Source organism: Wolbachia endosymbiont of Onchocerca volvulus str. Cameroon (assembly GCF_000530755.1).
Taxonomy (GTDB): domain Bacteria; phylum Pseudomonadota; class Alphaproteobacteria; order Rickettsiales; family Anaplasmataceae; genus Wolbachia.
This window is the reverse complement of sequence record NZ_HG810405.1, coordinates 850,258-907,928: the sequence shown is the minus strand read 5'-3', so window position 1 is coordinate 907,928 and position 57,671 is coordinate 850,258. Positions and strand designations below refer to the sequence as shown.

Genomic DNA, 57,671 nt, shown 5'->3' with positions numbered 1-57,671 from the left:
ATGCTGTAAGCGCTAGAGATAATTACGCTAAAAAAATGTCACATTTAGAAGAGAGCTATAGAGATGCAGTGGAGGATATTTTTAATAAGATGAAAGAAGTTGCTAGAAAAACTGCAGAAAAAAACAGCATAGATTTGGTATTCTTTCTCCCAAAGAAAAACCAAATTTTATACTCTATGGATAAAGTTGATTTATCAGATGTATTATTAAAAAACATAAACAAGGAAATGCGTGAGTTTACTTTGAAAGGCGTTAATTAAGCTTGCTTTCAGGTACCATGCAGTTTAATATCAGTGATATTATAAAAATACTGCCACATTCTTATCCATTTCTCTTAGTAGATAGGGTGATAGAGTGTAATCCTGGTAAAAGTATAAAAGCGATCAAAAATGTAACTTTCAATGAGCCATTTTTTGTTGGTCACTTTCCTGGTTATCCAATAATGCCAGGAGTCTTGATAATTGAATCTCTAGCTCAGGCATCTGCAATATGTGTTCTGAGTAAAGAAAGTCAAAGCACAGTGAAAAATAAAGTTGTTTACTTTATGTCCATTGAAAATGCAAAATTTAGGAAGCCAGTTACTCCAGGAGATGTATTGATTCTTCAGGCTACTATTAAAAATGCACGTTTAAATGCGTGTAAATTTGAGTGTGTTGCATATGTTAGTGAAAAAAAGGTTGCAGAAGCAATAATTTTAGCTATGTTGCAGAGTATATAAAGTTTTCGTCTGTAAAAAACAGTGTATACACTGCATAATATATGCAATGCAGCTAAATTTTAACATTTCGTTTTCAAATTTATATACCCGCGATGGGTTAATAAAATTAGATAAAATATTTTTAGATTACATCAAATCATGCAATGAAAATTTATTTTTTTCATTGATTGAAGCGAGAAAAAAAATAGCTTCTTCTTTGATGTCACTCAGATTGATTTCAGCTAACTCTCCAGTGTCATCCCAGTGCTCCTTGACACTAGAAACTAAGAGACAACTAGTATCAACTATACAAATGACTGATAGTCAACTAATTATAGACCTTTCGTATTTACTTGATGAATTTATCACAAAGCTTTTTAACATCGAGAAAGAAATAGAAGAGCTGAGAAAAAAGCATGATGACTTTAATGTAATATATAAATGCAAAAGATCATTTGTTCAGCGTTATGCATTGAATAGATATGCTGATATAGCGAGTATTGACATTGATTATGTTACTAGTGAACTAAATCGCTTTTTCACTTTGCCGATAACAGAGAAAAGCTTTGCCGAACAGGTGATATTCTGGTTAGAAGATAGAGAAAATCATGAAAAAGAAATAGAACTTGCGGCACAATATGCAGCGTGGAGAGTGAAAAATAAACAGAGTATACTTTTTAGTATTCATAGAAAAACTGACTACGAAAATCTTGTATCATTTTCTAGAAAAAAAGTAGAAGAAGTTGAGGTTCTGTATTCAAAAAAAATAAAAAGACGGTATGGTTTTGACCTAACAAGTGAAAAGGTAAACTTGAGCAAAGGATTAGATAATGCTCACTATTGCATATTTTGTCATAAGCAGAATAAAGATAGCTGCTCTAAGGGGTTAATTAATGATGATAAAACATTCAAAACTTCTCCACTTAGAGTCGAACTGCACGGCTGTCCACTGGAGCAGAAAATATCAGAAATGAATCTGGTAAAAAGCAAGGGGTACAGCATAGCCAGCCTTGCAATTGTAATGATAGATAATCCACTATGTGCGGCTACTGGATATAGAATATGCAATGACTGTACAAATTCATGCATATATCAAGAAAAGCAAGAACCTGTGGATGTACCGGTGATCGAGACGAAAATTTTGGATGACGTGCTTAGTTTAACATTTGGTTTTGAAATATATTCTTTGCTTAGTCGTTGGAATCCTTTAAATTTTCAGCGGCCACTACCAAAAGAAAACACTAGCAAAAACATTCTGGTTGTAGGTCTTGGTCCTGCAGGATTTAGTTTAGCTCATCATTTGTTAAATGATGGGCATAACGTTATTGCTATTGATGGATTAAAGATTGAACCTTTGATGGATAGTTTTGAGCTGATTAAAGATTTTAAACATGAAAAATTAAGTAAGCGTTCTGCCGGTGGGTTTGGTGGAGTAGCAGAATATGGTATTACTTCTCGGTGGAATAAGAATTACTTAAAGGTTATCAGACTATTATTGGAAAGACATAAGAATTTTGCCATTTATGGAGGTATTCGCTTTGGTGGTACAGTAACTGTTGATGATGCATTCAGTTTAGGGTTTGATCACATTGCACTAGCGCTTGGCTCTGGTAAGCCAAGAATGATTAAAGTAAAAAATGTATTAACTCGTGGAGTACGCATGGCGTCAGATTTTCTAATGTCATTACAGCTTACTGGTGCCCTTAAATTTGATTCCATAGCGAACCTGCAAGTTCGTATGCCGATAGTTGTTATAGGTGCAGGACTCACTGCAATTGATACTGCCACTGAAGCTTTATCATATTATCCAGTTCAAATAGAAAAGTTTCTTCTTCGCTATGAAACATTGGTTGATAGATACGGAAAAAGCTACATTGAAAGGGACTGGACAGAAGAGGAATATGAAATCGCAGATGAGTTTATATCGCATGCACAATTGATTCGAAAAGAGCAAAAATTAGCAAAAAAAGAAAATAGGGAAGCAAAAATATTGGAGTTAATGCAGAACTTTGGGGGGATAAAAATTATATATAGAAAACATCTGAAAGATTCGCCAAGTTATCGACTAAATAGTAAGGAGGTGCAAAATGCATTATTAGAAGGGGTTTACTTTATTGAGAATTTAGAGCCGGTTGAAATTGTAACAGATAAATATAATCATGCAGAGTCGATAAGACTGAGAGATATAAAATCTGGAGAAATTAAGCATATAAAAGCGCGCTCTATCTTTATAGCAGCAGGTACTGAACCAAATATAGTTCTTGCAGAAGAAGATAAAAAAAACTTTAAATTGAGCAATGGATATTTTACTCATCTAAATTTATCAGGGAAAGAAGTAGATCAAATATTTTCTCCTAAGATGCAAGATAAAGATAGAATATTAGTATATAATCAAGGTGGTAAAACGATTAGTTTCTTTGGTGATCTTCACCCTTCGTATAGAGGTAGTGTTGTGAAAGCTATGGCAAGTGTTAAGAACGGCTATCCTATCATTTCTCAGCTTTTGAGTGGAGTTGATGCTCCTCTAGCTGAGGTTTCAGCTTCGTGGACACGATTGTATGAATGTTGTAATGTAAGAGTAACTCTTACAAAAAAAGGTATCATCCAAATGGCAGGTACTAAGATTCGGAAAAAATTTGGAGACCAGGCTCACGAAGAATTTTTCAACAAGATCAAAGAGCAATTTACTGCAAGGGTTATGAAAGTTCAATATTTAACTGATAAAGTGCTAGAAATAGTGATTAAAGCACCTCTTGCTGCAAAAAATTTTCAACCTGGACAGTTCTTTAGGCTGCAGAACTTTGAAACCAATAGTAGGAATAGTAGGAAAACTAACCTTGCTATGGAAGGTATAGCTGTAACTGGCACTGAAGTAGATAGGAAAAAGGGAATTATTTCTACGATTGTTCATGAAATCGGTGGTTCCACTAGTTTATGTAAATATCTCAAAGAAGGTGAACAAATAGTTCTTATGGGTCCAACTGGGTGTCCTACTGAAATTTATTAGATCTATCTAACATTAGTTGTACTGTGATGTGTGTTATTTATTAATAAATTTATGTTATGATAATCTTTTTATTAAGATAATATTATGATATATTACTTAGTACTTATCTTTCCAAAGTAACAATATTACTAAGCGAGGGTAATAGTGCATTTTCAGCAAGAGATAAAGAAGGTAAGAGAATAGATATTATAGCTGAGAGTAGTGCAAAAAAGGAAATTTTCTTTCTGGCGTTGATAAGTGTTAACTGCGTAAACGTTGTTATGTGGAAGACTTATAGTAAGGCTATTTTTTCATAGTAGGGTATTAAGTATGTTAGATGAGTGTAATATGGTTATCTGTTTGGGTTGACGGTAGAAATGTAAAGAAACGTCAGTATTCTGTATAGTCCCTTAGAACATGACATAGAGGAATATCAACATTGCTGTACAGTTTTCTTCATTCTAGTGCTAGTTGGAATGGCACAATTATCAGACTTGCTATTACTCAGTACTTCTTCACCTATTATTTTAGCACACGTGTATTATTGGTAACTTTATATTGCAATAACCATTTTAATATAGATAACGTAAAGTTAAGAAAATAGTTGACTTTACGCTAGTGATAAAAGGGCAATACTAAACTTTGTTTTAGAAAGTAAATAATTTACTAATTCTCGTGCATAAATTTAAAATGAATTACGCACGAGTATAGTACTATAGAGTGAACATGTTATAGTGAAGCTTACCTCACTATTAAAACTGCCGGTTAGATTAGATCTAATCTGACCGGTTTTCTATAACTCTAATATAATTATATGATAGTTAGTTTAATTAGTAGTTAAAAGGTGATTGCATAAAGATTGGTTTTTGTCTATTCATTTAGATATAATAAACCATGTTAGCTTAGATCATCGTGCAGTTTTATAAACTTTCACTGTTACTTCTTCTAGCTATATTAATAAGTATAGTACTAATGCTACCTGAAAGGTTGGGTGCAACATTAAACTTGTCTCATCCAGTTCTAAATTTTAATTTATCTTTTCGCGTCATATTAATATCTTTTTTGTTAACTGCATTTCTAGTTGTTCTACCAGCAAGTAACTTGAGCTTTTCAGAGATGCTATCTTCATTTGCTTACACTGTTAGTTCATTGTGTGTAATATTATCTAAGCAGGTAATATTGGTTATCATATTTTGTGAATTAATGGCCATTAGTGGATCTTTTATTATTGCTGGTAGTAAAGATAATGAGCCTGCGGTAAGATATGCTTGTATACACTTTTTTGCTGGAGTTATGTTAACAGCAGGATTGGCAATTCAAAGTTCTAATCTAGTAATAATAGGTTTACTAATAAATTGTGCTTGTTTTCCTTTCTCGTTTTGGGTTGTTGATGCATACCCTGCTACATCGTTACATGGTACTGCATATCTTTCTTTATTTACTACTAAAGTTTCTTTTTTAGCTATGCTTTTGCACGCTTGTATCATGCATACTGAAACTTTGGCGTTTTTGGGTTCTATAACTGTAATTTATAGCATTATATTTGCCTCTCTCGAACAAAATATTCGTAGATTTTTATGTTACGGTGTTATAGGGCAGATGGGTTTACTTATTATTGCAGGAAGCTTGCTTAGCTCTTCGGAAAAAGCAGTACCGATTTTAACGCTGCACATAATCTTCTCTCTTGGTTACCAGTCATTACTATTTGTAGTTGCTAATTCAGTTATTTCACAAACAAAAATGGTTAGTTTCAGTGGATTGAGCAAACTTATATCAGCCGAAAGTATGTGTGCTTTAATTGCAGTACTTACAATGGCTGGATTTCCTGGAACTGCTGGATTTATTAGTAAGTCATGTATTGTAGCTGAAATTGAAATGAATGGTACTAATTTAGAGTTGTACAAAAATTTGTACAAAGCTCTGAATTTATCACTTTATTTAAGTGTGGGGCTTAAGTTTCTCTATTATACATTTGTTGCTAAAAGCAAGTTGAAACTTTCGGGAAAAAGGGATAGTAAAATAGCAATGACTATTTTAGCGTTTATGTGTGTGATCACTGGTAATCCTTACTTACCTATTTACAATAAACCTTTGATCTTTAACTTTGTATATAACACAGAGAATATTTGGTCGCAATTTAATTTACTATTATATACCACCTTGTTGTTTATTCCTTTGCATAAGTTCTTTTTGCCAAGAATGAATTTTAAAATGGATGTCGATTGGACTTTCAGAGCTCTTATGCCCTATATTGTTCTATTGCTTAATAAATTAGTTTTTAAGGTAAAGAAAACATCTGCTAGCATGCTGCAAAACTTGACTGATTCACTTATTGGTTTATGCTTTAATAGTGCTACTAAACTCAAAGAAGTGCTAAATTGTAACTCAGTGAGTTTTGTTTCTGCTTTTTCTCTTTTTTTAATGAGTGTTCTACTAATGCTATTATGTTTAAATCATTAACTGAAAATTTAAATTCTGTATTTAATAAGCTTAAAGGGAAATCAATCATTTCTGAGGATGATTTTAATCTTGCTATGCGTGAGGTACGCATAGCCCTAATTGAAGCTGATGTTTCTCTTGAAGTTATTAAAAGATTTATTAGTGATATTAAAGATAAAGTAGTAGGGGAGCAAGTTATAAAAAGTGTTTCTCCAGTGCAAATGATAATTAAAATTGTGAAAGATAATTTGGTTGCAATTCTTGGATCAAAGAAAAGCGAATTAAATCTAGCAGTTAAGCCTCCCGCTGTAATCATGATAGTAGGTTTACAGGGTGCAGGTAAGACAACTACTTCAGGGAAGCTTGCTTTAAAGCTAAAAAGACAAAAGAAAAAAATAATGCTTGTTTCTTTAGATGTTTACAGGCCTGCTGCCCAGAAACAGCTTGAAGTGCTTGGAAAACAAATAGACGTACAAACTTTGCCTACAGTAGTGGGTGAGGGGCCTATTGCAATTACAAAAAGAGCACTGGCGGCGGCAAAAAACGGTAATTATGATGTGTTGATACTAGATACTGCAGGTAGGCTTCATATCGACAACAATATGATGAATGAGTTGAAAGCTATAAAGGAAATAACTTCACCTACAGAAGTTATTTTAGTGGCTGATGCAATGATTGGCCAAGATGCAGTGAATATTGTCAAATCATTCAATGAGAGAATAGGTGTAACTGGTATTGTTCTTACACGTGTTGACGGTGATGCCCGTGGTGGTGCCGCCCTTTCTATGAGAATGATAACTAATTGCCCAATTAAGTTTATTGCTTGTGGTGAAAAATTAAGCGACCTTGACGACTTTTATCCTGATAGAATAGCAAGAAGAATACTTGACATGGGTGACGTTGTTTCGTTGGTTGAAAGAGCTGCTGAGATAGTTGGTCAGGAAGAAATTAATAAACTGCAAGAGAAAATAAAAAAAGGTAGATTTGACTTAAATGACTTGATAAGGATGCTAAAAACCCTAAAAAAAATGGATGGTATCAGCAATATAATTAGATTCATCCCAAGCTCGTTCACAAAAAAATTAGGCAGTGGAATACCAGATGATGGCAGAGTGAAAAAATACATAGCTATTATAAATTCGATGACTAAAAAAGAAAAACGAGATCCAGATATTTTAAATGGTAAGAGAAGACTTAGAATTGCCAAAGGTTCTGGAACGAATGTAATGGACATCAATCTTTTGATTAAGCAATATGATCAAATAAACGCAATAGTTAATAAATTTGGTAAAGTTGATTACAGTAAACTCAAAGAATCTGATTTAATAGACATGCTAAGTAGGAAGTAGAGCAGCTTTTTTCAAAAAAATTGTATTATTAATAGCTTACGTAACAAGGTTATTTAAGGCTGATGCTTTTCGCTATATCTCTATACTTCCTCGGAACTTGGATACCTACCTAAGAAAATTTGGATGCACTTCATTTCACTTTTTCGTTAGCCTTTTCTTCTATTTTTTTGGTTTGTTTTTACCAATGGCCATAATTGCAGATTAAAATTTGTTCATAGACTTCTTAAGTATTTCTATATCTTTTCTGTGAGTACTAGTGTTCTTTTTCATGAGCCTTTTCATATCCTTTTCTGAAGAACTTTGAATAGTTTCATCCTTTGTTAGCCCATTTTATAATTAACTGTTGCTTTTTATTTGAAACATGTCTATTATTTTTACCATTCTGACTACACATCTTTATATAATTGATTAAAATAATTCTCTCTTTTTTAAGTTTCAGCTTTAGGAATTTTATCAAGTATATTTTCCTATAAAATGTTTAGTTTTTTTTCCTCTGTTAATTGCTTCTTCTTTTATTTCGTCTTTATGTTTATATGTAACTAACTTAATACAGTTCTATAGTGCTATTGTTAAAACAATCTTGCTAAATACTGTGTGCTTCACTATCTAAGTAATAACATCAGTTATTTTTTTCTTATTGCTAAATAAACTATTAATGTACTTATCAGTGTTATAAATGCTGCTTTATGTTGCTTTCTCCATAGTTTTTTGAATTAACAATCATCGGTTATACTTTAAAATTTTGAGTTTTTCTAATCATTGTCTGATCTTTATCAACTTATTTAGCTAGTTTTTTGAGTTTTTCTTTTTCTGATGGTTCTTCTAATATAGTTTTTAAGAACCCATCACTTTTATTATTGCTTAATAAATTAATTATATCTTTCGCTTTAGTTAAAGCTAAATCTTTTAGGTCTGTATTCTATTCAGAAGTTTTTTTGTTTCTTCTTTTAAACTGTTATTTCTTTAAATTAATTTAATTAAATCTTGGGTGAAGTACTCATTGTTGCCAGTATCTATTATGTCACCTTGTACCATATTTAGTTTCTGTTAGTTATAAATATAACTAATTATACATAATAATTATCAATTATATTTGAATTGATATAAAATAATTACCTCTTTCCAAATATAGAATTTGTATTACAATACCATAGATTATATGGAGATAAGGTATTCTATGAGTGAGAAAAAATTAAAAGCTGCTGTGGTTTTGTCAGGGTGTGGTCATCTTGACGGTACTGAAATAAGGGAAGGTGTCTTGAGTCTGCTGGTTCTTGATCAACAGGAAGTTGAGGTTAAATGTTTTGCGCCTGATATTGATGTTACACAGGTCATGGACCATAAAGCAAAAGAAGCAGTGAAAGAAAAAAGGAATGTACTTGTAGAAGCAGCAAGAATCACGAGAGGTGAAATATATGACCTAAAAGAAGCAAAAGCTGAAGATTTTGACATGTTAGTTGTACCTGGTGGATATGGGGTTGCGAGGAATTTGTCTAATTTGGGTGAAAACAGAGATGCGGTAACAGTACTACCTGAATTTGAAAGATTAGTTTCTGAGTTTTTTATTGCAAAAAAACCAATAGGAGCAATATGTATATCTCCAGCAATAATTGTTTTTATTTTAAGCAGTAGGATTGGTAAGGAAAAGAATAGAATTAAGGTAACAATAGGAGATGACAGGGAGAAATTGATAGAAAAGCTAGGTGGTGAGCATATAAAGTGTGATACAGAATTATCAATAGAAGATGAAGAGCATAATGTATTTTCCTGCTCTGCTTATATACGTAGTGACGAAGGTACGTATTCTGTATATCAAGGAATAAAGCACATGATTGATGGTATGGTAAAAAAGTTAACAAAAGGAATTAAGTAGCTGCTTAGATTTCTTACGCAACAACTAGTTGTTGAATTTTATGTTTTGGGGTGTATTATAGCTAAATGTACTTAAAAATATACATAGTTTTTTTAAATAGTAAGTGTAAAGGTGGTCTATATGTCAGGTGATTTGTGGGATTTTCTTGTGGATGTTCCTAGTGAAGGTTATGTAGTTGAAAGTTCATACTGTACGAGCGGTAAGTGTAATTATTATACGGGAAATATAGATCCGAATAATATTTGGGAGTTTGATTTGATTTCTCTAGATGGAAAGGCAACAAGGAAAGTTGGAATTGACGTAATTAACTTTTCTGAGCCAAGAGTTCGTTTTAGTATGGACGAAAGTGGTAAAAAAATCAATTTAGATATTGCTCCTGAAAACTGCAAAATAACAGAAGATGGATTTCTTTGTATCAATAAGGATAAACAAGATTATAGACTTAATTTTTTGATAAAGAAAATACAGTTTACATCTCGGGTGTGATATTTAAATATAGGTGCTATTTTATTTATAGCATTTTTAGCTATATGTGCAAGCGGTCATTACTCCGATGTGTGTATATTATGAAGCTCATTAATGAAAATTAGTACTGTGTATCTTAAGTCAAGCATAGTTAACTCTTTTATAGATGGTGCTATATTTGCATCTTTGTTATGTTTACTTTGTTTTTCTGCTGATCAATCTTACCTTTTATCAAATATACTTTTATGTTTGCTTTTCTGTCTGTTCTAATCTGTTACTGTTGTACTTAGTAATTTTCTTATCTTACTACTGGAAGTAGCTTCTTGTAATAGTCTGTTCTCTAATACTTTTCCTTTATTCAATATTAAAATTACGTTGTAAAATATCCCATTGTTGTCTCTACTGTGGCTACAGTTTATACAATATGCGTAGGCAGTTACAGCTATTTTATAACTGTACGTAAGCACTGCGATTTAGTTTTATTTACATATGCTTTAACTCTAGCAATGTTTTTATCATCTATGCACATCGGTATTTTTTGTTATCAATACCTTCTTTGAGATTGAGTACCTTTTTATCTAGGTAAATTTTTTTTCGAAGTAAGTATTTTGTACAAACTTTCATATTCAAGGCCATTTAAAATGGAATACAGTTGTATTATTATAATCTCTGGTTTTCTTCTACTTTGGTATATATAATGTTGGTCTATCTGTTCGTTTTGGAGAGTGCTCTTTCTTAAATCTTCTGTAGTATCAAACTGATTAAACGTCAAAGAAAATATGCGAAAAATGACTATTATATAAAATATAAATGATGGTGCTATAAGATATGATGAGCGGAGCTTGTTTTTAAGCAATGTTTGCTTGCATACTAATCTAGTTTGGAAGAAGTGAGAATTATTTTATCTGAACCGCGCGGGTTTTGTGCAGAAGTTAAAAGAGCTGTAGCTATATTAGGCTATTTTTTAAAAAAAATATAAAAACGAGCGCCGAGTTTATGTTCTACATTAAATTGTTCACAACAAATATATAGTAAAGAACTTTTTAAGAGACAAGGAGTAGTCTTTATAAGTAGTGTTGAGGATATTGATAAATATAGTAGAATATTGATTTTCAGTGCATACTGAGTGCAAAAAATGTAGAAGAGGAGGCGAAAAAAAAGGGTATTTAAGTGATTGGCGCAACATGTCCCCTAGTTAAAATAAAGTGCACAAAGAAGTAAAAAGGTATGAGGATAATGTAAAGAATTAATTCTGATTAGGCATGAAACTTACCCAGAGGCTAAGGAAATTAGAGGAAGAGTAAAAATCCTATTGCTTTAGTGTAAACCATAGAAGATGTACGCGATTTAAAGGTTAATGATCTAGATAATTTATCTTGCGTCACACAAACCGCTTATTAGATCTGTGTACTGCGAGAGGAAGGAGAGCTTGTTTGATTGATAACTACAGCTATGTGAATAAAAATTGGTTACAGGGCATGGAAAGAGGGTAGGAATTACCGTAGAGGGGGGGTATCCTCTCTGCTCCCGCGAATATATTGGTTGATGAGCTAATAGACTACTTAAGAATAAGTAAAGGCACAAAGGTTTCAGTTATGTCAGGTGGTATTACTGAAAGTGTTTAGTTTAAAATATTAGATTTAATGTAAAGTACATCTTGCTTACTAAACTCTGATTATTGTGATAAGTGTAAAAGTTATTGATAGTCAGGTGGTTCTCAGCTGAAGAGCAAAAGTTGAGTATCTAGAATCCTAAACAATAAGATTTCCTACATGAAGATGCAATTAAGTGTGCACTTTTACACTGCTTGCAAATAAATTTTTTACTGAGTTTGATTATTTAATAGAAAAGCATAAACATGAGCCAGCTACTGAGCAACAGAATGACTTGCGCGGACGGCAGAAATTGTTAATCTATTTACTAAAATCAGAAAACATTGTGTCAGATAAAATGGGTTTTTTGGCTGTCTTTGCCTTAGTTGTCAGTAGTCAAATTGGCTCGGGAATTTTCATGCTTCCAATTAGCCTAGCTCCATATGGCATGTATAGTCCTATAAGCTCGATAATATCGGGATTTGGCGCTATATCTCTTGCTTTGGTTTTTGCTTTGCTCTGTGCAAAATTTCCAAGAACTGGTGGTCCTCATGTTTATGTAAAACATGCCTTTGGTTCTACAGTGGCTTTTTTTGTTGGTTGGACGTATTGGACAAGCTCATGGATTAGTTCAACAGCTGTAACAATTGCAAGTGTCGGTTATCTAGCTCCTCTTTTTCATGATAATATACAAAATATACGTTTGCTTTTAGAGATGGCATTAGTTTTAGCTATTATGCTAATAAACTTGAGAGGGGTAAATACTGTTGGGCGTGTTGAACTTTTATTAACCGTCATTAAAATTGTTGTGCTGCTTGTAATACCTGTGGTAGCGTTGTTTTTTTTTGATAGAAATAACTTTATAATAAGTGAGGAGGTATCAAATTTTACAACATCGCAGATTCTTGCTCATTCTACACTTCTTGCTCTCTGGTGTTTCATTGGACTTGAATCAGTAACAGCATCTGCAGGATCTGTTGATAATCCAGCTAAGACAATACCAAGAGCCATAGTACTTGGTACAATCTGTGTTGCTATTATATATTTTATTAATAATTTTGCAATTATGGGACTAATAAGTGGTAGTGAACTAGCTGATTCAAGGGCACCATATGTTGATGCAGTAAAAATTATGTTTCCAGGTAATTGGCATGTAATAGCTTCTGTTGTTGCTTTTATTGTTTCTGTAAGTAACTTAAATACTTCGTTCTTGACTGATGGACAAGTTACCTTAGGTCTTGCAAAAGATAAGTTAATGCCAAAGCTCTTTGCTAAAAGAAATAAGTACAATGCTCCTTTTTATGGAATAATACTTAGTACTTTAGGAGTGCTAGTTTTGCTTGTTCTAACATCAAACAAAAATTTTGCTGAGCAAGTAACTTCAATGATTGGTATCTCTATGGTTTCGTTCTTATTTATCTACTTGGTATCTAGTTTTGCCTTTCTTAAGATTGCTATGCAAGAGAAAATATATTACAAGTTACTGATTGGAGGCGTGACTATACTTTTTTGTTGTTGGATAATATATGAAATTCCTATCAGTACATTGTTAATGTCAAATTTATTCCCCTTAAGTGGCACACTTATTTATTTATTTTGGTACCGCAAGTCTATAAGGTGACCATTTTTAATGGAATCAAGGAGCATTGTGTCAAATAAAATAGGTTTCTTAACTGTTTTTGTTTTAGTTATTAGTAGCCAGATTGGCTCTGGAGTTTTTATGCTTCCGATTAGCATTGCACCATACGGTATTTATAGCCTCATAAGTTGACTAATATCAGGAGCTGGTGCTGTGTCTCTCGCTTTAGTATTTGCTACACTATGTACAAAGTTTCCAGAGACTGGAGGTCCTCACGTTTATGCAAAACATGCTTTTGGTCCCACAGTAGCCTTTTTTGTTGGTTGGACTTATTGGTTAATCTCCTGGGTTAGTACAATAGCTCTAGTGATTGTAGGTGTCGGTTATCTTGCACCACTTTTTTATAAGGATATTCAAAATATACGTTTGCTTTTAGAGTTGCTATTGCTCGCGATTATTACGTTAGTGAATTTAAGGGAAATAACTACTGCTGGATGTGTTGAGCTTCTGATTACAGTTATAAAAGTTTCTGTGTTGCTTGCAATACCTGTGGCAGCGTTATTTTTTTTCGATAGAAACAACTTTATAATAAGTGAAAAAATCTCAAATCTTACGATATCACAAATTCTTGCACGTTCTACACTTCTGACTTTATGGTGTTTTATTGGAGTTGAATTGGCAACAGCACCTGCAGGATCAGTAGATAATCCAGCTAAAACCATACCAAAAGCTGTAGTACTTGGTACAATCTGTGTTGCTATTATATATTTTATTAATTGTTTTACAATTATGGGATTAATTAATGGCAATGATTTAGCAAATTCAAAAGTGCCGTATGCTGATGCAATAAAAATTATGTTTTCTGGTAATTGGCATTTGATTATTTCTATAATTGCATTTATTTTCTGTGTCGGCAGTTTAAACGCATGGGTTTTATCCAGTGGACAAGTTGCTTTTGGTCTTGCAGAAGATAAACTTATGCCACAATTTTTTGCTAAAAAGAATAAGCATGGTTCTCCTTTTTTGGCAGTAATAATTAGCTCAGTTGGAACTGCAATTTTGCTAATTCTTACTTCAAGCAACGATTTTGCTAAGCAAATTACATCAATTATTGATTTTTCTGTAGTTTCGTTTTTACTTGTTTACCTTACATGCAGCTTTGCTCTGCCTACTTCTTCTATGTATTTATTATTTATGTGAGTCTCATTTTTTGCTTTACTGAAGTGATCTGTTTGTAATCTTAGTTTGTATATTTTTCTTTTAGGTGTAGAAATTTTTGCTAAAAACTTTCTTATTACTGGTATTGATTTTGAGAAGCCTCTTGGTTTTGAAGGTTGTTGTTCTATTTTTGCAAGCTGTGTTTTAATAATTTTTATAGCATACTTTCTATCGTTAAAATTTGTCTTATATTTTTTTTGCAAAAGAGCGTTTTGGATTCTTGATTCATTAATTTTTTTAGTTTTTTGAGGTATAGCTGATATAGATTTTACCTTAGTTTCATTATATCCTTTATTCATCTCTCGTTTTATTGTGTAATATTATTAATATTGTGTAATAATAACTAAGTTATAGTTAGTTTCAAGGTAAAGATATTAAAATAATTGTAAACTTTATTAGTAAGAATGTAATATGCATTTAAAGTTAGAGGTTTATCTGTATGAAACATAAGATTGCTGTTGTTGGAGCAACCGGAAGAGTAGGACGTGAGGTACTAAGTATACTAGCTGAGTTTCAGGACAAAAAAAAATTTTCAATAGATTTTGTTATTGCATTTGCGTCTAAAAAATCAGAAGGAAAAAAGGTAAGTTTTTGTGATGAAGAATTGACTGTTTCATGCCTTGAAGGCTATGACTTTGTTGGGGTTAATGTAGCTATTTTTTGTGCTGGATATTATGTTTCTGAAAAGTACGTACCAGTTGCAACAAAGGCAGGGTGCATTGTAATAGATAACGGCTCTCACTTTAGAATGAAGGAAGGTATACCACTGATCATTCCGGAGGTTAATAAGGAAAAAATCGCAGAATATAAAAATCACAACATAATATCTAATCCAAATTGTACTGTAATACAGATGCTGTTAGTATTACATCTATTACACCAAAAAGCAAAAATAAAAAGGATTGTTGCTTCAACTTATCAATCAACTTCTGGTGCAGGTAAGGCAGCAATGGATGAACTTTATAATCAGACAAAAAAAATATTCATGAACGAAACTAAAAAACCCGAGATATTTCCTAAGCAGATAGCATTTAATTGCATTCCTCAAATAGGAGAGTTTATGAAAAATGGTTCTACAAAAGAGGAATGGAAAATGCAAGAGGAGACAAAAAAAATTTTAGGTGAAGATATAAAAGTAACTGCAACTTGCGTCAGGGTGCCTGTTTTTATTGGTCATGCTATAGCAGCACATGTTGAGTTTAATCAACACATAACTGAGGAGCAAGCTCGTGAAATACTCAGTAAGGCTGAGAATAATGGAATTTTAGTGCACGATAGGCGTGAAGATGGCGAATATACAACTCAAATTGATGTAGTACAGGAAGATGCAGTATACATATCACGTATTAGGCAAGACAACACTGTCAGACATGGATTAAATATGTGGATAGTAGCTGACAACTTGCGCAAAGGTGCAGCACTAAATATAGTGCAGATTCTAGAGATTTTAACTAAGGAATACTTATAAATTAATAACTTAAATCTATATTAACATGTCCCATTTTACGCTTATCTCTAACCTCTTTTTTCCCGTATATGGTTAAACTAGCTTTTTTATCGCTCAAATACCTATTAGAATAGTATATATTATTACCTATTATGTTTTTTGTCATGCAAGGAAAGCGCAATACTATTTCTTGCATAGGCAATCCGCATATCACTCTGACTAGCTGCTCAAACTGACTAATGTTACATGCATCTAAGCTCCAGTGGCAAGAATTATGAGGCCTTGGAGCAAGTTCGTTAACTAGCAGCTCATTATTTTTGGTAATGAAAAATTCAATAGCTAGAATTCCTATTATATCAAGTGCATGTGCTATTTTTCTTGCGACTTGTTGTACCTCTTGAGTTAACTTGTTGTCTATTTTAGCTGGTACAATTGAAGTATCGAGTATCCCATTAACATGATGATTCTCTGCTATAGGGAAAAGAGCCATTTTACCTTTTCTATCTCTCGCAATGACTATTGAAACCTCTTTTATTAAGTCAATACTTGCTTCAAAAATATATTGTTTCTTCCAATCAAAAGAAGCAAATTGCTTTACTTCAGAGTCGTTTTTGATTACAAATTGTCCTTTTCCATCATAACCCATTTCTGTCGTTTTTATCCTTATTGGATAGGCAAAAGTGCTTCTGCTTTCTAACATCTCATCATAATTTTGTATGCTTTTATAATCAGCAGTTTTTATACCTAAATCTCTAATAAAGTCTTTTTCTCTAAGTCTGTTTTGTGAAATATATAGTGCTTTTTTACTAGGATAAAACTTTACATATTGAGATATAATATCAACTGCATCACATGGAATATTTTCAGATTCAATAGTAACTAAATCTACATTACGTGCAAAAGATTCAAGCGCCTTTTTGTTGGATAAGCTTGCTACCGTTAAGTTATTAGCAACAAAGCAGGCTGGATCATCCTTAGCATTGGCAAAAATATGTATTTTTTGTCCAAGCTTTGTTGCAGCGATAGCAATCATTTTACCTAGCTGTCCACTACCTATTATTCCTATCATCCTTTTGCTAAGCATCTGTTCATATTATACTGCTAATTAGAATACGACAATATGCTTGAAGAATCCATGAGAATAGTGTACAACTAAAGTATTGTTTTCTCTATTGCAATAATGACTCTAGAATATACGCTTACTACTAATTCTGTTGAAGTGACAGTTCTACCAGTTTATATTGAGGAACAATCGATCCCTTATGAAAACTGCTATGTGTGGATGTATAATGTTAAGATAAAAAATAAAGGATCATCAGCTATTCAATTGCTAAGCCGCCATTGGCAAATAATAGATTATAAAGGAAAGGTGAATGAAATTGCAGGTGTTGGTGTTATTGGAGAGCAGCCTGTGATTAAACCTGGAGAAGTATTTAAGTACACAAGCGGAACGTATCTAAATGCACCATCTGGAATAATGCAGGGTAAGTATGAGTTTCTAAATGAAGAAAGCACAAAAACTTTTGAGGTTATTATACCACCTTTTTCTTTGGATAGCCCATATATAAATACTAGACCACATTAAGTGGCTATTAATTTCTGCAAAAAGTTTTATTTTTTGTTTTCATCATCAAGCTTAAACAAAATTATTATAGAGATTAAACCTATTATAACTATCATCAAAGAAAATGGGGCAGCTTCTCTGTAACGTTCATCGCTTACAAGCTCAAATATTCTAGTTGATATAGTCTCAAAGTTAAATGGTCTTATAATGAGTGTTGCTGTGAGTTCTTTAATAGTATCCATGAATACGAGTAAAAATCCTGATATTATACTTTTTTTGATGAGAGGAATATGAATATTTAAACATGTGGAGATAGGTCCATGACCCATAGCGTGTGCGGTCCACTCAATTTCGTTTGGCGTTTTTTTGAGTCCTGACTCAATTGCTCTAAAAGATATAGCAAAAAAACGAAATAAATATGAGTAAATTAAAGCGCCAATGGTTCCTACTAAACTAATTTCCTTAATATATTGAGTAGCAAAAGAAGATATTTTGCTTAAAAATATTATTATACTAATCGCAATAATTGCGTTTGGAATTGCATAACCTAAAGAAATGAGACATGCGATACTATTAATTACCCTATTTTTTCGTGCCGTATACCCGATCATTATTGCGATGTTAATTGAGATTAGTGCAGTAATAAATGATAAACTAAAACTGTTTGCTATTATGTTATAGAATTTTGACTCATATATGAGAAATCTATTTTCTATACTCCAATATATGAGTGGAATAATTGGAAAAATGAAGCCTATTAATATTGGCAGTACACATATGATGTAGGCAAAAATCAATGGTAAGGTACCGCTTATACTTCGCTTATTGTGGTAGTCTGCATTAGTATTGATTGTAGAATAGGATATTCTCCTTTTTTGTAGGATTTTTTTAATAGTTGTTAGTACTATAATGAAGGTCAATTCTGCAATTGCTAAAATAGTTGCTGAATATTTATCATGTAATAAAAACCAAGTGCGATATACTCCTGTGGTGAAAGTGTCAATTGCAAGAAACTGTGGTGTACCAAAGTCTGTAATCACTTCCATTAATACTAAAAATAGTCCACCTATAATTGATGGGCTTATAGAGGGTATTATGATGGAAAATAGGCTCTGTAATGAGGAAACTCCAAGTGTTGATGCAATAGTAACTGAGTTGCTAACATTTTTTAGATTTGAGCGGACTAGTATGTAAACGTATGGATACAAACTGAATCCCATCACCAATATTCCACCACCTAAAGATTTAATTTCGGGAAACCAATAATCGCCTTTGTTCCAGTGAAAAATTTCTCTTAACAAACTTTGTATTGGACCTGAAAACTCCAGCGTATTGACGTAAACAAACGATACTATATATCCAGGAATTGATGTTGGAAAAAATAAAGCAACTTCAAAAAGTCTACTTCCGGGAAATGAAAAAAAAGTAGTTAGCCAGGCCGGCACTACTCCAAATATAAAAGATACACTTCCAACTCCTATTATTAAAATTAATGTATTTAGTATGTATTCAGGGAAAAGTGTACTGATGACCCACACGGAATTTGCTGATTCTGTAAGTAGGATTGATATTAATGATAATATAGGACAAATAAATAGTATGCTTACTAGAAATAAGAATATATTTTTAAATATTCTTAAAGGCATTAAATTCAATTCACGCTTAATATTAAAATGTTATATACAAAAACTAAAGATATCCAGAGAAGATCTATTGAATGCTTTTGTAACTTTATATATTATGCTTTAAATTTGTGGATTAATAGTTATGAGTTTTGTTGTTGCAACTTTTTATCACTTTGTAGAACTTTCTAATTATTATGACATGAAAGATACAATAAAAGCTGTATGCAGCGACCTTAAATTAAAGGGTACTATTCTTCTTGCAGAAGAGGGTATCAACGCAACTATATCTGGTGAAAGAAATGTAATTGATAAAATGTTTGATTTTCTACGTTCTGATTACAGGTTAAAAAACCTTATGTGGAAAGAAAGTACAGCAGAATTTCAACCGTTTAATAAGATGAAAGTAAGGTTAAAAAGAGAAATTATAAACTTCGGTATAGGTAATCTTGATATTTCTCTTAGAGGTAAGTATATTGATCCAGAGCATTGGGATGATTTTATCTCTCAACCTGATGTCTTAGTGATAGACACACGAAATAAGTATGAAGTAAAATTAGGTAAGTTTAAAGATGCAATTGACCCAGATACTCAATATTTTCGTGAGTTTCCTCAGTGGGCAAAGTCTTTCTTTAAGAACAAAGATCTGAAAATAGCTATGTATTGTACAGGTGGAGTTAGATGTGAAAAATCTACGGCATATATGAAAGAACTTGGGTTTAACAATGTGTACCATCTTAAGGGTGGTATTCTTTCTTATCTTGAAAAGACCCATAATAAGAATGATAATTGGGAAGGTGAATGTTTTGTTTTTGATGATAGAATTGCTGTTAATAGCTCACTTATTCCAAGTGACAAAATAAAATGTATGTTCTGCTTAAATCGAGTTTTAACGAGTGGGCTAAAATCAGTCTCACGTGGTCAGGTGATTTGTTCTGATTGTGAACTTCATGATTAGAAGAAAGTTTCTGTGATGAGGTATTTCTGTTTTCTGTATCTTCTTTGGTAAACCCAAAATTGGGGTTAAATGTATTTCAAAGGGTAGGATAATTTTCATCTACACCATTACCGGTACATTATTGGAGTATATCAGAACCTCAGTTGCACGTTAAATCACTTTACGTAAAGAGCTTGAAAAAAGTGCTAAAAGCTGATTCTAACATAGAAAGGTATATCTAGCTGGCAGGCCGCGCTAATTATTTCCTTATTCTTAGCAGAGAAAGCAATTTTTGTTCTATTATTATCTTTTATATTATTTAGCTACTGCTTTGAAAAGAAGTTTTACTATATTAGGCTTATTGGAAAAAGCAGCATAATGCAACGCAGTTTTTTCTCACCCTATTTAATATTCATATGGATATCTCTGTGAAGAGATAGTACATTTCTGCCAAAGGTAGTATCTTACAATGGTGTAGACCCCTCTGTTTGCTATTAACATTAGCGCTATTATTTAGGTTTTAGGTATTGGGCATGATTAGAATAATTATTCTCAATTGCTCAAATAGATTTGAGAAAGTTTTTTGCTTCATCAATTCTTTTTTATTATTGTCTAATAATCTACCTCAATCTTTATTGGATACTCCTATAATTTAGGTTGTATTATTTAGGCTTGCTTTTTTCTAAGCGGATAAAACTTTTTTATCGATTTTCTAGTATATGGACATATTGCGTTGTTTTCCTTTTTTTATATCCATTGTGAAATTGCATGGTATCCATAGATATTCTTTGATGTTGAATTACCGCCATGCATTATATTTTTAGTAGGTTTTAATATTAAGTTTATTATTTTTTCCCTATCGAGGAAAAAAATGTTTCTTTCCTCAAGGTAATTATTGTTTCTTTCAATTGCCTTTTCAGTATGTTAACCTATTAAATGCTCGTAATTTACTGGTCTATTTTTATTATCAGGATACTCCTTTAAGGTTTTATAAGTCATAGCTTCTGATACCATTTAACGTAATTTAACTTTTATATATATTAATAATTGATAATTATTTTTAATTAAAAATTTGATATTTTAATTCTTTTTATGAAGAACTGTGAACGTATACTCTTTAAATATTTACTTTTTATTCTTAATCAAATCTAAGGCCTTCTTCAGGTCTATGCCTTCAATATCTGCATTCTTGCCTAAAGCGACTTTTGTTTTACCACTCTTTATATAAAATCCGTACCTACCATTGTGAATGAGAACTTCTTTTCCATTTTCATTAAGCCCGAGAGATTTTAGCTCTTTTTGTGGGCTGTTTGCTATAATTTGTACAGCTTCATTCAACTGCGTTTCCAATACTTCTTTTAAGTTCTTTTTAAGAGAGAAGTATTTACCATCATGGAAGATATAGTACCCGAATCGTCCAAGGCCCATTTTTACTTCTTTTCCAGTGTTTGGGTGTTCCCCAATTACTTTTGGCAAGGAAAGTAACTGTGTTGCGGTGATTAGATCAACATCATTAATATTTATGTCTTTTGGTATAGACCTCGTTTTTTTCTTTTCTGACTCATTATTGAATTCTAAATAAAATCCGAAAGGACCTTTTTTAATTACCACTTCTTGCCCTGTCACATTATCTATGCCTAAACTTTTTGGGTATTCTAAATTGTCATTGCTACCAGTAATTTTTTTTGTATGATTACATATAGGGTAGTTAGAACATCCAAGAAACACTCCAGCTTTTCCAAAGTTCAATTTCAATGAGCCATCAGAACAATTAGAACATTTTTTATCTATTTCTTCCTTTTCTTCTTCAGAACAAAACCAATCAACTACCAGGTCGTGAATGCCATCGAAAATTTCATCATGTGTCATTTGTTTAACAGAATTTACAAGGTTAAAAAATGGTATCCAGAAATAGCTTAGTTCTTTTTTCCAATCTGCACGTCCATTCGAGATTAAATCAAGCTTTTCTTCCATTTGTGCTGTAAAATTATATTCTATGCAATGCTGAAAGAAAGTTTCTAAAAATATGGTAACGATTTTACCGCGGCTGCTTGGAATAAATCTTTTGTTATTCATTGCAACGTACTTACGGTCCTGCAGTACAGAAATAATTATCGCATAAGTTGATGGACGTCCTATGCCGATTTCCTCCATTTTTTTTACGATACTTGCTTCACTGTAACGTAGTGGCGGTTGAGTAAAATGTTGTTTTAGGTCAACAGAAATCAACTTGCATGTCTCACCTTCTTTCATGGTAGCTAGAAGGCCTTCATCCTCAATATCTATATTATCATTATAAACTTTATAGAAACCATCAAAAAATATGTTTGATCCACTAGCTCGTAAAATTATTTTCTTATCAGTAGAGCTAATCTCAACTGCCACCTGATCGATGATCACTGATTTCATCTGACTTATAATGGTTCTTTTCCAAATCAAATCATATAATTTAAATTGTTCTGGTGTTAAATAGCTCTTAATGCTATCCGGCGTTCTATTTATGTCGGTTGGGCGAATTGCTTCATGTGCTTCCTGAGCGTTTTTGACCTTTTTTACATATTGGCGGGGAGACTTTGGTAAATATTTGTTGCCATACAATGATTTAATCAACTCTCTAATTGAGATTATAGCCTCATCCGCAATGTAGAATCCATCTGTACGCATATAAGTTATCAGTCCTATAGTCTCACCGCCAATATCGATACCTTCATACAAGTTTTGTGCTATGCGCATAACATTTTTCACATTAAAATGCAGCTTATTTACTGCATCTTGCTGAAGACTTGAAGTAATAAATGGAGGCAGAGGACTTCTCTTAACTTGCTTGTGCTCTACTGTTCTTATAGCGTATTGTTTTGATTCAATATCTCTTACTAAGTTTTTTGCTTCTTCTTGATTCTTAATATCAAATTTTTCTAGCCTTTTATTGTCATAGTAGCTCAGCATAGTAAAAAATGTTTTGTCTTTGCTATTTTGCATTTCTGCCTTTATGCTCCAGTATTCTTGTGGTATAAATTTGTTAATTTCATCTTCTCGTTCGCATATAAGCTTAAGTGCAACAGATTGCACTCTTCCCGCAGATTTGCTTCCCGATAATTTCGTCCATAGAAGTGGTGATAAGCTAAATCCAACTAGATAATCCAAAGCTCTACGTGCTTGCTGTGCACGCACTAAGTCCATATTTATTTTGCGTGGATTCTTGATAGCCTCTTGCACCGCCATTTTTGTTATTTCGTTAAGAACTACTCTATGAATGTTGCTTTTGTTATTGATTGCTTTTCTTTCTTTTAATGCTTCTACTACATTCCAGGCTATTGCTTCTCCTTCTCTATCTGGATCTGTTGCAAGGTATATATCCAATGTCTTACTCGCTTCCTTAACTAACTCTTTTACATACTTTTCTGCTTTTTTGATAATCTCATACTTTATAGCAAAATCATTATCTGGATCAACAGAACCGTTCTTCACTGGAAGGTCTCTTATATGTCCAAAAGATGCAGCTACTTTGAACTCTTTGCCCAAATACTTACCTATCGTTTTTGCCTTTGCAGGCGACTCAACTATTAATAATGCCATATTATTATATTAGTACTTAAAGATAATATGTTGAGGAATATACGGTGAAAAGTAAAAAAATATTTTAATTGTTATTGTGAATTGTATACAATGAATTATTGACTGTTATCAAAATCTTGAACATTGCTGTTTTCAAGTACTTTCGAAGTCTTACTACAACAATATTGCTTGCGGCGTCAGCCAGATAACTAATTTCAACTTGCTGTTCCAGAGACTAATATTTCTAGGTAAACTAGAATGGCTATTTTTCTGAAATAGTGCTAACTACTGTTAACATAGAAGCAGCTATGATAGAAAATTTGCTACTTTTTGTGTTTTGTGAACAGATCCTTTGTTAGCCACCGTCCTTGAGGAACTTAAGTCGTTTTTCTTCCTTATCACTTCAGTTAGTAAGCTCAATAATTTTACAGTTGTAGCTATTACTGTTTTAATGCTTTAATGGATATTCTACTCTCTTTTTTCTTTAAATCACTTTGACTTAATTGATATCTTTACATTTTTTAGAACAAATATTCAGCATCCGAGTGTCTTTTTGTCACCTATATCCTGTATGATAAAATTGTGAATTCCAATACTTAACGGCTTCTTTTTTAGATACTGATCAAGAACAATATTGCCTCTTTACTTATCTGGAAGAAATCCGTAGTTATCTAAGTAACATTTACTTGTCTGAATTAGATAACTCATAAAAAAATGCAATTTCGTATGCAACTAACGACATCTAATAATTATTATTTTTATTAAAAATGAATATTAACACTTATTTATATCGTTTTTCTATTTATTCAGTGCTTTAAATAGAATTGTTCTGTTTTTATAGCATACTTATAATTCCAAAACTGCATCATTGTTGTTGGTCCGTTTATAGAGATGCTTTCTCTTATTCCATGAAATTGTTATTATCTAACTGGATTCTATAATTTTTTTCTAAGGTTTCATGAGTGTAATCTGTATTTGTAGAAATATTATTATTAAGATCTAAATAAAATTTAGTAACTAGGTCACTTATAGATACACCGGAAGATATAAACTTACTTAAAGCTTTTTTGCTTTCCTTATCAATTTCATTATTAAGTAAGTTAAACTATTCGAAGTTTATCAGTCAGATATTAGCTAAAATTTTTATATCTTCATTACTAATATTATTGTCTAATAAATTAAGAAAAGTAACTTCTGTGAGGTTACGGTTTGTTAGAACCATTTGTTCATTTATTGTTAATATTATTACCATGCACAGATCAAGTTTGGTAAGCTTAACTAATCCTTTTTTGTATCTTCGTCATTGATTTACAATGTTTAAAAAGAAAGCTCTGTAGTGCCCTATTTAACTTTATAAAAACTTACTAGATTGCTTGTGTTAAATTACTACATAGCCAACATAGAAAGTCTATAACTATCAATATGTTCCTTAGAATTGATTCTTTCTACTTATCTAATATCATCTAATATCGTATAAATATACTAGCTAATACTTCAAAAATATCAATTGTGTAAAAACTTATAAGAGAATACCGGACTTTATTGTACCATAAAAACAGTTATTTTCTGTATTACTTCTTTGTCATCTTAGTATCCTTTTTCTTTTGTCATCAAGTAGCTATACTGTGCGATATAGCTTTTTATGGACTTGTTAAAGGTGTTTTAGTATAATACAGCTCTTTTTATGCTCATTATCTTGATGTGCTTGCTGATAAATTAAACTCTGAATGTCAGTTTAATCATATTTGTGATACCTTTCTGAGTTACTTGAATGATACCTTTTTACCAGTTCATAAGTTGCTTTAATATTTAAGGAATTTACTAAGTAAAAAAAAGATAAAACCTCATAAACTAGCATCTATTTTCAGTATTAGTGCTTCTATTGCTGTCTTAAATGCTATGTAAGTGTATTTCAGATTTATAGGTCAAAACTTAAAAATTTTATTAAGGCATAAAAAGTCAACTAAATGTTTTAATTATTATGCTAGGAAAGTTGGCAAAATTTATCAAGTAAGTTTCTCATTTTTAATGTTGCAGTGTTTGTATAGTTGTCTGTGCACAGCTGGTGTTGAAATTAACCTAGCTATAAACTGGAACAGTAGAGGAGAATTGAACAAATATCACTCATCCATATCGCTACTAATATCCTTTATCATACTGTAATTGCCTTTTCTGAACCTATTTTTTAAAGATGCAACTCCACTTTCACTAATTCCACTTAAGCTCAACGCTGCACCACCTAATTGTAGTCCCATTTCGGATGTTTCAGGGATAATTTTACTAGCTCCTAAATCTCTGTAGATCTCTACATTGCTCAGATCTGGCAGGCGTATTATAATACTTACATGCGGGAAATTTGCTGCAACTAGAGAGATTATCTTTTTTATAGTCACTTCGTTCTTTATTGAGATCACAAGAGCCTGGGCTCTTTCTATTCCTACTGATTTTAAAATTTCATATCTTGTAGCGTCTCCAAGATATATAGGAAAGCTATCATTTTTTCCTTCTTTGACTATTTTTGACTGAATGTCTACAACAACGTAGCTTAAATGCTCTGCAGTAAGCATTTTTGTTACCATATATCCTACCCTGCCAAATCCAGCAACTATTACATGATTGTAAAGATCTTGTGTGTCTGTTTCGACAGCTTCGTCGTCTAATATTACTTTTTCAGTGCTAAATGAATTTGCTATCCACTCTCCAAGTCCTGATAAAAGAGGAGTGAAAGCCATAGTTACTGTAGTTACCATCATGAGTACCTGAGCGATTTCACTTGGTAGTACATCTAGCTCATCTGCTAGACGGAATAGAATAAATGCAAATTCACCTCCTTGGGCAAGCAACAACCCAGCTTGTATAGCAAGTGCACTTTTAAATCCAAAGAATCTACATAATACATATATCATGGATGTTTTTAAAACAATAAGGATGACTGACAATAAAGTGATTAGCGGTAGTTTACTAAGCAAAAGATCAATATCGATAGACATACCGACAGTCATGAAAAATAAGCCGAGGAACAGATCTTTAAATGGTAACACTGCGTGTTCTACTGAATGTCTGTGCTCTGTTTCTGCGACTAATAATCCAGCAACAAATGCACCTAGTGCCATTGATAAATGAAATTGCTCAGTAATAAATGCTGCTCCTAGTATTATTAGGAGTGTTGTTGATATAAAGACCTCGTTGCTTTCCATTTTAGCAATAACCGAGAATAAGGGCCTAAGCAACAACCTACCAGTTATAAATATCAATACTAGTGCAATAGTTGCTTGTATTAGTGAACCTACTAGTGAGCTTATCAGGCTATTTTCAGAGTTACTGGTAAGTAAGGGCACTAATACTATTAGAGGTACCACTGCGAAATCTTGCATTAGTAGTACTGCTATTGACAACCTACCAACTTGGCTTGCTTGAGAACCTTTTTCCTGCAAAACCTGCAACACTATTGCTGTTGAGGACAATGCAAGTCCGCCACCAATAACTGCTGCCATATTTGTATTCACTCCAAAAGCAAGAGCAATGCACCATATTGCTACCATAGTAACTATCACTTGAAGAGAGCCAAATCCAAATACATGAATACGCATGGCGATAAGGCGTTCAAATGTTAATTCAAGACCTATGATAAATAATAGAAAAACTACACCAAATTCTGCAAAATTATCCATTGCTTTAGCTGAGTGTATTAGATTAAGTCCATGAGAGCCAATCAATGCACCTGCAACAAAATAACCGAGCACTGGACTGATATTCATTTTCCAAAACGCTATAACTATAAATACAGCAGCGGAAAGTAAAATTATAATATCAAATAAATACTGAGAGCTGCCGTGCATGAGATGTTTAACCTATCGAGACCACTTAATTGAACAACCGATACTTGGCTTTTGGTTAACTGGAGAATTACCAGTTTCTGCGATAAATTTCATAGCTTGAAATAAATCACTACTACCTATTTTGTAGTTTTGAACTTTTTCTTTTTTTGCATTATTGAAGCGTCCGCGATAACGAAGTTTCAAATTAGCGTTAAGGCCAAAAAAGTCAGGGGTACAAATAGCGCTATACTCTTTAGCTACTTTTTGTGTACTATCAATTAGATATGGAAATGTAAATTTATTTTTCTTAGCGAAATTAATCATATTTTTAAAGGAGTCTTCTGAATATTCATTTACATCATTTGGCATTACTGCAACAGTGTTAACCTGATAAACTTTTTTTAATAAATCAACATCGCTTACCAGATCACTAATGATTGATCGAACGTAAGGACAGTGGTTGCATATAAACATTACAATAAGACCATTTTTGCCGCGACAGTCGTTTAATGTATAGTATTTGTTATCTACACCTAAAAGATTAAAATCCTTTGCAGTAAAGTCTAAATCTACCTTAGGAGTATTCAGTGCAACCATAGCCTAAAGAGAGTTATATATTATATGTAGTTTATGATCTTATTGCTTAAATGTCAAATAATTCCTGTGTATACTGTTTACATGTTTTTTTAGCATTTCAATTGTAGAACTTATGTTTATAACATTTGAAGGAATAGATGGCTCTGGCAAAACAACACAATCTGAGTTGCTTGCAAATCGTCTTAAACAAATTTGCGGTGAAAATTATGTGATATTGACTAGAGAGCCAGGTGGGAGTAGTTTCGCAGAGAAGGTAAGAGGAATACCTTTGAGGGACAATATTGATCCTATTTCTGAACTTCTGCTATTTGTTTCAATGAGGTATGAGCATATGAAAAAATTAATACTACCAGCTCTAGGAGAAGGAAAAATAGTAATTTGTGATCGGTTTATTGATTCAACGATTGCTTATCAAGGATATGGGTTAGGTATTGACTTAAAACTGATAGAAGATCTCCATGAGTTACTAAGAATTAGATGCCCAGATATCACGTTTATTCTAGATATTGATGTTCAAGTTGGATTAAACAGGGTAAATTATAAAAATAAATATGAAGAGATGGATATCTGTTTTTATGATAAGGTTAGAAGAGGATTTCAAGAAATAGCATTGAAGAAGACCAATAGGTGCCATATTGTCACTCAAATTGAAGTTAAAGACAATAGCCAAGTATATAGTGAAATCTATGATAAGGTTATCATTCCAAGGATTAGTTTTTAAAAGTAGAATCTTGATTTATATGGGTGACTAAAAGAATATACGGACGGAATGGGATTCGAACCCATGGTACGCTTGCCGCGTACGTCAGTTTTCAAGACTGATGCCTTAAACCACTCGGCCATCCGTCCATTTTTTTTTTACCATAACATTCGATTTCAAGCAATCTATAAAAATTTCACTTGCCTACACAAAAATTGTTAAATATATTACTCAATATTTCTTCAACATTGATAATTCCTGTTATCATACCAAGTTCAGAAGCAGCAAGCCTTAAATCTTCGGACATTAGCTCAATTGGATTGTCTATACTAAAACGTTGTAAATGTTCTATAGCTTTCTTCATGCAATTTCTATGTCTTTGTCGGGTAATTACAGGTGTATCTTTATCGTAACCAAATTTTTCCTCTACTTTTTCTTTAATCACAGAAATTAGTCTCTCTGTACCTGTTCCTTTTAAAATAGAAATAGGTAAGAAATCTATACCATCAATTTTTATATAATGATCGTTGCTGATATCATCAGCTTTGCTCAACACGTAAATAGTATTGCCTTGACTTGGTTTCATAAGAGTGGTTGATATTGAAATGCATTTCTGGACTTCAGTTTTAATGACAGTAGAACTATAGGGGAATAGCTCTATTTTTAAATCAGCTTCACAAGACTTCTTTCTTGCTCGGCTTATACCTTCTGATTCTATTGGATCTGAACTTTCACGAATTCCAGCAGTATCAGAAAGGATAATTGGATATCCACCAATGTCAATATGAGCTTCAAGTACATCTCTTGTTGTGCCTGCATATTCAGAAACAATAGCGATATCACGTTTAGCAAGGAAATTAAATAGTGCTGATTTGCCAACGTTTGGTTTACCAGTTATTACGATATGTAAACCCTCACGTAACCTTTCACCTCGCCTATTATCATTTAAATGATCTTGTATTGACTGCATAAGAGCTTGCACTTCATTATTAATTTTTTCCAGTTCATTTTTTTCTATTGTGACATCTTCTGGAAAGTCTATATATACTTCGATTTTTGATTGTATCGTTATTAATTTCTTCCTCCAACTGTTGGATAGTTTTTCTAGTTCTCCTGACATCTGCCTAATTGCTTGTTTAGCTTGCATTTTTGTCTCAGAATTAATCAAGTCTGCGATTCCTTCTGTTTGCGTTAAATCAAGTTTGCAATTTAGAAAAGCCCTGAGCGAAAATTCTCCAGGTTTGGCCATAACAAAAATTTTTGATAATTCCTCCAAGATTATTTTTATAACTGCCTTGCTTCCATGCACTTGCAGCTCTATAATGTCCTCACCTGTAAAGCTGCTTGGAGCAGGAAAATAAATGATTATTCCATTGTCAATTAATTGACCTGAATCGTCGTATAAATCGACTAAAGTAGCAAACCTTGGCTTAATATCTTTCTTAATATGAAAATGACTTAAAGCTTTAAGCGCATGATTACCTGAAATTCTAATTACTGCAACGCCTGATTTACCAAATACAGTTGATAAAGCGAAGATAGTTTCATCTCTATTTGTCATACATGAACTAGTTTATTTCTTAGCAATATTACATATAAGAAATCAAAATATCTAATTTGGGAATACTGAAAGTTTTCTTACTCTATTAGTTTATACTAATGTAATATTGGTATGTTAAATAAGTTGAAATGTTTATCAATATGTTATGAAGAGAATTTTTAAAAATTATTTATTAGCTAGTATCAATTTTATACTTATAATAAAATTGGTTATTAGTAAATAATCTTGTTTATGTGTAAAACACTAATTTTGTTGTTGGTGATCTTGCCAATTAAGTTGCTTGCAGTTGAAATTGAAATTGTTGCAGATGTAAATGGTGAGCCAGTTTCAAATTTAGATGTTGAGAAACGCATTAACTTGATAAGTTCATTGTTTGGCACCAAAGATGGAAGGGAACTGAAGCTTCAAATTCTTAAGCAGTTAATAGATGAAATTATCATTATCAATGAAGCGCGAAGGTTAAATATAGAATTGAGTAGTGAAGAGTTAAATAATGCTACCATACTATTTTTAATTCAAAACTTTAAGATTAAGACTGATAAAGTCGATCAATATGTGAAAAAATATAATATAGACCTTAATCTTTTGAAAAAGCAGATAGAAGGTCAACTGTTGTGGGGTAAGATCATTGAAACGAGAATTGTACCATTTATCAATGTAGGCGATAAAGAAGTAAGTGATGCACGAGAGCAAATAGAAAAGCCGGATTATCTTATTATGCTTCAAGAATTTATAGTTCCTAACCGGAGAGACGAGAGTGTTTATAGTACAGTTGAAGATTTAGTGAAGAAATTACGCAATGATAGTAACAACTTCGTTCCAGAATCTACAATAAAAATGCGTAAAACAACAGTTAATTTAAATCAGCTGAAAGGTAACCTCAAGGGCATTCTGGAAAGATTAGAAACTGGTGACGTAGCAGGTCCAGTCAATCTCAGCGAAGGCTATTCCATTATAAAAGTAATAGATAAAGTACAACTTGATTATGCGCTGTTGGAAAGTACTTTAGAATTGAAACAGATTATAGTTAAAGACTCAGAAGATTTATTGAACAATCTCAAGAAGCAAAAGGTAAATTGTTTAAATTTTGATGAATTGGCAAGTAATCTTAAACTGCCAAATTCAAAGGAATTTAAAATAAAAGTACGGAGCTTAAATCCTCATTTACAGGCTTTGTTTAGTAAAATAGGTATGGATGAAATAGTAGAATTGAGAGAAAATGGCACCACAAGGTTGATGATGTTATGTGGCATTAAAAACAATACGGTAGATATAGAAGCAGTTAAACGGCAGATATATCAACAAAAGATTATGACACAAAGCAATTTGTTACTAGAGGTTATGCGTAAAAATGTAGCTGTTAGTTATCAATATAGCTAAAGTATGGAGATTATTCGAAATAGAGTATAGGTTGGTTATTAACGTATCAATTAAGCTTTTTTGCCAATTACCACAACATTTTCACTTAGAAAAAAGTAATTAGGTATAGCCATATTTTTTGGTGCAGGTCCTCTAATTACTCTGCCTGATGTATCATAATATGAACCGTGACAAGGACAGAACCAACCATTACCATCTTTTGTAACATGATTAACTGGTACACATCCAAGATGGGTACATATTCCTATCATAATTAACCATTCATTTTTTCCCTTGTGTACTCTTTGCTCATCTGGCTCAGGGTCTCTTAGACTTTCTACATTGGCAGCTCTTGCAGCGTCAATTTCTTGCTTTGTACGTCTGCGAATAAGTACTGGTTTACCTTGCCATTTTACTTTCTTTTCTTGTCCTTCTTGAATATTAGATAAATTAACCTCAACTGTGGACATTGCTAAGACTTCAGAGGAAGGGTTCATAGACTTAATCAATGGCCAAAAACTACTTGCAGCTCCTATGCCTGCCATAGCGCATGTAGTTAATATTATGAAATCTCTTCTACTTTTATCTTTAGTAGAGTCTTTAACAGGAAATATTTTTTTATTTTCCTTGCTTACCGGTGGTTTTTTACTTTTAGTTAATTTCTTGTTCATTAATCTCTATTTCGCTGTATAGTCTATATTTTAATCTAAATGCTGTAGATTAATCAACAAAAACTTGCATTTTTTGCTTTTAGCTACACCTGCCGCATTACTACAAAATCAAAAAGAAATAGAGCCTTCAACTTCAGAAATGCTATCTTCAGTGGAACCATGATCTTCAATCTTTGCTGCTGATACCACCTTCTCTTTACTTTTTGTTTTAAATAGAGTGACACCTTGAGTGCTACGTCCTGTAATTCTGATTTCATTAACCAAAATGCGAATTAACTTTCCTTTGTCTGTAATGAGCATTACATTATCACCATGTTCAACTGGAAAGCTGGCGATAACATTACCGTTTCTACTAGTAGTAAGAATATTGGTAATACCAACACCGCCTCTATTGGTTACCCTATACTCATATGCAGAAGTTCTTTTACCAAAGCCATTTTCAGTTATAGTTAGTATAAACTCTTCATTAATTGCGAGCTTTAAGAATAATTCATTATCTATTCCTAAATCATTCAAGGTCTTTTCTAATTTAGGATTGATAGAGTTACTAACTGCAGATTCCAGCCTTTTTGCGAGTGGGATTTTTAAGTAAAGCTCTTTTGTTTCTGTTGCGACGCCTATGCCATTTAGTATAGTCATGGATATCACGCTGTCATGTTTTGCAAGTTTTATACCTCTTACGCCATCTGAATTGCGGCTTTTAAATCGGCGCACATCGCTTACGACAAATCTGATACCTTTTCCAAGCGTTGTTGAAAGTAAGACATGATCAATTTCATTACATACTTTAACCGATATTAGTTTATCTCCTTCATTGAGTTTTATTGCTATTTTCCCATTATTTGGAATATAATCAAAGTCCGCTAAAGAGTTGCGTCTTATGTTTCCATGAGCAGTGGCAAAGACTATATTCTGATTTTCGTCACTCTCACTTGGCAACGGCATTATATTGGTGATTGTTTCACCATCAGTAAGAGGAAATATATTAACAAGCGCTCTTCCACGTGCAGTTGGTTCTGCGAGTGGTAACTTATAAACTTTTAGTCTATAGACTCGACCAATGTTGGAAAAGAATAGAAGACTAGTGTGAGTATTTCCAACAAATAGTTTTGTGATTACATCTTCTTCTTTTAATCCTTGTCCTAATTTCCCTTTTCCACCACGACGCTGAGTTCTGTAGTGAGAGAGTTTCACGCGCTTAATATAGCCATTCATAGTTACGGTTACTACCATATCCTCTTTTGGAATGAGATCTTCGGCTTCAATATCTGTATCTGATTCTTCTATTGTAGTTTTTCGTGATACGGCAAATCTGTTCTTTATTTCTTGTAAATTATTTTTTATTTCTTTCATTAATTTTTTTTCTGAACCGAGAAAAGCGATATATTCTTTTATCAAGTTGACCGTTAAATTTAGCTCAGATTCTAATTTACTTTTTTCAAGGCCAGTTAAACGCTGCAATTTCATGTCAAGAATAGCTTTTACCTGTAGCTCGGTTAATCTATAATACACTCCATCTTTTAAAAAACTCATGCTATCTGAAATTAGTTCAATAATTGTGTTTATTTCAGCTGAAGTTTTCCATTCTTGATTCAAAAGCTCTTCACTTGCTTTTTCAGGATCTTTTGCACCACGAATAATTTTTATTACTTCATCTATATTCAAGACCGCAATGTAGAGCCCTATATATATATGAGCTTTTTCTCTAATTTTTCTTAGACGGAATTCTGTTCTTCTTGTTAATGCTTCTTTTCTAAAATCAACAAAAGCTGCTATGATTTCTTTTAATGACATTAAAGCAGGTCTGTTATTATTGAGAACTAAAGTGTTAACACTAAAACTACTTCTTAAGGGAGTAAGTCCCAGCATTTGATTGAGTACGAAGTCTGCTGCAGTGTTTTTTCTAAGATCAATCACTACCCTAATGCCAGTCTTATCAGACTCGTCTCTAATTCCTGTTATACCATCAATTTTCTTTTCTTTTACGAGCTCACCTATTTTCTCAATTAGTTTTACTTTATTTACTTGATAAGGTATTTCATCAATAACTATTGCTTGTTTATCCTGTGGTAGATCCTCTATATGGGTTTTGCCTTGTACGATAATTGAACCTCGACCTGTGGCAAACGCTGACCTTATTCCAGACTTGCCAAGGATCGTTCCTCCAGTTGGAAAATCCGGACCAGGTATCACTTCAAGTAGCTCGTCTAGAGTAACTTTAGGGTTATCTATATATAATATACAGGCATCGATTATCTCGCCAAGATTATGGGAAGGAATATTAGTTGCCATGCCAACTGCAACGCCACTTGCACCGTTTACTAATAGATTTGGAAACTCTGCAGGTAATACTACAGGCTCTGTTTCATTTCCATCATAATTTGGCCTAAAGTCAACCGTATCTTCATCAATATCATTCAATAGAAAGTGTGACATTCTATGAAGCCTTGCTTCTGTATATCGCATCGAAGCTGGTGGATCTCCATCTATTGAACCGAAGTTACCTTGTCCATCAATAAGTGGTAAAAGTAGAGAGAAATCTTGGGCCATTCTAACTAAGGAGTCATAAATAGCCATATCACCATGTGGGTGATATTTTCCCATTACATCCCCAACTATACGAGCGGCCTTTTTATATGGCCTACCAGCGTCATATCCGGCTCTTGACATCGCATACAATATGCGTCTATGGACTGGTTTAAACCCATCTCGCACGTCAGGTATAGCCCGGCTTATAATTACGCTCATTGCATAGGAGAGATAAGAATCTTCTAACTCTTTTACTATTGAGACTGGTACTATATTATTTTGCATTTTTTACATTTTTTTGATCAAAGCAATTTCAATATTAACATTTAGTTAAGTAAATGGTCAACTAGGAACCAGGCTGCATTTGATTCTACTTTTTGTTTACAACAATAATATTGAGTTATAGAATAGTATTTTAATGTTATTGAAGGGGCAATTAGCTCAGCCGGTAGAGCATCTCGTTTACACCGAGAAGGTCGGCAGTTCAAGCCTGTCATTGCCCATTAGTGTTGATTTTGGATAACTATAATATTGTATAAATGCATTTTACTTAGCTTTATTATTACTATATATTATAGTATCTACTTAAGCTAGAAGGTACAAAAATTCCTAGGCACTGAATGATACCTTTTGCTTATGCGAGTTATCTTAATAAAAGTAAATGTTTATGAAATTATACGGTGTGTGCTGAAATGATAAATTGTAATTACCTTACTTAGGTATAAAGAAACTTAACTTTAACATATTTTTCATGTACACGTTATATAATTAATAGACTTATTCAATTTATAGAAAACACTAATGATTAAAGATACAATTATTTTGAACTTTGAGATAGAAGAAGGCAAGCCTATAATATTACTTTTTGAAGTGTGAAGCTTGCGAACGAAAGCAAAAATCTTTTGCGTGAGAGACTTAACAGTATAGTTCAATTTGATAGCTTAGATAAGCCTGAATCTTAATCGTGAAAATTCTATATCTATTATAATAAATATAGTGAATTTAATGGTAGAAGTTAACTGTATATTAACAATGATGATGGTAGATATTTAATATTTAATCTTTCACTCAATTATTACAAGTTCTCAATGGAGATATCATTGGATGAAGGAAAGATAGTAGACTATGGATTTTACCTATGGTATGCAATTTATAACCCTAACCTCTATAATAAGGTACAAGAAAGAAGTTTTGATGACGGAAGTGAATTGTTACCGATTGCATTGAATGTGTTAGATACTTTTCTAGGTAACAAGAGTTGATTAACCACACAAGATATATTTTTACAGATGCAAAACAAAATTGCTGAAGAAGAACTAAAATTGGTAAGAGAGGAAAGATAAGCAGAAGAAGGGTTAGATCGAAAGAGTAAGAAGTTAAAGGCTTATAAAAAAAGGTAAAGTTATTTTGTTTAAAGTAGAAAAGGCCATAATATGAGCAACGCCTGCTCCACAGCAGTTTTACAGCTTGACAAAGGAAGTAATTAGATAGTCCTCGATGCAAGTAAGTATTATATAACAGAAGTATGAAGATAACAAATATTTACATTGTATCAGCTCTAGTTATGACATATTGCTTGACTACAGAAATTTATTTTTTATTTTCAATAAAAGCTCTTATCCTGAACTTGAAAGCGGGTTTTATTCAATATATGAATTGAATTATGATAACTATGCTAAGCATTTAAACGGTGGACCATCTTTTAGTGATAATCGATTATCTGAAAAATTATCTGACGGATTTAAAGAAGGTAACAATCAGGTAAATGTAGAAGTTGTACTTAGTGATAGTTTTATGAACGAAGAAGTTTCAATAGAAAGCAAAGTTAAGCTTGGGAGAAAAGAGAAGTTGAAGAAGATAAAAACGAACAGAAAGAAGCTGCTATAATAGTATTATCAGAGATATGAAAGATGATAATATAGAAAAAAATTTAACCCACGATTTAAAAATCGGAGTAGGAAGTCCTATTGAGATGGGAAAGTGTCAAGCAATACTGTAAGCTCAAAATCAAGGTATGGATAATTTTTATCAAAACTTAAGTAGTCAGTATATTACTGAAAAATGTGATTGCGATAAAATGACTGCTCTATATAATAAAGTTTATGTACAGGGTTCTGAGCTTGATAAAAAGCTGGTTACTCTTTCTGAGGCTTATATTGCAAATAATCATTTGTTTATTAAAGGCCAGGATTTGGGAATATAAGTAATTTTAATGAGGTGTTCTATAAAAGCGATGATTAATATAATATAAAAACAAACGAGAATTAATGGTAAAAAAGCTGATGCATAATCTTCAAGATTGCTTATAAAGCATGGACATTAGCTCGTTCCATTCTCTTTTGCTGATTCCACTTTCTTCTCTAGTAACATTTTCTCCTTTAATCAGCTTGCGAATTACTTCTAGGCCAGATCTTGGAATGTAAGCTGACTCTAAGCAATATTCAATGAAAGCACTGTGAGCTATCGGTACCCACTCCTTTATTATATCTAACATAATTTCTGCATAGACCCTGATTTCGTATTGAGCATGTTTGTCAATTCTGAGCTTCAAAAAGTGAAAGAGGTTATGTAGATCTACTTTCCAATAAAATTGTGTGTAGTAATTAAGCGTTAAATTAGTTCGAGCAATTTCCCTTGCAAGCCCTTGTTCAATAAACTTCTCATAATGAGAATATGCTAGATTAGAGTCATTTATTAAAGAATCTATTATTTTTTTTGAAGTGTTTAAGTCAAAAGCTTTGCCTCTGCCTTGTTTGTTATTATCAGATTGTTTTGCGATCTGTTCTGCTTTTGGTATATAAAACTCATGATCGAGTATTGAGTATCTTGCAGAATATTCATTCACATTTGCAGTCCTATGTCTTATCCATTGTCTTGCAACAAAAATCGGGAGTTTCACGTGAAACTTAATTTCACACATTTCAAATGGAGTTGTATGGTAATGTCTCATCAAATATTTTATAAGTGCTTCATCTTGATTTATCTGTTTTGTTCCTTTTCCATAAGAGACACGAGCAGCTTGTAGTATAGCACTATCAGAGCCCATATAATCTATTACCCGAATAAATCCATGATCTAATACTTTGTATTTTTTGTATAGAATTTCGTCCATTTCTTTCACTGTAGTTCGCTTAGTTAAATAACGTTCCTCATTCATAACATGTTTTTAAGATAAAATGGAAATATCAGCTCCGCATGAATTGAGTTTTTCATGCATTACTTCATATCCCCTCCATAAGTGATCTAAATTACTTATCGTAGTTTCTCCTCTAGCTACCAAAGAAGCGAGTATCAGAGCCGCTGTTGACCTCAGGTCAGTAGCATATAGATTATTAGCTCCGTATAAGCTTTTTATTCCGTTTATAGTAGCTTTGTTTTTCTTTATGTTTATGTTAGCACCTAATTTTCTCAACTCACTTGTATGTGTGAACCTGTTCTCAAAAATGTTTTCTTCAATGACAGATGTTCCATCAGCAATGCACATTGTGGACATAAGTTGTGGTTGCATGTCACTGGGAAAATTAGGGTACGAATCTGTTGCGACGTTGATAGATTTAATAAAACAGCTTTTTCTAGAAACAGTAATACCTTGATCAAGTAATTCGATCTTAGCTCCTATGGTTTCCAACTCATTTGCAATGCATCTTATATCAGATAGATTTATTCCTTTTAACGTCAACTCACCACCAGTTATTATAGCAGCTAGTGCATATGTACCAGCTTCTATACGATCTAATATTATTTTATGGACACATCCATTTAATGCCTCAACTCCTGTTATTGTAATTTTTTTATTGTTGATTTTAATATTAGCTCCCATTTTCTTTAGAAATTCTATTAAATCCACAATTTCTGGCTCTGTTGCAGCATTGTTTATTGTTGTCACCCCTTCTGCAAGGGTTGCTGCCATTATTATATTTTCTGTTGCGCCAACGCTTGTCTTCTCGAATGTAATCTCTTTCCCTTTTAGTTTTCCTTTCACTGCTACAATTATATTACAACCATCAATTTCAATTTCAGCTCCCATTGCTTCTAATGCTTTGATGTGCATATCAACGGGACGTTTTCCAATATTACATCCACCAGGGAAGACCGTTGTAATTTTACCAAATCTACTGAGAATTGGACCCAGCATTAGAAAAGATGCTCGTAGCTTACTTGCAGTTTCATGTGATATTATGTAATTATTGATATTGCTACAATCAATTTCAAAAATATGATTTGCTTTATAGCCTTTATTGTACATAAAGTTTACCTTCGCTCCAAGCTTTTCGAGCAGTTCAGACATCAGATGTACGTCAATTAGATTAGGTACGTTATGTAAAGTTACTGAAGAACTGCTTAATAGGCTTGCCGCCATTATCGGTAAAATAGCATTCTTTGAACCGTTAATCTTAATTTCTCCAACCAAGGGCTTACAATTATTCTTTACTAATATTTTATGCATTCAAATAAAATAAACCTTACCGAATAAGTATAGTAAATCGATAATAAAAGGCAAACTTTACCTATCATTGCAGATTATAACAAACGCAATAGCGTAATCTCCATCATCACTTAGAGAAAGATGCAATATGCAGTCTTTGGAGATAAAATCCTTGCTAATGGTAAGATATGGCTTCCCTCTTGAATCGCTATATATTTCTATATCTTTCATTGTAATGCCCTGGCTGAATCCACTACCTAACGCCTTAACAAAAGCCTCCTTTGCTGCAAAGCGCTTAGCAAAATATTTTGCACGTATTTTTTGACTTTTGTACTTTCTGCTTATCTCTATTTCCTGCTTAGTGTAGATTTTATTGAGGAATTTTTCCTCATACTTCTGCAGTATCTTCAATATTCTTGATATATATACTATATCAATACCAATACCACGTATCATTCTGTGGTAAAGCGATTTATTGCTTCTTCAATCTGAATTTCTTTCACTTCTCCAGTTACTCTATTTTTTATTTCAACTAAATTTTCACTTACTGCCTTCTTTCCAACAATTATCTGCCATGGCAGGCCTATCAGATCCATTCTAGCAAATTTCACTCCTATGCTTTCTTCTGTATCATCGTAAAGCACTTTATCGCTTTTCAAAGTTTTGTATATTTTGTTTGCAATCTCTACACATTTACCAGTTTTTATTTGTAGGTTAATTAAGCCAATTCTGAAGGGAGCTATCGCTTCTGGCCAGATAATTCCTTTATCATCATGGAAAGCTTCTATTATCGCACCAACAAGCCTTGAAACTCCAATGCCGTACGAGCCCATATGTATATTAACATTTTTTCCATCTTGTGTAGTAACTTTTGCGTTCATTGGCTTTGAATATTTATTTCCGAAGTAAAAAATATGACCTATTTCGATACCTTTGCTAAGGCTTAACTGTTCTTGTGGTATAGGGCAAGTTTTAGTATGATGTATATTATCTGCAACTGCGTATATGCTCTTTAAACTTTCAACATCTTCATTTTTCAGTAATTCAGGAAGTTTATTGTCATAATATAAAGTGCTTTCACCTGTGCTTGCCAATATATGAAACTCGTGGCTTAAATTTCCTCCAATTAGTCCAGTATCTGCCCTAACTACAATTGGAGTGAATCCCATGCGCTTGAAAATTTTTATATAAGTTTTGTACATTGAATTATATGAATTCAGTGCATTTTTATAGTCTGTATCGAAACTATATGCATCTTTCATCAAAAATTCCCTACCTCTCATAATACCATAACGTGGTCTTACTTCGTCACGAAACTTCCACTGAATTTGATATAAACAAAGTGGCAAATTTTTATAACTCTTTACCATGCCTCTAATCAAATCAGTTGCTACCTCCTCATGAGTTGGACCAAAAAGCATATTGCTCTCATACCTGTCCTTAATACGTAACATCTCCTTGCCGTAATTATTGTAACGTTCTGACTCTTGCCAAAGATTTGCCGGCTGTACACAAGGCATTAATACTTCAATGGCGCCAGACTTATCCATTTCATCTCTGATTATACCTTCAATATTTTTAAGCACTAAAAGGCCAAGTGGCAACCAAGAATAAATGCCAGATGCTATTTGCTTTACTAAACCTGCGCGTATCGAATATTGATGAGAAGTAATCTCAGTATCAGTAGGAGTTTCTTTTAAAGTTGGTAAGTAATATTTAGATAAGCGCACTTAATAGATTTGATTATATTAGATAATCTTAATACGATCAGATTTGTAAGTAAACTTATTTTAAAGATAAGAAAGTGTGTTATATCTTTTTTCTTTTCTTCTAATTTCTGAATCGACTCATACGTTCTTTAAAAGAAAGAGTAGATGGATCTTGTACCTCACTATTCACTAGATCTGTATTACTCTTTTCCTTTATAAGAGAAATTTTAGATCTCATTTGTAAATTGGTTGGCTTTGGTGACACAGAAGGCTTATCTGTTTTTAGTGTAGAGTGTAATAATGATGCGAGTTCAGGCTTGATGTCGTCACCGGACCTATAACCACTTTCAGGAGTTATGTTTCCTTTTTCATTGTCTGATGGGAGAGCTTGAGGTGTATACTTTTCCTTGTGTTTTGTTAGCCTCTTTTTTTTCGGTCTTTCTTCATCTGTACTCCAACCTGAACTACTGTTAAAACTAGAACACTCACTTTCACTGTCTGAGGATTTGATTGCTATTCTCCTCCGTGCAAGTGCGATATTAAGAATCAAAACCATATCTTGATTTTGATCAGTAGTACCAGACTGCTTTTGCTGTACATTTGTGTTTTTAGTGTGCCTTAACTTAACTCCTTTTTTTATCTGCTCGAGTAAAATATCTTTACTGCTTCCTTGTTTGGTATCATTACCAATTCCAGCTTCAAGCATGTTAGGGCCATTAACTTTTTTTGATGAAAGGATTTCACTTAAGCTTGAAGTAAGAGAAAACTGCGTAGCAGCACTGTGTGGTGATCCTGCAGCATCAGTTTGTGAAACAGCTGTGTCAGGAGCTAATGAAAGCTGTGTAGAAGTGTATATACTTGATTTATTCTTCAAATCAATATCACTATCAACTTTTATTTGTGATTCACTACTTTGCCTCTTAATAGTTTTATTAAAACTTTCTTCAATTGATCGCTTTTCAAGCAATGATTTTTTTATCATTTTTTTTGTTTGCTGTTCCTCTTTGAAGGTTCCTCTACTGAGACTTACTTCTTTTTTATTACTAACTTTAGAAATACTGAGTTTGATAAGGTATGCTACTAAAACCAGTGTAGCAACTGCAAAAACAATAAAAATTGTTAAAGGAGCTACTGTATTGACATTAGAATTAGAAATTGTTGTAGTGATGCAAGGAAGATATTGACCAGCTGTAAAACTTAATGCAGATGATGCTAAAATAGTAATTAAAGGTTGAAATACAGTTAACTTAGTTTTGATAAGTTCCCAGTGATTTGTACTACCTTTTGATAGCGTAGTAGTGGATATATACATTTTCTCTCACTATTAACACAATGCTAATGATAACAAAGCTATAAACAGTTGTCAATGGTTTATAGATAAGTTAAATAAGTTAATCTTTGTAAAAATCACTTTTTAAACATGTGTTGTAATATCTCATTAGCTATAGTAATATCCTGGCGTGGAGCTTTACCATATTCTGTAAATACAGAGACTGCGTAGCGTGGGTCATGATAAGGGCCATAAGCGATAAATAGTTTGTGACTTTCACCCTTGGAGTTTATTTCTGGTGTACCAGTTTTACCGGCGATTTGTATATTGCTTGTAAGTACAAGCCTTCTTCTATAGACTCCAATTTTAGAATTCACCATATCAGACATAGCTTTTTGAACTATTCTAAGATGCTCATAATCTATATTAATATTAGGAAAATCTCGTATCGTTTTACTTGTTTTAATGTAGGGAATTACCTTTTTCCCTGTTGCAATTCTTGCTGCAAGGACTGCAAGCTGTAGTGGTGTTGTGAGCAAATATCCTTGTCCTATAACTAAGTTTATAGTATCGCCTAAATACCATTCTGAGTATAGCTTTTGTGAACGCCAATCTCTATCAGGCAACAATCCTGGAGCTTCTTCCTTAAATGTTTCAATTAGTGGACCACTACCAATACCAAATTTTCTGGCCATTTCTACTAGAGAGTCTACACTTATTTTTTTCCCTATATTATAAAAGTAAGTGTTACATGAGAGAACCATTGCTTCATTCAAAGACACACATCCGTGAATTTTACTTTGCAAGCAACGGAATCTCCGTTCACCTATTTTCATATAACCATTACATGAAAATTTTTCTTCTGGGATAATTATTCCATCTTTTAAACCTGCAAGTGCAACTATTATCTTAAATATTGAGCCAGGTGGAATTTGGTATGATAGTGCACGATTTATAAGTGGTAATGAAGGAGCATTTAGGCTTTCCAAAGTTTCATTCGATAATTTGCTAGTAAAGAGATTATTGTCATAAGAGGGTGAATTATATAACGCTAAAATTTCTCCATTATTTACGTCGATTACAACTACAGAGCCATTGTAATCTTTAAATATTTCTGCAATTTTTTTTTGCAAATCAATGTCAATTGTCAACTGTACATCTTGACCGTTCTGCTGTGGTATATTCAACAATTCTCTCATGACACGGTTTTTAGAATTGACTTCCTGCTCAGACTTTCCTGGCTCACCTTTTAATATATTATCGTATGTATATTCAATACCACTTACTCCTGTCTCACTCGTGCCTTGCTGTTTTTTTGTATACCCTAGTGTATGAGAGCATATTGAACCGAAAGGATAATAACGTTTATAAAAAGCGGTTACTTTTATTTGTGACGACTTTGCTATCTTAGATTCAATTTCTGATAATGTTTGCAAATCGACTTCTTTGTTAGAAGCCTTTTGCCCATTAAATGAAACAACATAAGAAATTTTGTTTGCTGCAAGCTCAATGCCATTCCTATCTAAAATTCTGCCTCGCATAGGTACAATAGTAGCGATTCGTATCCTATTATTGTTAGATAGTGCTTCATATTTTTTTCTGTTTTGTATTTGTAAATTATATAATCTGCAACTGAAAATCGCAGAAATGGTAAGTTGGATACCACCTAGTATAAATGCCCTGCGGTTAAAGACTTTGTTTTTTGTTCGCATAGAATCTCTTCAAACATAGCTTTGTGGTACGAATACAAAAGAACGAAAAACTTCGATACATAACTATATGATTTATAAAGATAGTGTATTGAATATTATAGCAATGAAGTACGAAGATGTCATTTGACGTACATCAACTATAAGCTAAGTAGCTCATAGGAGATGCAAAAGTTACTTAACAAGTTTTTACAGTCTTCTTAAGAAGAATTGAAGGTGTTTAGTTATCTTCAATCTGTGAGGTAAAATGACAAAAATATTAAGTAGTTAATATTCTATGTTTTTATTTTTGAACTATGTGAATCTTATATCTTTACGGATCCATAGGTTTTTACCTACATAAGCTAAAACATGTTTTATAAAGTGTTTAAGCAGCAATGCCGATTTGTAAGATTTAGAGAAAGAATAACTATCTACACAGGGTTTCTTTTGCTGTTTTTTTTTGAAAAGTAAATTTCTTAAGTATCTTTAAATGCAGCTAAATTGCGGTTATTAAACATTTAAAACATAAAAAAAATGCTAACGTTTTAAAACGAATATCAACCTTATTCTCTTTTACTTTTTTCATTCGTTAATCTTTTTAACATTTATAACTAAAATAATTAATGAATTGGGTAGAAAGTTGTTATTCCGGTACATGAATGGAGTTCATTTTTCTAAGTTATATCTTTTTAAAAATCAAAAATAAGCAGGGGAAGTAATATTATATCTAGGTATATCACATTCTAACATCTGTACACTATCTCATTTAATGAATCATAAACTATGATTTCTTTTGATATACTTTTAGTTTTAACTACACTACAAGCCCTTTTCCCTCGCTTACTTAAGGTGACAAGTTCTAATTAGACTTGTTAATATCTGACTATATAAGATTAAACTTTGATTATATTTGATTTATTGTTGTGATAATGGAGCAATTGCATTGCTCCATTACGTACATTCTTATAACTCTTTTGCTAATATCTTTGGTTTATTGCTTTTGTTAATTCAGGAAATTAACTATTCATGATATCAAATACATACTCAATTAATCGGTGTTTTTAATTAAATTATTGTCATGCTATTCATATGGCGGACAAAACTATTTTATATTATTCTGCTCTATTATATTTTTTAATTGCCATGTTTGTCTTTTAAAACACTTGAATTATTTCTCACTTGCGAATAACATCAATTTTCTATGTGACCAAGAATAGCTGCCCAGCTCATGGCTTGCTTTATGGATTTTTCTACTATTTCAGATTTATACGTTCATAAAAGAAGAAGTGTTGCTTTTGCTTCATAGATAGAACATTGGTAGTATCACATGTTCTGTTGTTGGAGGTCTATTATCAAATGTAAGTACAACAAATTTGTTATTGCTACTCAGCAATTTTTTTATATTGCTTATATTATTTATATAATAAAATTATAGATTATGGTTGGATCCACGGTGCGGTAAATGAAAATTATAATTATAATAGAAGTTTGTACTTGAATGTAGTAAAAGAAAGATTGTTATTAACCATATTTTCAATTTTATCATCCTAACTAATCATATTACTGCAGCTATAAGTCTTGGCATATAAAGCTAGAAGCATCAATTCCCTTCTGCAAACAAGTAGCAATAATAGTGTTTACCATCAAAAATGCGATAGTCATTGGGCCAACGCCTCCTGGTACTGGAGTAATAGCTTTGGCTTTTTCTTTTATCCCATCAAAGTCAACGTCACCTATGAGGCTTGGTTGCCCTTCTGTGTTTACACTATTTATGCCAACGTCAATTACTATTGCGCTTTTTTTTATCCAGTCTTTTTGAACAAATCTTGGCTTTCCGACTGCTGCGACTATTATATCTGCCCTAGAGCAATATTTAGCTAAATTTCTACTCTGTGAGTGCAAGATGGTAACAGTGCAGTCTTCTTGTAACAATAGGTGAAACATTGGCTTACCCACAATATTTGATCTCCCAATCACAACAGCATTTTTACTAGAAAGGTTTTTTTCAATTGATTTAATCAAATATAAACACCCTTTAGGGGTACAAGGTATAAGACAATTTTTTTCACCTTTAACTAGTCTGCCGACATTTTCATCATGAAAGCCATCTACATCTTTTTCGACATTTATTATGTTAATTACTCTGCTTGTATTAATATGACTTGGTAAAGGCAATTGTACTAAAATGCCATGAACAGATAGATCTGTATTTAATTCATTAATCTTTGTAATTAATTTATCTTCTGAAATATTGTCAGATAAAACAATAGTTTCAGAACTTATACCTATTGATTCTGCTTTTTTTTGTTTATTGCGAACATAGATCTGACTTGCTGGATTGCTTCCCACAAGGATTACTTTAAGGCAAGGAAAAATGTTGTGTTCTCTCTTTAAAACATTAATTTTTCGTGATAGCTTTTTATGTAGATTACTTGCTATTTTTTTACCGTCAATGATAATTGACATTTGCTACACTCCTTGCCATTCTTTGAGGTTAGGTAGTTTAATATCAAACAAATTTAATACCTTGCCAATAGAGTGATTGATAATATTTTCTAAAGATTTTGGCTTAATATAGAAAGCTGGCACTGGTGGAGCAATAATTGCTCCCATCTCTGTTAGTTTTAACATGTTTTGTAAATGGCCAAGATGCAATGGTGATTCTCGCACCATAAGAACTAATTTTCTTCTTTCTTTTAATGTTACATCTGCAGCTCTTGTTAATAGGTTGGAAGTAATACCTGATGCAATTTCAGACATTGTTTTTATAGAACATGGAGCGATAATCATTCCTAAAGTTTTAAATGAGCTACTTGCTATCTTTTCTCCTATTTTTTCCTCAGAATAGTAAAAATCTGCAAGTGATATGATATCCTCAAGTTTTTCTGTAATTTCATGATTTATGGTTATTTTTCCAGCACTACTTATTACTAGATGAGTTTCGTAACTTGATTTAGTGTTATTCGAGTACGTGATGCTGGAATATGTTGTAGCAAGTTCAAGAGATTTACTGACCTTTTTTAATATCTCTAGAATACGTACACCATAAATAGAACCAGATGCTCCACTTATTCCAATTACAATTCTGTTATTCATTTAATCTTCTTCGTGACTCATTTCTAATGTACGCTTATAAGTACCAAGCAACATTTCCTATTTTTCTCTATTATCATTATTCATTTTTTTAGTCTAACAATCTGTCTCATTACTTTTGTATCCCAAACTTTATCTGTAGCTTTTGCATACATGTCACAAATGTGGTTTTATATGTCTTTCTTTTCTTGTTCAAGTTTTTCGATTCTCTTTATGTAGCTTTTTAGCTTATCAGCTATTATTTTTACTGTGCTTTTCATAAAACCAAATTAATTAATTGCTGTTACAGTATTATCAATTTTCGCTCGTACTTCAATAGCAGTAATAGTGTTTTTATCTTTTTTTAAAATCTTAAAATAAAAACCATACATGGAAAACTCTTCACCTTCGTCAGGAATACGCTCTATTTCATTTACAATCATGCCTGCCAAAGTTGTAGCCTCTTCATCAGGAAGATTCCAATGTAACTGCCTATTAATGTTCCTAATAGTAGATTTTCCTTCTATGTGATACATATTATCAGATATTTTCTTTATGAAATTCTCTGTGATTAAATCATGTTCATCAGAGATTTCTCCAACTATTTCTTCTAGTATATCCTCAAGAGTTACGATTCCTTGTAGGGCTCCATACTCGTCAACAACAAACGCAAGGTGTTTCCTGTTTTTACGGAAATTATGCAGTTGCACGCTAAGCGGCGTACTTTCTGGTATAAACCAAGGTTTTGACATAACTTGAGTAATGTTAACCTCTTCTGTTCTATTATCTTTTTCACGCAAAGCGTTTATTAGGTTTTTTACGTGAACTACTCCGATGATGTTATCAGGTTCTTTTTGCCATAATGGTACCCTACTGTGACTGCTGGTTAAAATTTCTCTTATTAATTCTTCCTTATTTCGATCTATATCAAGAGAAAATAGGTTTCTTCTGTGGGTCATGATTTCTGATATTTCTGTCTCAGCTAAATCAAGTATGCTGTTTAGCATATCTAAGTCCTGTTTTAACATGGTTCCTTCACTGCGATGAAGAACAATAATATTACGCATTGCATCTGCTGCAGATATTACCTCCCTGTCTTTGTGAGGACCACATAATTTTAGAATGAGATTAACAATAAACTGAATACCTGACGTCAATGGAGAAAAGATCTTGACAAAAAACAGTACAAAATAAGCAGAAAATGATGTAAACTTCTCAGGGTTTTGCATGGCGTAAGTTTTTGGTAATACCTCACAGAATAGCAAGATGCAGAATGTCATTGTAATTGTTAATAGAAAGACGCCTTCGTTCCCAAAAAAGTTTATGACTATTGCTGTAAGTAAAGCGGAACAGGTAATGTTAATAATTGTGTTGCCGAGTAATATTGTACCTATTGTTAATTCCTTTTTATTTAATAAATGGTCGATTACCTTGGCTTTTTTGTTACCGTCTAGCTTTAATTTATTTACTCGGGAGCGGCTAATAGAGGTTAATCCTATTTCTGCTCCTGAAAATAAAAATGATAAAATCAACAAAACAAAAATTATTGATAATACTAAAATCAATAACTGACCCATTAAAGTGTAATATTACTGTGATAAAAACTAGAGTTAATTTTGTCTACTATAAGAAGCATTTGCAAATTTGAAGTTCTGTATGGCTAGGTTTTATATACCTAAAACATTTACATATTTTTAACCTCAAAAAATAAACTATGGAGTATATCGCATGCTGCATCTACATGTTTACCCTCAGTAATAAGTGAGGGGGTTATTCTTATCACTCTATTATTTAATAACTCTAGTTATTATTAAACCTTTGTCAAGAGAGATCGGCTAACAATTTTATCAGCAAAAGGTACTTTGAGCTCTACTCCTATCAATAAACCTTCTCCACGAATTTCTGAGATTATCTTTGGAAATTCTTTAGCTAAGGTAGCAATTTCTCTTTTAAATATTTACTAACTCTTCTAATATGATTAAAAAAGCTTTCTTTCAGCATTATATCAAGCACTGTGTTACCGACAGTAATAGCAAGAGGATTACCGCCATAAGTTGATCTTATAAGTTCCTGGGGTAATCGCTTCTGCTACATAACTTTTTATTAAACATGCAGCTATAGGGAATCCATTGTCCATAGCTTTCGCACAAGTTAACATGTCAGGCTCAATTTCTATGTTCTGATAATAAAATAAAGAACCGATACGTCCATATCCACATTGCACTTCATCAAAACACAAAATTATTCCTTGAGCTCTTGTTATTTCTCTCACCTTTTGAAGGTACTCTACATCTAGAATATACACTTTCCCCTCGCTTTGTATAGGTTCTAAAAACAAAGCAGCTGTCTCATTATTGATCTTTTTCTCTAGTGCTCTTTGATGTCATTTCTTGGCACTTTATCGAAACCAGGAAGGAGCGGAGCGAAGCCTTCGCGTAATTTCTTGCTTCCTTCAGCAGAAATCGCAGCAATACTACGTCCATGAAAACCTCCTTCGATTGTAATAATGCGATAACGCTTTTCCTCACCTTTTAAATAAAAATAACGACGAATAAGTTTGATTGTAGCCTCTGTTACCTCAAGTACGCTTGAGCAAAAAAAAACTTTATCTGTAAAAGTAAGTACTGTTAAACGCTCAGCAAGCCTTTCCTGTTGAGGGATAATGAAAATATTAGAGCAGTGCTACAATGAATCCAATTGTTCCTTCAACTTATTTATAATATATAGATGGCATTGTCCCAAGGAAGTTGTGGAAATACCTGCAGGAAAGTCTAAATATTTTTACCATCTCTATTAAAAAGGTATACTCCTTTTCCTCTGACTATAGGAATGTTAAACCTATTATGTGCATTAATAATATAGTTCATTTTAAGTGTTGCAGTATTATCAACAATTTTGTAACTATACTTGTGTGTCATTATCAACAAATAATTAATGTTTGTAAATTAATTACATCTAAGGTATAGATTATGAAGGAAAATGGAAATATGCTTTGATTTAGAGTAGGAAAATGTTACTGTGGATATGGTACGTGTGATAAGAAGTTTTATCACTAATATAACTTCTTTTACTGATTTTAAACTATAATCAGAAAGTTATCTGCTGCATAAGGTAACAAAACTACTGAAGTAGGCTTTAGTAGAAGTAGTATAATATTTAAAATAGATAATAAAAACCTATTCTATAAGAAGCTGATTAAGCTTTCTACTATGTATTGCAGATTAAAGAAAAATGGTAATATATGTGTTATTAACTCATACGTTGGTATGGTTGAGTGGGGGAACAATATTAATGGTTTAAGGTTACAAAAAGAGGGATAACAAAGTAATTTTGTATTATATAAAGGAAACTCGCTTCTAAAGGTGAAAATATGTGATAAAAATAATAAACTTATTAGAAGAGGCTTTATCATAAAACAAGAGGTTATCAAAGTGAAAACAGGGATAGTGTTGTCGAAACACTTGAATCAGATAAAGTGATAAAAACTTTGCTTAAAGATATAATAGATGATCTATATTTTTATATCAAGTTATATATTTTTACATATAATTTAGCATATGAAGTGCTGAAATTTATTAATTTTTATGATAAAAATGATCTAGTGCTATAGAAGATCATAAGAGAAGAAGGTAACTTTATTCTGTAATAGAAGTTAGTGATACAGATCATTTATATCAGACAAGAATGAAGTTCTTCTTCCAGCATATGATGACTATTAGTATCAGTATGCATAAAATATATCTGATGTACTGACAATGAGCGAAATAATAATGGATAGCTTTAAAAAAGCTATAATGCAAAGAAGGAATTTACTTTGTAAAAAAAGGGAAAAACTATTGGATAGTATCTATCTATGATAGCAAATATTGTCTTGAATAGTGCTGCTAATAGCTACTTTGCCAAAATAGATTGATGTAATACTTGGCTGGAATTGGTCATATGTAACCATATTAAAAAAGGTGGTTACTCTTATAGAGAGTGGTGTCTAAATATCTAAAGGTTGTTAAATCTGATAGTAGTAATTATAAGCTAACTTTTTGTAATATACTTGATACTAGGTAGGTAAACAGCAGATTCTATCTCTTACAAAGGTGCTATAATGTGATTCTTTATACTGTAGAGTTATTTTAATAATGGCTTTTCTTATATGGTCTAGTATATTTGATCAGTAGATAAAGAAATGTGATAAGTTAAAAAAAAGTATCTGTTCAAGAAGCGCAAAATAAGCTAGGTGAGGTATCATGAAAAGATAAACATAAGAGTAGTAAAAGGTGAGTTTACACCAAATGGTGTAATCTTAACGTGTGATGCGGGGTTTATGTTTCTTTTTTCTAGATACTAGTGTTAGAGCTATTTAGATGATAGTCTTAACAATCTTTACCTTTTTTAGCTTTTATTTAAGAATATTGTAGCTAAATAAGTTTTAGTGTAAATGTGACTTCTTTAAAATTTTATAAAGCCCTATTTGAAAGGGTTGATTTCTTTTTTAGAGTTTATATGAAGGTGAGTTGTAAGGGTTGTAAAGTAGCATAGATAGCGTTGCAGTATCTCTTATAGACAAAAGAGCATCTAATCTTACTGATTCTTAATATAAATGTTTGTTATGTAGAAAATATTTTATTAGAGGCTTTGTGAAAAGTTTCTATGGAGACGATTATAAAAAAATGGCTAATTGTTTTGAGAGTATGTGCTATTTTTTAATAGAATGGAAATAATGATTTGTGAAATAGTGTGGGAACTTTTGTATAGTTTCTGAAGACAGTAAACATGTTTTTCACTTGTCTTTAATGATGAAAACTAATTTGAGAATTAGCAGAGTAGGAAAACGTCTTGCTTAAACAATTAAAGAGGAATGGAAAAATTGTGAATACAATTTTGCGTCATCAGCAGCAAGGAATGTTTCTTCGACTCAGCCTTTATATGTGTAAAACGTGACTTTGAGTAGGATACTATGCAATTAGTTACTAAATTCTATCAATAACAAGAATATAATTTCTACACTAGTGCAAGGTATCAGTACTGGTTATATGTACCTAAGCTTAGTAAATAATTTGGAGTAGTTTTTCATGGTTAAAACGAGATGGTACTGTTGTAAGTATGTATAAGATACTCGAAAACCAGAGGAGTTTTTTAAAAATTATAGATGCTTTCTATGAAGCTTATTTTTATGGTGTGCCAACTTTAGCTTGCTGTAAGTAAACAATACAGTTTTACTTAAAAAGTAGCAGCTGCTAACTTTAAATGTAGATTTACTTCATTAACGTTTAGGAATTGAAATTTTAGAAGGTGTAGGTGGTGAAATAAATTTTAATTAGTTGATAAGTAAAGTTTTATCAGAATATTTAAAACAAATTGATTTTATTATACCTGAAATTATGGTGTGTGATATGTTTTGATTTCTTGATTTGCATGAAAGGTCTAGTCCTAAAGGAGGGTAATTGTGGTGAACTTAGCACAAATCAAGTTACTTAAGGAAATGGCAATATTTTAGTGTTTGGTGATCTACAGGAAGCTTTGCTTTGTTTGAAAACTTATTTCTGCTTTTAGCTTGATGAAAATGATGAATGAAAATGTTTACTAATGAGCTCTTTATGGGTTCAAAACTTTTAGTGGAGACTATTCCTAATTTCAGTACTAATGCTCATCTATATGAGGTTTTTTTGCTTTTCTTTACTGACTTTTTCATGAAACTTTCTGATGACTATAACCTTCAATCCTATAACTATGTAGCTGTAATAAATACTGCAATAGTAGTGGTAGCTGAGGTTTAAAGTAAAAAAATATTTCTATTAAGATTACGCTGTATCTAAGATTAACTAATGAGTTAGAGTAAACTGTTATGATAAACAGTTTACTCTAACTCATTAGTTAATTTTATTGTTACCTACAAAAGAAGCTCTATAGTATGCCTGTTTTTTTACAGAAACTTTCTACTAATTCTCTTGATATCTACAACTTCAGGTAATTGACGATCTAAAACATAGCCTTTAATATACTGGTTAAGGATCTATTAAGTTTCCTTATTAAGGGTAATTTGTAAATTTTAGCTTTTATCAAACTTCAAATATTTGCTCTAGAGAGCAAATAACAAAAACTTCGCGAAGTGTAAGTAAGCGGTGAAGCTAACTTATGTAACTCGGATTTAGTAGTGAAAAACAATGTCCACGAGTAAAGTTTTATGTTGTTACTTTTACGTATTATAATAAGCTATAATTTATAGGAAAAACAAAATTGAAAAAGTTAGAGAGATTAAGAAAAAACTTGGTAGCAAGAACAGGAAGGTTTTTATCTTCATTATTTTTTTTGCTGTTGATTGCACTATCAATACGTAGTTTTTTATTTGAACCATTTCATATCCCTTCTGGGTCAATGAAAAGCACTCTGCTTGAAGGAGATTATATTTTCGTTAGTAAGTATTCATATGGTTATAGTAGGTACTCTTTTCCGTTTTCTCCGAGAATCTTTAGTGGCAGAATCTTTTATACTCCTCCAAAGCGTGGTGATATAATCGTTTTTAAACCAACAAGAAACGACAGCATCAGGTTTGTTAAACGAGTAATAGGGATACCAGGTGACAAAGTGCAAATTATAGAGGGAGAATTATACCTCAATAATCAAAAAGTAAAGCGAAAGCAAATTGAGGACTTTTTTGATTATGAATCAAATCGTAGCATACCAAGATATATAGAAACACTTTCACATGAGAGGGAACACGAAATTTTAATAGATAATATTTTCAATGAACTATCATATAATAGCCCGACTTATTGTGTGCCTGACAATCAATTTTTTGTTTTAGGGGATAACAGAAATAATTCTTTTGATAGTAGGTTTCCTGAAATCAGTTTTGTACCAATGGAAAATATAATTGGGCGTGTAAGCATAGTTGGTTTATCGTTTAAGTTGGGAAAGGTTAATTGGTTGCCATTTAATTTCAGAATACCTATTGCTCTGCGGTTGAATAGGATATTGCACAGTATCGTATAAAACTCTATCTATTTATTAATTTACACAACTTTAAAGAGGAATTTTTCAATTCAGTGATAGCGTTATTAATTTTGTTCAAGTCGTTTCCCTGTAAAGCATTTTTTGCGTTTTGCAATAGTTTTTTTAACCTTTGATTAATAGAAAGACCATTGTTGCTTTCAATCAGATGTATAAATTTACTTCCATTAACTTTGGCTTCTGCAAGAGAACGAGCTTTCATATCTTTATCAAAGTTATTTATTGATTGGTTAACCATGTCTTGAATATCGGTTTCACTTAAGCCAAAACTTGAATTTATTTCAACCGTTTGTTCAATGCTAGTGCTTTTTTCTCTTGCAGTAACAGTCAATATTCCATCAACATTAACTGTAAATTCTATTTCAACTTTTGCAGAACCTGCAGGTAGTGGCGGTATTCCTTTTAGTTCAAACTGCGCTAGAGACTTGTTATCTTCTATCATTTCGCGTTCTCCTTGACAAACGTGAATTTTCATTGCCGTTTGCCCGTGAGCGTAAGTCGTAAACTCTTTTGTTTCTGAAACTGGTAGTGGTGTATTTCTTGGTATAATTTTTTCAACTATTCCTCCCATGGTTTCTATGCCAAGTGATAAGGGTAAAACGTCGAGGAGAATATTCCTATCTTTTAAGCCCGAAGTTAAAACATGAGCATGTAAAGCTGCTCCAATTACAACTGCTTTGTCTGGGTCTACATCACTTAGTATTTTATTTCCAAAAAGTGTGATTAGTGAGTTTTGTACTAATGGTACTTTAGTTCCACCGCCAACTAAAATTACTCCTTTTATGCTATCAATTTTAAGATTTATATCGCATATAGTACGAGTGGTTATGTTGATAGTCTTGTTAACCAATGGGGTAATTGCCTGTTCGAATTCTTCTTTAGTAATTTTGCATTTAAATAATTCACCGTTAATATTGAAGCCAAAAATGCCTGATGTATTTTCGCTTAGGTATTCCTTGACAAGGCGTGTGTTATGAATTCTAATGTTACTAAGGTATGTAACATCGGGACGTTCTTCACTTAAACTTTCCTTTTCTCTATACTTAGAAAGCACAATTGAACTTAGTAGGCGATCAAAATCATCACCACCAAGTTCGGTATCACCGCCAACCGCAAGGACTTGAAACACTCCTTGATGTAACTTCAATATTGAAATATCGAATGTTCCGCCACCTAAGTCATAAACTGCGTATATTCCACTGTTATTATTCTTTTTAATCGAATGAGAAAATGCAGCAGCAGTTGGCTCATTAATTAAACGAAGAACCTCTATACCAGCTAATTTTGCTGCATATTTGGTTGCATTACGTGCTGAATCGTCAAAGTAAGCTGGCACAGTGATTACCGCTTTTTTTACTTTTATCCCTGTGGATTTTTTTACTTTTTCGCACAAAGCTTTTAATATCTCGGCAGAAATTTCAACAGGAGTAAGATATTTATCTTCTGCACATTTTATCCTAATAACTTTTTCACTTTCCTCATCTATTTCAAAATTGATACTTTCTTTATTTAAATCTTTGACATTTTTACCCATTAAGCGTTTTATGGAGTATATTGCACCTGGACCAGCATCATATCCTATTTTAAATATGTTATTTTCATATGAAATAACAGAAGGCAGTAATTCTCTCCCCTGCTCATCTTTAAATATTTCTACGTCACCAGCTTTATTGACTACAGCAATTAAAGAATTGGTGGTACCAAGGTCTATGCCAAACACTATTTCATTTGAATTTGGTTCAGAGACTTGAATTGGACGCATTTTTCTTTACCTCTTCAAATGACTTATATAGATACTTCAATCTTAAAACTTGCATTACAGCTTCATCAAAATTTTTTACAGCAAAAGCATCAATTAAGTTTTTAGTGCAATTTTTTATCTTTTCATCAATTATCTTACTTGCAAATTGCAGGTTATCGCAATCTAGCAAGTACTCTCTTATTTCTATTGATTCATTTAGTATCTCGGAATTTGTATGATTCTCTTGGATTTTCACGCCAAAAAGATCCAATAAATGTTCGGCCCGTTTTAGTGGAGACTTTAGCACTTGGTAAGCTTTGTTTATGCTTTTCATGTTTTTGGACTTTCCTTTATTTATATCAGTCTTGCTTAGTTCAATGTATTTTTTCTCTAGCTCATCAAAGTTGATATTGAAAGCTGGCTCAATTTCAAGCAATGAAAAGTGGTTTCTAAACATGAAAACTTCCTCCGCAACCACATTTTCCTTTCTCATTAGGATTTTTGAAAATAAAACCTGATGAGAATTTTTTCTCTACATAATCTATTTCAGAGCCAAGGATAAACATGATAGATTTCGGATCGATTAATACCTTGACTTTTTGACCGTTACTGCATCTTTCTTCAATTACCGACTCTAAAGGACGAGTATCATATGCATATTCGATGTCATATTTTAAACCGGAACACCCTTTTTGTTTAATTAGCACTCTTATTCCTATTGCTTTTTCTGATTTTTTAAAGTTATCATGCTGTTTTTGATCCAATAAATATCTTATCCTTTCTACTGCATTTGTAGTGATGGTGATAGGTTTTTTATCTTTCTTTACAGCATTTACTTCTTGATATTCGTCCATAACTTTTTTAGTTATTACTTTTACTTTGTTTACTTTGATAATCATGAATAGCAGCTTTTATAGCATCTTCAGCAAGTACTGAACAGTGTATCTTTACTGGAGGTAAAGATAATTCTTTCACTATTTGAGTGTTCTTTATCTGTGTTGCATCTTCAATAGCTTTACCTTTAATCATCTCCGTGAGTAAAGAGCTTGAAGCAATAGCAGAACCGCAACCAAAAGTTTTGAATTTTGCATCTTCAATAACACCTTTGTCATTAACTTTTATTTGTAGCTTCATGACATCTCCGCATGACGGCGCGCCCACTAAACCAGTGCCAACGTTTGGATCATTTTTATCCAAGGAACCAACGTTCCTTGGATTTTCATAATGATCTAAAATTTTTTTGTTATAACTCATAGAATTACCCCCATAAACCACTATTTTACATTATAGCACATTTAATTTAAAGACTAAAGAAAAACACACTTGTGATTAGCATATTTTATTCACAAAAGATGACACACGCAAGTATATTTGCTTTACAAATACATGTAGTACATGTAATTTTTTACATTAAGTTTAAATTTTAAAAGGAGTATTTACTTGAGTTTGTTTGGTAACTTTTATAAAGGCTTGTTAAAAACTTCTTCTCGCTTTAGCAACGGGGTGAAAAATATTTTTTCTGGCAAAAAAAAAGAAATAGATCAATTCCTTTTGGATGAGCTAGAAGAGCTTTTAGTGAGTATGGATGTTGGTCATAAAACTTCTAAGTTAATTATTGATAAGCTTGCGAGTATCAAGTGTGATAAGGAAGTTGAGCATAACGTTGTCACGCACCAATTAATCAATGAAATAGAAGCTATGTTGAGCCCTGTTATGCAACCGCTTATTTTGAATAAGAAACCACATATAATAATGGTATGTGGGGTAAATGGTAGTGGTAAAACCACAACTATAGGCAAACTCGCGTATAAATATAAAAAAATGGGAAAATCTATTGTACTAGTTGCATGTGATACATTTAGAGCTGCTGCTAGTGAACAGTTAAATATTTGGGCAGAGCGTTCTGGTTGTCCTATCGTTATTGGAGAATACGGCAGTGATTCTGCAAGTTTAGCATATAGAGCTGTAAGTCAAGCTATAAAAGACAACATTGATGTTGTTCTGATTGATACAGCAGGCAGGCTACAAAATAATGTAAACCTTATGGAAGAGCTATCAAAAATATATAGAACAGTAAAGAAATTAGATGATACTGCCCCTCATGATGTTATTTTAATTCTTGATGCAACCACTGGCCAAAACGCTTATAGCCAATTAGAAGCATTTAGCAAGATGGTGAGCGTGACTGGGCTAATTATA

At 32.4% G+C, this 57,671-nt stretch carries 44 protein-coding genes, 2 tRNA genes and 4 pseudogenes (2 of these 50 only partly in view); 22 read left to right on the top strand and 28 right to left on the bottom strand.

Annotated elements, in window-relative coordinates:
- From WOVOC_RS03850 to WOVOC_RS04325, 10 genes and pseudogenes are all read left to right on the top strand, one after another.
- On the top strand, positions 1-260 hold the 3' portion of the coding sequence (locus tag WOVOC_RS03850) for an OmpH/Skp family outer membrane protein (protein WP_014868872.1). 301 nt of this gene lie to the left of the window's left edge; only the last 260 of its 561 coding nucleotides appear in the window; its start codon lies off the left edge, out of view; the stop codon is at positions 258-260.
- Positions 261-277: 17 nt separating this feature from the next.
- Positions 278-718, top strand: a complete 441-nt coding sequence (gene fabZ / locus WOVOC_RS03845; RefSeq protein ID WP_014868871.1) for a 3-hydroxyacyl-ACP dehydratase FabZ — start codon at positions 278-280, stop codon at positions 716-718.
- 46 nt (positions 719-764) lie between these two features.
- Positions 765-3,704, top strand: coding sequence for an FAD-dependent oxidoreductase (locus WOVOC_RS03840; protein WP_025264368.1), 2,940 nt, complete (start codon positions 765-767; stop codon positions 3,702-3,704).
- 891 nt (positions 3,705-4,595) lie between these two features.
- Entirely contained in the window at positions 4,596-6,143 is a 1,548-nt protein-coding gene (locus WOVOC_RS03835; RefSeq protein WP_025264367.1) for a proton-conducting transporter transmembrane domain-containing protein, read from the top strand.
- Complete coding sequence (ffh, locus tag WOVOC_RS03830) at positions 6,128-7,471, top strand: signal recognition particle protein (RefSeq protein WP_025264366.1); 1,344 nt, start codon at positions 6,128-6,130, stop codon at positions 7,469-7,471. The genes WOVOC_RS03835 and ffh overlap by 16 nt, the downstream gene beginning before the upstream one ends.
- A gap of 1,177 nt (positions 7,472-8,648) precedes the next feature.
- Positions 8,649-9,344: an isoprenoid biosynthesis glyoxalase ElbB gene (elbB, locus tag WOVOC_RS03825; protein WP_025264365.1), complete on the top strand. Its 696-nt coding sequence runs from the start codon at positions 8,649-8,651 to the stop codon at positions 9,342-9,344.
- 120 nt (positions 9,345-9,464) lie between these two features.
- Positions 9,465-9,830, top strand: a complete 366-nt coding sequence (locus WOVOC_RS03820) for a hypothetical protein (protein WP_025264364.1) — start codon at positions 9,465-9,467, stop codon at positions 9,828-9,830.
- Between the two features lie 868 nt (positions 9,831-10,698).
- Positions 10,699-11,434 (top strand): annotated as a pseudogene (locus tag WOVOC_RS04860) (4-hydroxy-3-methylbut-2-enyl diphosphate reductase).
- A 313-nt stretch (positions 11,435-11,747) separates the two neighbouring features.
- Positions 11,748-13,022: an APC family permease gene (locus WOVOC_RS03810; RefSeq protein ID WP_025264363.1), complete on the top strand. Its 1,275-nt coding sequence runs from the start codon at positions 11,748-11,750 to the stop codon at positions 13,020-13,022.
- A 153-nt stretch (positions 13,023-13,175) separates the two neighbouring features.
- Positions 13,176-14,144 (top strand): annotated as a pseudogene (locus WOVOC_RS04325) (APC family permease); the annotation flags it as partial.
- On the opposite strand, the gene WOVOC_RS03800 reads toward WOVOC_RS04325, so the two are convergent.
- Entirely contained in the window at positions 14,123-14,497 is a 375-nt protein-coding gene (locus WOVOC_RS03800) for a hypothetical protein (protein ID WP_044104107.1), read from the bottom strand. The pseudogene WOVOC_RS04325 and the gene WOVOC_RS03800 sit on opposite strands and share 22 nt — an antisense overlap.
- Positions 14,498-14,637: 140 nt before the next feature.
- Between WOVOC_RS03800 and WOVOC_RS03795 the strand changes: the two genes are divergently transcribed.
- The gene (locus WOVOC_RS03795; RefSeq protein ID WP_025264362.1) at positions 14,638-15,666 is read left to right on the top strand and encodes an aspartate-semialdehyde dehydrogenase; all 1,029 of its coding nucleotides are present in this window, start codon (positions 14,638-14,640) and stop codon (positions 15,664-15,666) included.
- A 1-nt stretch (position 15,667) separates the two neighbouring features.
- On the opposite strand, the gene WOVOC_RS03790 is transcribed toward WOVOC_RS03795, so the two are convergent.
- Positions 15,668-16,729 carry a 5-(carboxyamino)imidazole ribonucleotide synthase gene (locus tag WOVOC_RS03790; RefSeq protein ID WP_014868861.1) on the bottom strand — a complete coding sequence of 354 codons (1,062 nt, stop codon included), beginning with the start codon at positions 16,727-16,729 and terminating at the stop codon, positions 15,668-15,670.
- Between the two features lie 96 nt (positions 16,730-16,825).
- Between WOVOC_RS03790 and apaG the strand changes: the two genes are divergently transcribed.
- Positions 16,826-17,230: a Co2+/Mg2+ efflux protein ApaG gene (apaG, locus tag WOVOC_RS03785; RefSeq protein ID WP_014868860.1), complete on the top strand. Its 405-nt coding sequence runs from the start codon at positions 16,826-16,828 to the stop codon at positions 17,228-17,230.
- Positions 17,231-17,256: 26 nt separating this feature from the next.
- Here apaG and WOVOC_RS03780 read toward each other — a convergent pair whose 3' ends face one another.
- A complete protein-coding gene (locus WOVOC_RS03780; RefSeq protein ID WP_025264361.1) occupies positions 17,257-18,855 on the bottom strand; it encodes an ABC transporter permease in 1,599 nt (532 codons plus the stop codon).
- A 121-nt stretch (positions 18,856-18,976) separates the two neighbouring features.
- On the opposite strand from WOVOC_RS03780, the gene trhO reads away from it, so the two are divergent.
- Entirely contained in the window at positions 18,977-19,789 is an 813-nt protein-coding gene (gene trhO / locus WOVOC_RS03775) for an oxygen-dependent tRNA uridine(34) hydroxylase TrhO (RefSeq protein ID WP_025264360.1), read from the top strand.
- Positions 19,790-20,083: 294 nt separating this feature from the next.
- Here trhO and WOVOC_RS04965 read toward each other — a convergent pair.
- From WOVOC_RS04965 to WOVOC_RS03755, 4 genes and pseudogenes are all read right to left on the bottom strand, one after another.
- Positions 20,084-20,158 (bottom strand): annotated as a pseudogene (locus WOVOC_RS04965) (hypothetical protein); the annotation flags it as partial.
- 735 nt (positions 20,159-20,893) lie between these two features.
- Positions 20,894-23,344 carry a type I DNA topoisomerase gene (topA, locus tag WOVOC_RS03770; protein WP_025264359.1) on the bottom strand — a complete coding sequence of 817 codons (2,451 nt, stop codon included), beginning with the start codon at positions 23,342-23,344 and terminating at the stop codon, positions 20,894-20,896.
- Positions 23,345-25,443: 2,099 nt separating this feature from the next.
- The gene (locus tag WOVOC_RS03760; protein ID WP_025264358.1) at positions 25,444-27,162 is read right to left on the bottom strand and encodes a monovalent cation:proton antiporter-2 (CPA2) family protein; all 1,719 of its coding nucleotides are present in this window, start codon (positions 27,160-27,162) and stop codon (positions 25,444-25,446) included.
- 12 nt (positions 27,163-27,174) lie between these two features.
- Entirely contained in the window at positions 27,175-27,738 is a 564-nt protein-coding gene (locus tag WOVOC_RS03755; RefSeq protein WP_025264357.1) for a thioredoxin family protein, read from the bottom strand.
- A 112-nt stretch (positions 27,739-27,850) separates the two neighbouring features.
- On the opposite strand from WOVOC_RS03755, the gene tmk reads away from it, so the two are divergent.
- A complete protein-coding gene (tmk, locus tag WOVOC_RS03750) occupies positions 27,851-28,459 on the top strand; it encodes a dTMP kinase (protein ID WP_025264356.1) in 609 nt (202 codons plus the stop codon).
- A 40-nt stretch (positions 28,460-28,499) separates the two neighbouring features.
- Here the strand turns inward: tmk and WOVOC_RS03745 are convergent.
- Positions 28,500-28,587: transfer RNA gene (locus tag WOVOC_RS03745), tRNA-Ser, on the bottom strand.
- A gap of 47 nt (positions 28,588-28,634) precedes the next feature.
- Positions 28,635-29,999, bottom strand: coding sequence for a tRNA uridine-5-carboxymethylaminomethyl(34) synthesis GTPase MnmE (gene mnmE, locus WOVOC_RS03740; RefSeq protein ID WP_025264355.1), 1,365 nt, complete (start codon positions 29,997-29,999; stop codon positions 28,635-28,637).
- Between the two features lie 231 nt (positions 30,000-30,230).
- On the opposite strand from mnmE, the gene WOVOC_RS03735 reads away from it, so the two are divergent.
- Entirely contained in the window at positions 30,231-31,379 is a 1,149-nt protein-coding gene (locus WOVOC_RS03735; RefSeq protein WP_025264354.1) for a SurA N-terminal domain-containing protein, read from the top strand.
- Positions 31,380-31,429: 50 nt separating this feature from the next.
- On the opposite strand, the gene petA is transcribed toward WOVOC_RS03735, so the two are convergent.
- Positions 31,430-32,029, bottom strand: coding sequence for a ubiquinol-cytochrome c reductase iron-sulfur subunit (gene petA, locus WOVOC_RS03730; protein WP_025264353.1), 600 nt, complete (start codon positions 32,027-32,029; stop codon positions 31,430-31,432).
- Positions 32,030-32,137: 108 nt separating this feature from the next.
- Positions 32,138-34,843, bottom strand: coding sequence for a DNA gyrase subunit A (gyrA, locus tag WOVOC_RS03725; RefSeq protein ID WP_025264352.1), 2,706 nt, complete (start codon positions 34,841-34,843; stop codon positions 32,138-32,140).
- A gap of 145 nt (positions 34,844-34,988) precedes the next feature.
- Between gyrA and WOVOC_RS03720 the strand changes: the two genes are divergently transcribed.
- The 4 genes from WOVOC_RS03720 (at position 34,989) to WOVOC_RS03705 (ending at position 36,761) form a co-directional block, all read left to right on the top strand.
- Positions 34,989-35,061 (top strand) — tRNA-Val (locus WOVOC_RS03720).
- Between the two features lie 585 nt (positions 35,062-35,646).
- A complete protein-coding gene (locus WOVOC_RS04685) occupies positions 35,647-35,820 on the top strand; it encodes a hypothetical protein (RefSeq protein ID WP_155981154.1) in 174 nt (57 codons plus the stop codon).
- A gap of 310 nt (positions 35,821-36,130) precedes the next feature.
- Complete coding sequence (locus tag WOVOC_RS04360) at positions 36,131-36,445, top strand: hypothetical protein (RefSeq protein ID WP_025264351.1); 315 nt, start codon at positions 36,131-36,133, stop codon at positions 36,443-36,445.
- 127 nt (positions 36,446-36,572) lie between these two features.
- Positions 36,573-36,761 (top strand): hypothetical protein, encoded by a 189-nt coding sequence (locus WOVOC_RS03705; RefSeq protein ID WP_025264350.1) that lies wholly within the window; start codon positions 36,573-36,575, stop codon positions 36,759-36,761.
- Between the two features lie 90 nt (positions 36,762-36,851).
- On the opposite strand, the gene thyX is transcribed toward WOVOC_RS03705, so the two are convergent.
- The 13 genes and pseudogenes from thyX to WOVOC_RS04845 form a co-directional block, all read right to left on the bottom strand.
- Positions 36,852-37,715 carry an FAD-dependent thymidylate synthase gene (thyX, locus tag WOVOC_RS03700; RefSeq protein WP_025264349.1) on the bottom strand — a complete coding sequence of 288 codons (864 nt, stop codon included), beginning with the start codon at positions 37,713-37,715 and terminating at the stop codon, positions 36,852-36,854.
- A gap of 9 nt (positions 37,716-37,724) precedes the next feature.
- A complete protein-coding gene (murA, locus tag WOVOC_RS03695; RefSeq protein ID WP_025264348.1) occupies positions 37,725-39,005 on the bottom strand; it encodes a UDP-N-acetylglucosamine 1-carboxyvinyltransferase in 1,281 nt (426 codons plus the stop codon).
- Between the two features lie 57 nt (positions 39,006-39,062).
- Positions 39,063-39,440, bottom strand: coding sequence for a holo-[acyl-carrier-protein] synthase (locus WOVOC_RS03690; protein ID WP_025264347.1), 378 nt, complete (start codon positions 39,438-39,440; stop codon positions 39,063-39,065).
- On the bottom strand, positions 39,437-40,714 hold the full coding sequence (gene proS / locus WOVOC_RS03685) for a proline--tRNA ligase (protein WP_025264346.1): 1,278 nt from the start codon (positions 40,712-40,714) through the stop codon (positions 39,437-39,439). The genes WOVOC_RS03690 and proS overlap by 4 nt, the downstream gene beginning before the upstream one ends.
- 100 nt (positions 40,715-40,814) lie before the next feature.
- Entirely contained in the window at positions 40,815-42,005 is a 1,191-nt protein-coding gene (locus WOVOC_RS04355; RefSeq protein ID WP_025264345.1) for a hypothetical protein, read from the bottom strand.
- A 95-nt stretch (positions 42,006-42,100) separates the two neighbouring features.
- On the bottom strand, positions 42,101-43,675 hold the full coding sequence (locus WOVOC_RS03675; RefSeq protein ID WP_025264344.1) for a penicillin-binding transpeptidase domain-containing protein: 1,575 nt from the start codon (positions 43,673-43,675) through the stop codon (positions 42,101-42,103).
- Positions 43,676-45,223: 1,548 nt separating this feature from the next.
- Positions 45,224-46,120, bottom strand: a complete 897-nt coding sequence (gene folD, locus WOVOC_RS03670) for a bifunctional methylenetetrahydrofolate dehydrogenase/methenyltetrahydrofolate cyclohydrolase FolD (protein WP_025264343.1) — start codon at positions 46,118-46,120, stop codon at positions 45,224-45,226.
- A 3-nt stretch (positions 46,121-46,123) separates the two neighbouring features.
- Positions 46,124-46,750 carry a UbiX family flavin prenyltransferase gene (locus WOVOC_RS03665; RefSeq protein ID WP_025264342.1) on the bottom strand — a complete coding sequence of 209 codons (627 nt, stop codon included), beginning with the start codon at positions 46,748-46,750 and terminating at the stop codon, positions 46,124-46,126.
- 80 nt (positions 46,751-46,830) lie between these two features.
- Positions 46,831-47,007, bottom strand: a pseudogene (locus WOVOC_RS04960) (GapR family DNA-binding domain-containing protein).
- A gap of 9 nt (positions 47,008-47,016) precedes the next feature.
- Complete coding sequence (locus WOVOC_RS03655; RefSeq protein WP_025264341.1) at positions 47,017-48,303, bottom strand: HlyC/CorC family transporter; 1,287 nt, start codon at positions 48,301-48,303, stop codon at positions 47,017-47,019.
- 464 nt (positions 48,304-48,767) lie between these two features.
- Positions 48,768-49,064 (bottom strand): aminotransferase class III-fold pyridoxal phosphate-dependent enzyme, encoded by a 297-nt coding sequence (locus tag WOVOC_RS04925; protein ID WP_025264340.1) that lies wholly within the window; start codon positions 49,062-49,064, stop codon positions 48,768-48,770.
- A 29-nt stretch (positions 49,065-49,093) separates the two neighbouring features.
- Positions 49,094-49,387 carry an aminotransferase class III-fold pyridoxal phosphate-dependent enzyme gene (locus tag WOVOC_RS04920; protein ID WP_256377376.1) on the bottom strand — a complete coding sequence of 98 codons (294 nt, stop codon included), beginning with the start codon at positions 49,385-49,387 and terminating at the stop codon, positions 49,094-49,096.
- A 110-nt stretch (positions 49,388-49,497) separates the two neighbouring features.
- Complete coding sequence (locus WOVOC_RS04845) at positions 49,498-49,644, bottom strand: hypothetical protein (protein WP_242368932.1); 147 nt, start codon at positions 49,642-49,644, stop codon at positions 49,498-49,500.
- 2,673 nt (positions 49,645-52,317) lie between these two features.
- Here WOVOC_RS04845 and WOVOC_RS03640 point away from each other — a divergent pair.
- Entirely contained in the window at positions 52,318-52,497 is a 180-nt protein-coding gene (locus tag WOVOC_RS03640) for a hypothetical protein (protein WP_155981153.1), read from the top strand.
- A 460-nt stretch (positions 52,498-52,957) separates the two neighbouring features.
- Positions 52,958-53,713 (top strand): signal peptidase I, encoded by a 756-nt coding sequence (gene lepB, locus WOVOC_RS03635; protein WP_025264338.1) that lies wholly within the window; start codon positions 52,958-52,960, stop codon positions 53,711-53,713.
- Positions 53,714-53,717: 4 nt separating this feature from the next.
- Here lepB and hscA read toward each other — a convergent pair whose 3' ends face one another.
- Genes hscA through iscU form a run of 4 tightly spaced genes read right to left on the bottom strand, consistent with a single transcriptional unit; the run spans position 53,718 to position 56,726 of the window.
- Positions 53,718-55,493, bottom strand: a complete 1,776-nt coding sequence (gene hscA / locus WOVOC_RS03630; RefSeq protein ID WP_025264337.1) for a Fe-S protein assembly chaperone HscA — start codon at positions 55,491-55,493, stop codon at positions 53,718-53,720.
- A complete protein-coding gene (locus WOVOC_RS03625) occupies positions 55,471-55,929 on the bottom strand; it encodes an iron-sulfur cluster co-chaperone HscB C-terminal domain-containing protein (RefSeq protein ID WP_025264336.1) in 459 nt (152 codons plus the stop codon). The genes hscA and WOVOC_RS03625 overlap by 23 nt, the downstream gene beginning before the upstream one ends.
- Positions 55,922-56,326, bottom strand: coding sequence for a HesB/IscA family protein (locus WOVOC_RS03620; protein ID WP_025264335.1), 405 nt, complete (start codon positions 56,324-56,326; stop codon positions 55,922-55,924). Before WOVOC_RS03620 ends, WOVOC_RS03625 begins: the two co-directional genes overlap by 8 nt.
- A 7-nt stretch (positions 56,327-56,333) precedes the next feature.
- A complete protein-coding gene (gene iscU, locus WOVOC_RS03615) occupies positions 56,334-56,726 on the bottom strand; it encodes a Fe-S cluster assembly scaffold IscU (protein ID WP_025264334.1) in 393 nt (130 codons plus the stop codon).
- A gap of 186 nt (positions 56,727-56,912) precedes the next feature.
- Between iscU and ftsY the strand changes: the two genes are divergently transcribed.
- On the top strand, positions 56,913-57,671 hold the 5' portion of the coding sequence (ftsY, locus tag WOVOC_RS03610; RefSeq protein WP_014868835.1) for a signal recognition particle-docking protein FtsY. It continues 156 nt past the right edge of the window; the window shows 759 of its 915 coding nt (coding positions 1-759); its start codon is at positions 56,913-56,915; its stop codon lies off the right edge, out of view.

Excerpts from the sequence above, each read along its gene's own strand:
- hscA (WP_025264337.1), bottom strand. The coding sequence starts at position 55,493 with ATGCGTCCAATTCAAGTCTCTGAACCAAATTCAAATGAAATAGTGTTT.
- WOVOC_RS03790 (WP_014868861.1), bottom strand. The coding sequence starts at position 16,729 with ATGCTTAGCAAAAGGATGATAGGAATAATAGGTAGTGGACAGCTAGGT.
- WOVOC_RS03625 (WP_025264336.1), bottom strand. The coding sequence starts at position 55,929 with ATGTTTAGAAACCACTTTTCATTGCTTGAAATTGAGCCAGCTTTCAAT.
- WOVOC_RS03800 (WP_044104107.1), bottom strand. The coding sequence starts at position 14,497 with ATGAATAAAGGATATAATGAAACTAAGGTAAAATCTATATCAGCTATA.
- WOVOC_RS03705 (WP_025264350.1), top strand. The coding sequence starts at position 36,573 with ATGGATAATTTTTATCAAAACTTAAGTAGTCAGTATATTACTGAAAAA.
- tmk (WP_025264356.1), top strand. The coding sequence starts at position 27,851 with ATGTTTATAACATTTGAAGGAATAGATGGCTCTGGCAAAACAACACAA.
- WOVOC_RS03640 (WP_155981153.1), top strand. The coding sequence starts at position 52,318 with ATGGGTTCAAAACTTTTAGTGGAGACTATTCCTAATTTCAGTACTAAT.
- folD (WP_025264343.1), bottom strand. The coding sequence starts at position 46,120 with ATGTCAATTATCATTGACGGTAAAAAAATAGCAAGTAATCTACATAAA.
- WOVOC_RS03735 (WP_025264354.1), top strand. The coding sequence starts at position 30,231 with ATGTGTAAAACACTAATTTTGTTGTTGGTGATCTTGCCAATTAAGTTG.
- WOVOC_RS03820 (WP_025264364.1), top strand. The coding sequence starts at position 9,465 with ATGTCAGGTGATTTGTGGGATTTTCTTGTGGATGTTCCTAGTGAAGGT.
- WOVOC_RS04355 (WP_025264345.1), bottom strand. The coding sequence starts at position 42,005 with ATGTATATATCCACTACTACGCTATCAAAAGGTAGTACAAATCACTGG.
- WOVOC_RS03675 (WP_025264344.1), bottom strand. The coding sequence starts at position 43,675 with ATGCGAACAAAAAACAAAGTCTTTAACCGCAGGGCATTTATACTAGGT.
- WOVOC_RS03780 (WP_025264361.1), bottom strand. The coding sequence starts at position 18,855 with ATGCCTTTAAGAATATTTAAAAATATATTCTTATTTCTAGTAAGCATA.
- WOVOC_RS04685 (WP_155981154.1), top strand. The coding sequence starts at position 35,647 with ATGGAGATATCATTGGATGAAGGAAAGATAGTAGACTATGGATTTTAC.
- WOVOC_RS03755 (WP_025264357.1), bottom strand. The coding sequence starts at position 27,738 with ATGGTTGCACTGAATACTCCTAAGGTAGATTTAGACTTTACTGCAAAG.
- trhO (WP_025264360.1), top strand. The coding sequence starts at position 18,977 with ATGAGTTTTGTTGTTGCAACTTTTTATCACTTTGTAGAACTTTCTAAT.
- WOVOC_RS03690 (WP_025264347.1), bottom strand. The coding sequence starts at position 39,440 with ATGATACGTGGTATTGGTATTGATATAGTATATATATCAAGAATATTG.
- WOVOC_RS03665 (WP_025264342.1), bottom strand. The coding sequence starts at position 46,750 with ATGAATAACAGAATTGTAATTGGAATAAGTGGAGCATCTGGTTCTATT.
- WOVOC_RS03795 (WP_025264362.1), top strand. The coding sequence starts at position 14,638 with ATGAAACATAAGATTGCTGTTGTTGGAGCAACCGGAAGAGTAGGACGT.
- WOVOC_RS03760 (WP_025264358.1), bottom strand. The coding sequence starts at position 27,162 with ATGCACGGCAGCTCTCAGTATTTATTTGATATTATAATTTTACTTTCC.
- ffh (WP_025264366.1), top strand. The coding sequence starts at position 6,128 with ATGTTTAAATCATTAACTGAAAATTTAAATTCTGTATTTAATAAGCTT.
- apaG (WP_014868860.1), top strand. The coding sequence starts at position 16,826 with ATGACTCTAGAATATACGCTTACTACTAATTCTGTTGAAGTGACAGTT.
- iscU (WP_025264334.1), bottom strand. The coding sequence starts at position 56,726 with ATGAGTTATAACAAAAAAATTTTAGATCATTATGAAAATCCAAGGAAC.
- fabZ (WP_014868871.1), top strand. The coding sequence starts at position 278 with ATGCAGTTTAATATCAGTGATATTATAAAAATACTGCCACATTCTTAT.
- WOVOC_RS04845 (WP_242368932.1), bottom strand. The coding sequence starts at position 49,644 with ATGACACACAAGTATAGTTACAAAATTGTTGATAATACTGCAACACTT.
- mnmE (WP_025264355.1), bottom strand. The coding sequence starts at position 29,999 with ATGACAAATAGAGATGAAACTATCTTCGCTTTATCAACTGTATTTGGT.
- topA (WP_025264359.1), bottom strand. The coding sequence starts at position 23,344 with ATGGCATTATTAATAGTTGAGTCGCCTGCAAAGGCAAAAACGATAGGT.
- thyX (WP_025264349.1), bottom strand. The coding sequence starts at position 37,715 with ATGAATGAGGAACGTTATTTAACTAAGCGAACTACAGTGAAAGAAATG.
- murA (WP_025264348.1), bottom strand. The coding sequence starts at position 39,005 with ATGCATAAAATATTAGTAAAGAATAATTGTAAGCCCTTGGTTGGAGAA.
- gyrA (WP_025264352.1), bottom strand. The coding sequence starts at position 34,843 with ATGCAAAATAATATAGTACCAGTCTCAATAGTAAAAGAGTTAGAAGAT.
- WOVOC_RS03655 (WP_025264341.1), bottom strand. The coding sequence starts at position 48,303 with ATGGGTCAGTTATTGATTTTAGTATTATCAATAATTTTTGTTTTGTTG.
- WOVOC_RS03620 (WP_025264335.1), bottom strand. The coding sequence starts at position 56,326 with ATGGACGAATATCAAGAAGTAAATGCTGTAAAGAAAGATAAAAAACCT.
- WOVOC_RS03840 (WP_025264368.1), top strand. The coding sequence starts at position 765 with ATGCAGCTAAATTTTAACATTTCGTTTTCAAATTTATATACCCGCGAT.
- elbB (WP_025264365.1), top strand. The coding sequence starts at position 8,649 with ATGAGTGAGAAAAAATTAAAAGCTGCTGTGGTTTTGTCAGGGTGTGGT.
- petA (WP_025264353.1), bottom strand. The coding sequence starts at position 32,029 with ATGAACAAGAAATTAACTAAAAGTAAAAAACCACCGGTAAGCAAGGAA.